The following is a 57671-nucleotide window of genomic DNA, read 5'->3' as shown; positions in this document are numbered from 1 at the left end:
GTCAACCCGGGCTGGCATTTTGTGGAGGATTCGGGGCGCGGCTACCGCCGGGTTGTGGCCTCCCCTGAACCAAAACGTATTGTTGAAGCAGAGGCGATCAAAACGCTGACACAGCAAGGCTTTGTGGTGATTGGCGCGGGCGGTGGCGGGATCCCGGTGGTGCGTAGCGATCAGGGGGATTACCAGAGCGTGGACGCAGTGATTGATAAAGATCTCTCCACGGCGCTGCTGGCGCAGGAGATTTGCGCCGACATTCTGGTGATCACCACCGGCGTCGAGCAGGTCTGTATTCATTTTGGCAAACCCAATCAGCAGGCGCTGGATACGGTGGATGTCGCCACGATGACGCGTTATATGCAGGAAGGGCATTTCCCGCCGGGCAGCATGTTACCCAAGATCGTTGCCAGCCTGACGTTCCTGGCGCGTGGCGGTAAGCGGGTGATCATCACCACGCCGGAATGCCTGCCCGCCGCACTGCGCGGTGAAACGGGCACCCATATTGTCCATTCCTGAGAGGAGATGCGAATGAAGGAAAGTAACAGCCGTCGTGAATTTTTAAGTCAGAGCGGAAAAATGGTGACCGCTGCCGCGCTTTTTGGCGCAGTGGCCCCGGTCGCGTATGCTGCTAATCCTGTCGGGAACACCTGCGGGGCGAAGAGCACAATGACGATTAATGATAAGCACTATTACCTTGATAACGTCCTGCTGGAAGTGGGGTTTGATTACGAAAACTCGGTGGTGGTGCATACCCGTACCGCGCTGCAAACTGTTGAAGTCCAGGACGGGAAAATTGTTGCGCTGCGCGAGAATAAGCAGCATCCGGATACGACGCTGCCGCACTACGATGCAGGTGGAAAGCTGATGTTGCCCGCCATGCGCGACATGCACATCCATCTGGATAAAACCTTTTACGGCGGTCCGTGGCGTTCACTGAACCGCCCGGCGGGCACCACCATTCAGGATATGATTCGTCTGGAACAAAAGCTGCTGCCTGAACTCCAGCCTTATACCCAGGAGCGCGCGGAAAAGCTCATCGATCTGCTGCAATCCAAAGGCACCTCGATCGCCCGCAGCCATTGCAATATCGAACCGGTTTCCGGGCTGAAAAACCTGGAAAACCTGCAGGCGGTGCTGGCGCGTCGCCAGTCGGGTTTTGCCTGCGAAATCGTGGCGTTTCCACAACATGGCCTGCTGTTATCAAAATCTGAACCACTGATGCGCGAAGCGATGCAGGCGGGGGCGCATTATGTCGGTGGTCTGGACCCAACCAGCGTGGATGGGGCGATGGAAAAATCACTCGATACCATGTTCCAGATAGCGCTCGATTACAACAAAGGCGTGGATATCCATCTGCATGAAACCAGTCCGGCAGGCGTAGCGGCGGTGAATTACATGGTGGAAACGGTTGAGAAAACCCCGCAACTGAAAGGCAAGCTGACCATCAGCCATGCGTTTGCGCTGTCTACGCTGAACGAACAGCAGGTGGATGAACTCGCAACCCGCATGGCGGCGCAGCAGATTACCATTGCTTCGACGGTGCCGATTGGCACGATGCACATGCCGCTAAAACAGCTGCGCGACAAAGGCGTGGAAGTGATTACCGGGACCGACAGCGTGATTGACCACTGGTCGCCGTACGGCCTGGGGGATATGCTGGAAAAGGCGAATCTGTACGCGCAGCTCTATATTCGCCCGAACGAACTCAATCTGTCGCGGGCGCTGTTCCTTGCAACCGGCGATGTGCTGCCGCTTAACGATAAAGGTGAGCGCGTCTGGCCGAAAGCGCAGGATGAAGCCAGCTTTGTGCTGGTGGATGCCTCCTGCTCATCGGAAGCGGTCGCGCGAATCTCTCCACGTACCGCGACCTTCCATAAAGGGCAACTGGTGTGGGGGAATGTCGCAAGCTAGTTTGGTTTTCCGCGCAGCGGCAATCGCTGCTGCACGCTCTTACCGTTAACCGACGATCCCCAGATAGCCGTGAACCCCCATATATACGCCGACCATCGCGATGAGTGCGCTGGAAAAATAGGGCGCTTTACGCGCCAGTGTGTTAAACCCGTTCCAGCGTTTGGCCGCCTGTTGCACGCTGATTGCCGCGGCCACGCCCACCGTTACCAGCGTTATCGCCAGCCCGAGGCTGAAGCACAGCACCATGGAGGCACCCAGCGTGAAGGCTTTGAGCTGGATGCATATCAGCAGCACCGTAATGGCAGCAGGGCACGGGATCAGCCCACCGGTCAGACCGAACAGTAATATTTGGCCGTTGGTGACCTCTTTGCCCGCAAAGCGGCGCTGAATATCGGTGGCATGCGCCCGTTCGTGGGCGTCCTGATACGCTTTCGAACCCTCGCTCAGCCCTGCTAACGCGGCATGGTTATGATCGTGGTCATGATGATGGTGATGATCGTCATCGTGGTCATGATGGTGGTGATGGTCGTCATGATCATGGTGGTGGTGATGCCCGTGATCGTGGTCGTGATGCGTCTGGGCCAGCCAGTTCTGCTCTCCCTGCCAGGTTCGCCAGAACATCCAGAACGCGGTACCAAGAATAATAATTGCCGAGATAAACTGCAGCCAGGGCTCGACGGTCTGGGCAGTAAACGCTTTGCTGATATACATCCCGCCGAGTGCAATCAACCATACCACAGCGGTATGCGACAGCGTTGCCGCCAGTCCCAGCATCACCGCCTGTTTGATGGTTCCCTTAATGGCGATAATAAAGGCCGCCATCATCGTTTTGGAATGCCCCGGTTCAAGGCCGTGTAACACACCCAATAAGATCGCACTGGGAATGAAAAACCAGGCGTTGCCTTGCTGAAGAAGCGTAGAAAATTCACTCATGAGAATGATTCTTAGTTGTTTAATTTCGCCTGATTCTACTCCCCCCCAGTATCAAATACTACCCCCCAGTAGAACGACAATGATATTGTCGCTGTAGTCAGACGTTAAAAAGGTATTGCTATGTCACATACGATCCGGGACAAACAAAAGCTGAAAGCCCGAACCAGTAAGATTCAGGGGCAGGTGGCGGCATTGAAAACCATGTTGGATGAACCGCATGAATGCGCGGCAGTATTGCAGCAGATAGCGGCAATTCGCGGGGCGGTAAACGGATTAATGCGCGAAGTGATTAAGGGGCATCTGACCGAGCACATTGTTCATCAGGGCGATGAAATTAAGCGTGAAGAAGATTTAGATGTAGTTCTGAAGGTACTGGATTCGTACATCAAATAAATCAGTTTAACGGCTCATCCACTTACCGAGGAATGAACCGTTAAACAACACGTTCTAGCCAAAAAACATCACAGATACACACAGCAGACCGACAATCAACGTGACCAGGTTACCCACTGAACGGTACGGTTTCAGCGCCGGGATTAGATAGGTAGATAATGTCGGCATGATAAACAGAATCATGGCGATCAGCGGTCCACTTATCGCGTAAATCATTGAAATAGCATTAGGGTTAATGCAGCAGATGATAAACGTAATGGCCGAAACCAACATAATGGACAGGGCGCGGTTAAAAGCCCGGCTTTTCTTCACTCCCACCTGATGCAACGACGTTTTTACCACTTCCGTTGCCCCTTCAATCACGCCAAAGTAGGTGCCGAGGAACGATTTTGACATCGCCACAACGGCGACAACGATCCCGGAAATCGACAGCCAGGCCGGCGCGTTTGGCATCATCGAAAGCGCTGACAGAATGGTCACGCCTTCATTTTTTGCATCCTCGATATAGTTTGTCGGAATCGAAAGCAAACAGCTGAAAACGAAAAACAGTACGCTCAGGCAGATGATGACGTAGGCTACCTTCATGATTTTTTTGCATTTACCCATGGCCTGCTCGCCGTATTTCTCACGACGGTCGATGGCGAACGTAGAGATAATTGGCGTATGGCTAAAAGCGAAAACCATCACGGGAATAGATATCCAAACCTGATGAAGCGTGTGCTGATCGAAAGACATCTGGCCGGTGAGTAGCGTTGGCTGCCAGCTTCCGGTCAGGTAGAGCGAAAGGAATAAAAAGTATGCGATGAGCGGAAACACCAAAAAGCCCATCACCCGGATGGTAGCTTGTCGACCCATCAGAAAAATTAAATTCAGCACCAGTACCACGCCCAAACTGACCAGCATACGCACGCGAAGATCTATCTCGAAATGTTTTGCCAGCTGTTCGGTGAGTGAATTGGTTATCGCCACGGCGTAGATCAGTACCACCACAAAGAAGGCAATAAAATAGAGGGTGGTAATCAGACTGCCGATCTTCTTACCGTAGTAATGGGTGACTGCGCCGGTGATCCCTTCACCTGCAGAGGTTTTTGACGACAGGATAAACTGGCACAGCGCCTTATGCGGCCAGTAGGTTAAAGGCCAGGCGACGAGTGCGGTGATAAACAACACCACCGCGCCTGCAGAACCCAGCTGTATGGGGAGGAAGAGGGTTCCTGCGCCAACGGCAGTCCCATATAGTGCGAAGCTCCAAAGAGTCTCTTCTTTTGACCAAAATTTCGACATTATTTGAACGTATCAACTATAAAATAAACAAAAAGAAGCGCAATTTACCACAAATGGCAGGGGCTGGGGGAGGTGTGAACAAGCTGGAGGGGGATTGGATGAATAGCCGGAACCAAGAAGATTCCGACTATTGTTTGAGTTATCAGGCAGTAACGCGCTGCTGGCGGCGCTTCATAACGCGCTCGCGTAACGTGTCATATGCCCAGTTATAAAACATGGTGTATGGCAGGAAGAACAGGAAGAAACCTATTTCCAGCGTGAATGCCTGAAGCAGGCTGACGTTCAGCACATACGCCACGATGCTCACCCCGATCACAATAAAACCACTCTCAAAACCTAAGGCGTGGAATGCCCGTACTTTCGCCGTACGTTTCACCAGATGTGACGGCCATAAGCGGTCAAACAGAGCGTTATAAATGATATTCCAGATCATCGCCGTGGTAGCGAGAATAATGGTCAGTCCGCCCATTTCCAGCACCGAGCGCTGCATCAACCATGCGGTGGTTGGTGCGAGGATCGCGGTGGCAATGCCTTCAAAGCAGACGGCATGAAAAATGCGCTCCATTAACGAGCGACGTTGGACTGTATCGTGTTGCATAACCTAAAACCTTCTTTGATGCCTGGATAACGGAATGGTGGCAATTTTATCGTTTTATGTGATATCTAAAAGATAGTATCCATCGATAAAGTAGATAGTTCATGCGTTACTCTCCTGAAGCGTTAACGGCATTTGTAGAGACCGTTTCCTGCGGCTCATTTTCTGCTGCGGCCCGTCGCCTACGCAAAAGCCAGTCCACCATCAGTACAGCCGTTGCGCATCTGGAAGCCGACCTTGGTTTTGCGCTGTTTGACCGTTCATCCCGGCAGCCAACGCTGACCGAAGAAGGTAAGCGGGTGCTGGGCTATGTGCAGGCAATTTTGACGGCCAGTGAGCGCCTTGATGAGGCGGCGATCTCATTGTCGGGTGAAACGGAAGCGCGCCTGACCTTCGTGTTGTCAGACACGCTGCACCCGGATGTGCTGGAAGAACTGATGGTGCAGTTTGACCGCAAGTTTCCTCATACCGAGTTTGAATGTCTGATTGGCGAAGATGAAGACGTGATCGATCTGCTGCAAAAAGGACGTGCTCAGGTGGGGTTGATCGAAGCGCGGGAGGATTACCCGACCGACATGGGGGTCACTCGTCTGCCGATGCAATCATGGATGGGGTTATATGTTGCGGCTTCGCATCCGCTGGCGGGCCAGGAAAAACTGCAGTGGGAACAACTCCACACCTGGCGCGAGCTGCGTCTGAATACCTATCTGGAAAGCGGTACCAACGTGGCGCGCGGCCCCGTATGGTCTGCTCCCAACTATTTGTTGCTGCTGAGTATGGCGGTTCAGGGATTCGGCTGGTGCGCGCTGCCTTGCGCGCTGGTAGAAGAATTTGCGGCAGAAAAACCGTTGGTTCAATTGACGCTGCCCGGCTGGCCAAAGGCTATCTCTATCGATCTGTTGTGGAATAAGAAATCCCCGCCTGGCGTGGCGGGAAGTTGGTTGCGCGACCATTTACAGCAGAGTGGCGTTCAGATGACTAATAAATGATACGAATTTCCTTTGTGATAAAAATCACCGTTTTTAAACAACCTTGATAACTATTTTTAACAATCATCTACTATTGCGAGGTTATTTTGCGCTGAGGTGGTGATGAAAGAGGTTGTGATAGTCGGGGCGTTAAGGACACCGATTGGCTGCTTCCAGGGGACGCTGGCGCGCCACTCTGCCGTTGAATTAGGCAGCATGGTGGTCAGGGCGTTACTGGAACGCACGGGCGTGGACGTTCACGCTGTGGATGAAGTGATCCTCGGTCAGGTGCTTACCGCAGGCGCCGGGCAGAACCCGGCGCGTCAGTCAGCCATCAATGGTGGGTTGCCCAATACCGTTTCCGCTATCACCATAAACGATGTCTGCGGTTCGGGTCTGAAAGCGCTGCATCTGGCGACTCAGGCTATCCAGTGCGGCGAGGCCGACATTGTGATTGCGGGCGGGCAAGAGAATATGAGCCGCGCGCCGCATGTCCTGACTGATAGTCGCACCGGGGCGCAACTGGGTAACAGTCAACTGGTCGACAGTCTGGTGCATGACGGGCTGTGGGATGCCTTCAACGATTACCATATGGGCGTTACCGCAGAAAATCTGGCGCGGGAATATGGCATCAGCCGTGAACTACAGGATGCCTACGCGCTGCATTCGCAACACAAGGCGCGGATGGCAATTGACGCCGGACGCTTCAAAGATGAAATCGTGCCAGTGGTAACGCAGCGTAACGGGCAATCGTTGGTAGTGGATACCGATGAACAACCGCGCACCGATGCCAGCGCTGAAGGGCTGGCGCGCCTGGATCCTACCTTCGACAGACTCGGTTCGGTCACAGCGGGTAACGCGTCATCTATCAATGATGGCGCTGCCGCGGTGATGATGATGAGCGAAGCCAAGGCGCAGGAGCTGAATTTACCCATACTGGCTCGCATTCGCGCCTTTGCCAGTGTCGGGGTCGATCCTGCGCTCATGGGGATTGCTCCGGTCTACGCGACGCGGCGCTGCCTTGAGCGCGTTGGCTGGCAACTGGCTGATGTTGACCTTATCGAAGCTAACGAAGCCTTCGCCGCGCAGGCGTTATCCGTTGGAAAAATGCTGGAGTGGGATGAACGGCGAGTGAATGTGAACGGCGGAGCTATTGCGCTCGGTCATCCGATTGGCGCATCAGGCTGCCGGATTCTGGTGTCACTGGTTCATGAAATGGTGAAACGTCGGGCGCACAAAGGCCTGGCAACGTTGTGTATCGGCGGCGGCCAGGGTGTGGCACTTGCTATCGAACGAGATTAACGATCTTAGATTTACCGTCTTAAACGCCTTTCTAAGTGTTTCGCTGCACCTGTAAAAAAGCCCTCCAGCAGGAGGGCAAGGCCAGTTACAGAAACATACACTCTAAACACATTCAACTTATCAAAACGTTGTTTCATTTCATGTGATTAACTGCGCACTTTGTTAGAAAAGTTGTCTTTTCGACCGATGATTTCGGCTGAATTTTCCATTTTTATCCCCACCCTTAATGAATAACTCAACTTATCTTATTGTTATTCATCATTTTATTTAAAACAGCTTCGCTATTTATACGCGCTGGCGTGATCGCACTTACACTTTTGATAATAAGATGCAGAAAAAGTGAAACAACGTTTTACTTATCATTGAAAACCCATTCCGGGAGGGATATCATGAATGCATAAGATAAAACGGAACAGCGTTTTGTTATTCGTTTAAGCATTCACGGTCAATTTATCACTGGAGGTAAATGTGGACGTAAGACAAAGCATCCATAGTGCGCATGCGAAAACCCTGGACACTCAGGGGCTGCGTAATGAGTTTTTGGTCGAAAAAGTGTTTGTCGCAGATGAATACACCATGGTCTACAGCCACATTGACCGCATCATTGTTGGCGGCATTATGCCTGTGGCCAAAACCGTCTCAGTGGGTGGTGAAGTTGGCAAACAGCTGGGCGTAACTTACTTCCTTGAGCGTCGTGAGCTGGGTGTGATCAACATTGGTGGCCCGGGCACGATTACCGTTGACGGTCAGTGCTATGAAATTGGCCATCGTGACGCGCTGTACGTCGGGAAAGGGGCAAAAGAAGTGGTTTTTGCAAGCATCGATGCGGCGAAGCCGGCAAAGTTTTATTACAACTGCGCGCCGGCCCACACGACTTATCCAACCAAAAAAGTCACGCCAGCAGACGTTGCGCCAGTGACGCTGGGCGATAACCTCACCAGTAACCGTCGTACTATCAATAAATACTTTGTGCCAGATGTGCTGGAAACCTGCCAGTTGAGCATGGGCCTGACCGAACTGGCGCCGGGTAACCTGTGGAACACCATGCCGTGTCATACCCATGAACGTCGTATGGAAGTCTATTTCTATTTCAATATGGAAGAAGATACCTGCGTCTTCCACATGATGGGACAGCCTCAGGAAACGCGTCATATTGTGATGCATAACGAGCAGGCGGTGATTTCTCCGAGCTGGTCAATTCACTCCGGTGTTGGCACAAAAGCGTATACGTTCATTTGGGGCATGGTCGGCGAAAACCAGGTCTTTGATGATATGGACCATGTTGCAGTCAAAGATCTGCGCTAGTAGCGGGCGACAGCCTTGCCTGCCTGTGGCGGGCATTATAAAAAATTAAGGATTTACAATGATTTTGAATGCATTCTCTCTTGAAGGTAAAGTCGCTGTTGTGACTGGTTGTGACACCGGTCTGGGTCAGGGTATGGCGCTTGGCCTGGCTGAAGCGGGCTGCGATATCGTGGGTATCAACATTGTTGAACCGACGGAAACCATCGAACGTGTGACCGCACTGGGCCGTCGTTTTTTAAGTCTGACCGCTGACCTACGTCAAATTGATGGCATTCCGGCGCTGCTGGAGAGCGCGGTGGCGGAATTTGGTCATATCGATATTCTGGTCAACAACGCGGGGCTTATCCGTCGTGACGATGCGATCGACTTCAGCGAAAAAGACTGGGATGACGTGATGAACCTGAACATTAAGAGCGTGTTCTTTATGTCTCAGGCCGCGGCGAAGCACTTTATCGCGCAGGGTAATGGCGGCAAAATTATCAACATCGCCTCTATGCTTTCCTTCCAGGGGGGCATCCGTGTACCGTCTTACACCGCGTCTAAAAGCGGCGTTATGGGTGTCACCCGTCTGATGGCGAACGAGTGGGCAAAACATAACATCAACGTTAACGCAATTGCGCCGGGTTACATGGCGACGAACAACACTCAACAGCTGCGTGCTGATGAACAGCGTAGCGCAGAAATCCTCGATCGTATCCCGGCGGGTCGTTGGGGGCTGCCGAGCGACCTGATGGGGCCTGTCGTGTTCCTGGCATCCAGCGCCTCTGACTACATCAACGGTTATACCGTAGCGGTAGACGGCGGCTGGCTGGCGCGTTAATCAGCTTTCCTGTACCGACAAACCCTGCCATCTGGCAGGGTTTTTTTATATTAGGATCATTAAAATCCATATTGTGGTTATAAATTATTCCATATTACTTTCCCTGTATATGGTTCCTTTATTTTTAATATACATTAATATCAATCAATTAAATTTAATTGAGTGATTATCGATAAATTTTAAAATTGGAATATCCATCACATAACGATGTGGTGCAGCAATTTTATCCATGTTTTTGCCGTTTCCCGCCTGACGCTTCCTGTAAGGGATCCCTTACTTTCAATGCCATGGTTACTCTGTATCTGGCAGGAAAAAATGGTCTCAATTAATAATGATGCTGCTTTAGCGCCGCGCACTGCGCGCGATACGCGACGTATGAATATGTTTGTTTCGATCTCTGCGGCCGTCGCAGGGTTGTTATTCGGCCTGGATATTGGCGTGATAGCCGGCGCATTGCCTTTTATCACCGATCACTTTGTCCTGACCAGCCGTCTGCAGGAGTGGGTGGTAAGCAGCATGATGCTGGGCGCGGCAATTGGTGCGCTGTTTAACGGCTGGCTGTCATTCCGTCTGGGGCGCAAATACAGTCTGATGGCGGGCGCGATCCTTTTCGTCGTTGGATCTCTGGGTTCGGCGTTTGCGTCCAGCGTAGAAATGCTCATTTTTGCCCGCGTGGTGCTGGGTGTTGCGGTGGGGATCGCCTCTTACACCGCGCCGCTCTATCTCTCCGAAATGGCCAGTGAGAACGTGCGCGGCAAGATGATCAGCATGTATCAACTGATGGTGACGCTGGGGATCGTGCTGGCCTTTTTATCTGATACGGCGTTCAGCTACAGCGGTAACTGGCGCGCTATGCTGGGCGTGCTGGCACTTCCGGCGGTGTTACTGATTATCCTGGTTGTTTTCCTGCCAAACAGCCCGCGCTGGCTGGCGGAGAAAGGCCGCCATATCGAAGCCGAAGAAGTATTGCGTATGCTGCGTGATACGTCAGAAAAAGCCCGCGATGAGCTGAACGAAATTCGTGAAAGCCTGAAGCTTAAGCAGGGCGGTTGGGCGCTGTTTAAAATTAACCGTAACGTGCGTCGCGCGGTTTTCCTCGGCATGTTGTTGCAGGCGATGCAGCAGTTCACCGGGATGAACATTATCATGTACTACGCGCCACGCATTTTTAAAATGGCGGGGTTTACCACCACTGAGCAGCAGATGATTGCCACACTGGTGGTCGGTTTAACGTTTATGTTTGCTACTTTTATCGCTGTCTTTACGGTAGACAAAGCAGGGCGTAAACCGGCGCTAAAAATTGGTTTCAGCGTAATGGCTATCGGGACGCTGGTGCTTGGTTATTGCCTGATGCGATTTGATAACGGCACGGCTTCCAGTGGGCTGTCCTGGCTCTCGGTTGGCATGACGATGATGTGTATTGCAGGTTACGCAATGAGCGCCGCGCCGGTCGTGTGGATCCTGTGTTCGGAAATTCAGCCGCTGAAATGCCGCGATTTCGGTATTACCTGTTCCACTACCACTAACTGGGTGTCGAACATGATCATTGGCGCAACGTTCCTGACGCTGCTCGACAGCATTGGCGCTGCCGGTACGTTCTGGCTTTACACCGCGCTAAACGTCGCGTTTATCGGGATTACATTTTGGCTCATTCCTGAAACCAAAAACGTCACGCTGGAACATATCGAACGCAAGTTAATGGCGGGCGAGAAGTTAAGAGATATTGGGGTGTAAATGTTGAGACGGAATGTCGGATGACGTCTCATGGAGGCCGGGTAAGCGTAAGCGATACCCGGCTTTTTTATTTAGCACTTTACCCGTGCAGAAAATCTTCGCGAATGGGGGTAAAGGTATCCAGCAGCGTTCCCGGTGTTAAGCAGACGCAGCCATGCATAACATTGGGCTGTTTATACAGGGTGTCGCCTGCTCTAACGATATGTTTTTCGTCATCGATGGTAAATTCAAACTCACCGGACAACACGTAAGTCAGCTGCTCGTGCGGGTGATTGTGCATCGGGCCGATTGCACCTTGCTCAAAGTTTACCTCAACCGCCATCATGTTACCGTCGTGAGCAAGAATGCGCCGGGTAACGCCATTGCCCAGATCTTCAAGCGTGGTCTCTTTATGAAAAATAAACATCCGGCCTCTCCGTTAAATAATAAAACAATGTTTCATTAAATTTATATCATAATAAATCAAAAGAAAATATTGACTAATAGTTGTGGAAAGTTGATCGCATCTTTGGTCCACTGAAAAAACAACAACGAATAAGGGGAAATGATGAAAACGATCGGTCTGTTAGGTGGTATGAGCTGGGAATCCACCATTCCTTATTATCGACTCATTAATGAAGGGATTAAACAGCGTTTGGGTGGTCTGCACTCTGCGCAGATTCTGTTGCACAGCGTGGATTTTCACGAGATTGAAGCCTGTCAGTCAAGCGGTGACTGGCAGCGGGCTGGGGAGATCCTCGCGCAGGCCGCCATCGGACTTCAGCAAGCCGGAGCGGAAGGGATCGTGCTGTGTACCAACACCATGCACAAAGTTGCTGAGGCGATTGAAACTGCCTGTGATGTGCCGTTCTTGCATATTGCCGATGCGACGGGCCGGGCGATACAAAAGCAGCAGATGCGCAACGTGGCGCTACTGGGCACGCGTTACACCATGGAGCAGGATTTTTATCGCGGGCGCTTACAGGCTGAATTTGGCATCAGCACGCTTACTCCTGAAGCTGATGACCGTCAGAGAATAAACCAGATTATTTTCGACGAATTGTGTCTCGGTGAGTTCAATGAAACCTCCCGCGACTATTACCTGAGCGTCATTGATCAGTTGGCGAAACAGGGCGCGCAAGGGGTGATCTTTGGCTGTACCGAGATTGGTCTGTTAGTTCCAGCCGAGCTAAGCCCACTCCCGGTTTTCGACACGGCGGCAATCCATGCGCAAGATGCGGTGGCGTTTATGCTTTCGTCTGTGGATGCAAAATAGCCTCCAGCGGATCGATAAGCCTAGGGAGATGGGCTTGCAGATGTGCTGTAAAAGCATCAACCAGCGCTGAGGCGGGGCGATGAAGTGGGTGAATCAGACTGACCGTAAAGGGTACTGAAATACTGAAGCGGCGGATAACGACTCCGCTGCTGGCGTAATCCAGTGCGGTGAGTGGGTTGACCACTGAGATCCCCACACCCGCCCGCACCATCGCGCAAATCGAAGCGGCGCTGTGGGTTTCTATCACCATACGGCGCTTCACCTGATGCTCGTTGAAAAGGGTATCCAGTAGCTGGCGGTAACTGTCGGTCCGCGACAAGCTGATGTAGTTCTCTCCCTGAAAATCCTGCGGCGTTAATACCGCTTTCTTGGTCAACGGATGCCCCTGTGGCAGTACACATACTTCATCCAGCGCCAGCAGCTCGGTGCGTTTTGTTCCGGCAGGCGTTTGCAACGTTTCCGTTAACCCCAGATCGTGGCGCTGTGCCGACAGCCACTCTTCCAGCAGCGGCGATTCCTGCGGCACTATCTGAATATTGACCTGCGGATAGCGCGCGAGAAATGGCTGCAGCAGCGGCGGTAAAAAGGACTGTGAGAATACCGGCAGACAAACAATCGATAATTCTCCCTGGCGAAACTCACGCAGGCTCTCAGCGGCGCTCACAATTCTGTCCAGGCCATACCATGAACGTTGCACCTCTTCAAACAGACGTAGCCCCTGTACCGTTGGGTGCAGTCGCCCGCGGCTACGCTCAAACAGCGTTAACCCCAGCACTTTTTCGAATCTTGCCAGTTCCCGACTGACGGTGGGTTGTGAGGTGTGGAGCATGCGTGCGGCTTCCGTCAGATTGCCTGCGGTCATGATGGCGTGGAAAATTTCGATGTGACGCAGGTTAACGGCGGGCATAGCTAATCCTCGAATGATCTAATCCATATCATTTTTGCATAGACTCACGATAAAACGATATTTTTTATTCTTTTCGGGCTGTGGCGTAATCATAAAAAAGCCACTATCGGAGCACAGCATGCCACGCCCACTCAACAGCACAGACACCGACCTGACCGCCGACAATCTGTTACGCCTGCCCGCAGAATTTGGCTGCCCGGTATGGGTTTACGATGCGCAAATCATTCGGGCGCAGATTGCCAAACTCAAACAGTTTGACGTGGTGCGTTTTGCCCAGAAGGCATGTTCGAACATTCATATTCTGCGCCTGATGCGTGAGCAGGGCGTGAAGGTTGATTCCGTCTCGCTTGGCGAGATTGAACGTGCGCTGGCGGCAGGCTTTGTGCCGGGGAAAGATGAGATAGTCTTTACCGCCGATATGATTGATAAAGCGACGCTTGCGCGGGTACATGAATTGAGTATTCCGGTAAATGCCGGGTCGGTAGACATGCTGGAGCAACTGGGCCAGGTCTCGCCGGGTCATCGCGTGTGGCTGCGCGTAAACCCAGGCTTTGGGCATGGGCACAGTCAAAAAACCAATACCGGCGGCGAAAACAGCAAGCACGGCATCTGGTATAGCTCACTCCCTGCGGCGCTGGAAGTGATTCAGCGCTATAAGCTGAAGCTGGTGGGGATTCATATGCATATCGGCTCCGGCGTAGACTACGCGCATCTGGAGCAGGTATGCGGCGCGATGGTGCGCCAGGTGGTTGAATTTGGTCAGGATCTGGAGGCGATCTCCGCGGGGGGCGGTTTATCAATTCCGTATCGCGAAGGTGAAGAGGCGATCGACACCGATCACTACTTTGGTTTGTGGAGCGCCGCACGAGATCAAATAGCTAAACATCTGGGACACGCCGTCAAACTGGAGATCGAACCCGGGCGCTTCCTGGTGGCGGAAGCAGGCGTGTTGGTGGCGCAGGTGCGTAGCGTAAAAGAGATGGGCAGTCGTCACTTTGTGTTGATCGACGCGGGTTTCAACGATCTTATGCGCCCGGCCATGTACGGTAGCTATCACCATATCTCCGCGCTGCCGGGGGATGGACGTTCTCTGGATCATGCGGCGCAAATTGAGACGGTGGTGGCCGGGCCGCTGTGTGAATCCGGTGACGTGTTTACCCAGCAGGAAGGCGGAAATGTGGAGACTCGTCTGCTGCCTGCGGTGGTGCCGGGTGATTATCTTGTGCTGCATGATACCGGGGCGTATGGAGCTTCAATGTCGTCAAACTACAACAGTCGCCCGCTGCTGCCGGAGGTTCTGTTCGATAACGGCGTGGCGCGACTCATTCGCCGTCGTCAGACTATTGATGAGCTGTTAGCGCTGGAACTTATTTGATTGAATGCCGGATGGCGCTTGCCTGCCATTCGGCATTTAATTACTTAAAGTACGGTCCGGGCGTTACTGAATCACGCAACACCAGTTTGCCGGTAAACGGTGGGATCGGCTCCACGCTTTCGCCGTTGGCCAGCCGGATAGCCTGGTCTATGGCCGTAGTTATCATGGTATCAATCGGCAGATAAACGGTAGACAGCCCCGGCTCCAGCCATTTGGCGCTGGGTGCGTCATCAAAACCAAACAGTGAGACGTCCATTGGGATCCTCAGTCCGGCCTGATGTAACGCTTTTGATGCACCTAATGCCATGTCATCGTTACAGGCGAACAGGGCGCTGAATTTTACCCCTTCCTCCAGCAGTTCAAGACACGCTTCGTAGCCTCGTGTCATCGTGGAATCGCCGTATTTGATCTTGCTCGGATCCCAGGGAATACCGTTTTTTTCCAGCGCCTTACGATACCCCATCAGACGTGATTTGCCGGTAGGGGTATGCCCTGGCACGGTGATGCAGGCAATATCGCGATGTCCCTGCGAGATCAGATAATTAACCGCCTGATACGCGGCGTCTTCTTGTTCGAAGAAAATCGCGCGATCCCGGGCCTGACTGACATTCCGGTTAATGACCAGCAAGGGCATATCAATGCTGTTCATCAGCGACAAAATCGCCTTTTCACTCATATAGCGGGTATAGAGAATAATGGCGTCGCACTGCCTGTCAGCCAGCATTTGTACGGCTTCCAGCTCCCGCTCCGGCGTGTCGTGGCCGTCGGTGACGATCAACTGCTTGCCGTGAGACTCCGTCTGGCGCGAAGCCTGTTGCAGCAGGCGACCAAAGTAGAAGCCATCAAATGTGGAAACCACCAGACCAATGCTGTTGCTGGTGCGATTCGCCAAAGAGCGCGCTAAAAAATTGGGCCGATAATCGAGTGCCTGCATGGCCTTAAACACTTTCTGGCGCGTGCTCTCTTTTACCTGACCCGTGCCATTCAGCACGCGCGAAACGGTCGCTTTTGAGACGCCTGCGTGTCGTGAAACGTCCAACATCGTAGTCATGACGCAATCCTGGTTAATCGTTTGACGTTGAATTCCCTGGCTCTGTCAGCGTCGAAACGGAATGGCGACGCACCAGAGTTGGGTTAAAGATGTGGGTAATTTCAGGCTCGGGACGCTTCTCCGCCAGCGCGAGTGCCAGTTCGGCGGCCTGGGTGGCCATCGTCACGATGGGATAGCGTACTGTGGTCAGACGTGGGCGAACATAGCGGGAAATTAGCACGTCATCAAAGCCAATCAGCGATATTTCTCCCGGCACATCAATGCCATTGTCATTCAATACGCCCATGGCGCCAGCCGCCATTGAGTCGTTGTAGCAGGCTACCGCAGTGAAGTTTTTGCCACGGCCAAGCAACTCGGTCATTGCCAGTTCACCACCGCTTTCATCCGGTTCGCCGAATGTCACCAGCCGATCGCTTACCGGTATATTGCTCTCCGCCAGCGCGTCGTAATAGCCTTGCAAACGATCTTCTGCATCTGAAATCGTGTGATTGGAACACAGATAACCGATGCGCGTATGGCCTTGCTGAATAAGGTGTCGGGTAGCGAGCCACGCGCCGAATCGGTCATCGAGGGCAACGCAGCGTTGTTCGAATCTCGGAAGAATTCGGTTAATCAAAACCATACCGGGGATTTGCTTCATTAATGAAGCCAGTTCAGCATCCGGGATAATTTTGGCATGGACAACAAGTGCTGCACAGCGGTGGCGAATGAGCTGTTCAATCGCTTGACGTTCCTTCTGTTCGTTATGGTAGCCGTTGCCAATCAGCAAAAAATTTCCGGTGTTATAGGCCACCTGCTCGACAGCTTTAACCATTGCCCCAAAGAATGGATCGGACACATCACCGACCACCAGGCCGATGGTTTCTGTTGATTGTTGTGCCAGCGCCCGCGCATTGGCATTGGGGTGGTAGCTGAGTGATTCCATTGCACTCGTTACGGCCAGACGCGATGCTTCGCTGGCTTTAGGGGAGTCATTGATCACGCGAGAAACGGTGGCGACTGATACACCAGCCAGTCGGGCTACATCCTTTATGGTCGCCATGATAGTACCTGTTGTGGGTAAACGCTTACATTCCGTCAGTGTTACGGAAAATGGCTGACTGTTCAAGCAGATTGCCCGTCAGGACGTCGCAAATGTGAGCGCGCGCGAGCGAGGCAAGACAGAAAAACAGGAAATGCTAATTTTTGCTTACACTTTGCGATGCGCTGTTGCGATTGTTAGCTGGTGGGAGAACGGAGCGGATTGCTAGAGTTGGGATCCCAGAGGTATTGATAGGTGAAATCAACTTTCGGGTTGATCACTAGAATTACACCAGCCTGCGCAGATGCGCAGGTTTTTTTTATTTTCAGCCTGTCTGTAACAGTAACCGATAATTTACACAACTCGTTGCATTTGGGTTCATTCCTTTGCGTTTTCGCGCTGGCGTATCTGGCTGCTGACGACCACAATCAAGATCCCAGAGGTATTGATTGGTGAGATTATTCGGTACGCACTTCGTACCTGTCTCTTGCACCGACCTGCGCGGATGCGCAGGTTTTTTTTCGGATTGTATTTACCAGTAATCTGTCGCGCCCCTTCTCCAACTCGTATACTCTCCCACCATTGATGGTTATATAATTAATGGCACAGGGAGTTGAGATGCTATTTGGCCTTTTTCGTAATCTGTTTCGCGTGCTTTTCCGCGTTCGCGTCACGGGCGATGTCAGCGCGCTACAGGGAGAACGCGTTCTAATCACTCCCAACCATGTCTCATTTATAGACGGCATCCTGCTGGCACTCTTTTTACCGATTCGTCCCGTCTTTGCTGTTTACACCTCGATCAGCCAGCAATGGTATATGCGCTGGCTAACCCCGCTGATTGATTTCGTGCCGTTAGACCCAACCAAACCGATGTCGATTAAGCATCTGGTTCGCCTGGTCGAACAGGGTCGTCCGGTGGTTATTTTCCCGGAAGGGCGTATTTCTACCACCGGTTCGTTGATGAAAATATATGATGGTGCCGGGTTTGTTGCCGCTAAGTCGGGAGCGACGGTCGTTCCTGTACGCATCGAGGGCGCAGAGCTTACCCGCTTTAGCCGCCTGAAAGGTCTGGTTAAACAGCGATTTTTTCCGCGTATTCAACTGCATATCTTGCCGCCGACCCAAATGCCGATGCCGGAAGCGCCGCGTGCTCGCGATCGCCGTAAAATCGCCGGTGAAATGCTGCATCAAATTATGATGGAAGCCCGCATGGCGGTACGCCCGCGTGAAACGCTGTACGAGTCGCTACTGGCGGCAAAATACCGTTTTGGCGCAGGCAAAAACTGCATTGAAGATGTTAACTTTACGCCGGACAGCTACCGCAAATTGCTGACGAAGACACTCTTTGTGGCCCGTATTCTGGAGAAATATAGCGCCGAAGGCGAAAAAATCGGCCTGATGCTGCCAAATGCGGGGATCAGCGCAGCGGTTATTTTTGGCGCGATTGCGCGTCGACGCATTCCGGCCATGATGAACTACACCGCGGGCGTGAAGGGATTGACCAGCGCCATTACTGCGTCCGAAATCAAAACGATCTTCACTTCCCGACAATTTCTCGATAAAGGCAAACTCTGGCACTTGCCTGAACAGCTTACCCAGGTGCGCTGGGTTTATCTGGAAGACTTAAAAGCTGATGTGACCTTTAGCGATAAGCTGTGGATCTTCTCACATCTGCTGGCTCCGCATCTGGCACAGGTAAAGCAGCAGCCGGAAGAGGCTGCGGTGATCCTCTTTACGTCTGGTTCGGAAGGCCATCCGAAAGGTGTGGTCCACAGCCACAAGAGCATTCTGGCGAACGTTGAGCAGATTAAAACGATTGCCGATTTCACCGCCGATGACCGCTTTATGTCGGCGCTGCCGCTGTTCCACTCTTTTGGCCTGACGGTGGGATTATTCACGCCATTACTGACCGGCGCAGAAGTGTTTCTTTATCCCAGCCCGCTGCATTACCGCATTGTGCCGGAGCTGGTCTATGACCGGAACTGCACCGTGTTGTTTGGTACGTCAACGTTCCTCGGCAACTATGCGCGTTTCGCGCATCCGTATGACTTCCACCGCCTGCGCTATGTGGTAGCGGGAGCGGAAAAACTGCAGGACAGCACAAAGCAGCTGTGGCAGGAGAAATTTGGCCTGCGCGTTCTTGAAGGCTATGGCGTGACGGAATGTGCGCCGGTGGTGTCGATCAACGTACCGATGGCGGCAAAATCCGGCACGGTAGGGCGTATCCTGCCTGGTATGGATGCCCGACTGTTGGCCGTGCCGGGCATTGAGGATGGTGGGCGTTTACAACTGAAAGGTCCTAATATCATGAGCGGCTATCTGCGCGTTGAAAAACCGGGCGTGCTGGAAGTGCCGACGGCAGAAAATGCGCAGGGTGAGATTGAGCGCGGCTGGTACGACACCGGAGACATTGTGCGCTTTGATGAAAACGGCTTTGTCCAGATCCAGGGGCGCGCCAAACGTTTTGCGAAAATTGCCGGAGAGATGGTCTCACTGGAAATGGTTGAGCAACTGGCATTGGCGGTGTCTGCAGACAAAATGCATGCCACGGCGATCAAGAGCGATGTCAGCAAAGGTGAGGCCCTGGTGCTGTTCACTACCGACAGCGAACTCACGCGAGAAAAACTACAGCAGTATGCGCGGGCGCACGGCGTACCTGAACTCGCCGTACCGCGTGATATACGCCACCTGAAGCAACTTCCATTACTTGGCAGCGGTAAGCCGGATTTTGTTACGCTGAAAAGCTGGGTCGACGAGGCGGAAAAACAACATGAGTGAGTCAGTGCACACTAACACGTCAATCTGGTCCAAAGGGATGATGTCCGTGATCGCCGCGCAGTTTCTGTCGGCGTTTGGCGATAACGCGTTGCTGTTTGCTACACTGGCGCTGCTGAAGGAGCAATTTTATCCGGACTGGAGTCAGCCAATCCTCCAGATGGTGTTTGTGGGCGCTTACATTCTGTTTGCGCCCTTTGTTGGACAGGTGGCGGATAGCTTTGCCAAAGGCAGGGTGATGATGTTCGCGAACGGCCTGAAGCTGCTGGGAGCGGCGAGTATTTGCTTTGGCATTAATCCGTTCCTCGGGTACACGCTGGTGGGGATTGGCGCGGCGGCGTATTCACCGGCCAAGTATGGCATTCTCGGTGAACTGACCACCGGCGACAAACTGGTGAAAGCCAACGGCCTGATGGAAGCTTCCACCATTGCTGCGATTTTGCTCGGGTCCGTCGCTGGCGGCGTTCTGGCCGACTGGCACGTGATTGCTGCGCTTTCTGCTTGTGCACTGGCCTATGCAGGCGCGGTGGTCGCTAACGTGTATATTCCGAAGCTCGCCGCGGCTCGCCCAGGCCAGTCCTGGCATCTGGGCAAAATGACGCGCAGTTTTTTCTGTGCCGCAACCTCACTGTGGCGCAATGGTGAAACGCGTTTCTCATTGGTCGGAACCAGCCTTTTCTGGGGCGCGGGCGTCACGCTGCGTTTTCTGCTGGTGCTGTGGGTTCCGGTGGCGCTCGGCATCACCGATAACGCCACGCCTACCTATCTCAATGCCATGGTAGCGATCGGGATTGTTGTCGGCGCAGGGGCGGCTGCGAAACTGGTGACGCTGGAAACTGTGTCGCGCTGTATGCCTGCGGGGATACTGATCGGCGTCGTGGTGCTGATTTTTTCTCTTCAACATTCGCTGCTTCCGGCCTACGCGTTGCTGCTGCTTATCGGCGTGTGTGGTGGGTTCTTTGTGGTGCCGCTGAATGCGTTACTGCAGGAGCGGGGTAAGAAAAGCGTCGGTGCGGGCAATGCGATTGCGGTGCAAAACCTGGGCGAAAACAGCGCGATGCTGCTGATGCTGGGTATTTACTCACTGGCGGTTCTGGTGGGGATCCCGGCGGTCGCGATTGGGATTGGGTTTGGCGCGCTGTTTGCGCTGGCGATTGCGGCGCTGTGGATTTGGCAGCGCCGCCGGTAACATTGCCGGATGGCGGCGTTGTCTTATCGGCCTACAGCAAGAACGATATGGAGGCCGGATAAGCGCAGCGCCATCAGGTACACATCATCACGGTGCAGGATAGGTATACACCTGATGCACCGCTTCAATCTCTGCCAATACCTCTTCGCTCAACTCCAGATGTAGACTTTCAACGTTGGTTTTTAGCTGCTCCATCGTCGTGGCGCCCAGCAGGGTGCTGGCGACAAACGGCTGACGCCGCACGAATGCCAGCGCCATTTGCGCAGGATCCAGATTATGGCGTTTCGCGATATCGACGTAGGCAGCGACGGCTTTTTGCGTTTGCTCGCCGCTGTAGCGTGTGAAGCGGCTAAACAACGTATTGCGTGCGCCGGCAGGTTTCGCGCCGTTCAGGTATTTACCGGTTAACGTACCGAAGCCCAGACAAGAGTATGCCAGCAGTTCAACGCCTTCATACTGGCTCACTTCCGCCAGTCCAACCTCAAAGCTGCGGTTCAGCAGGCTGTAGGGGTTCTGGATGGTGACGATACGCGGCAGATCGTGTTTGTCCGCCAGGTGCAGATAGCGCATTACGCCAAACGCGGTTTCATTGGACACGCCGATGTAGCGAATTTTCCCGGCACGCTGAAACTCTGACAATGCATCCAGCGTGTCCAGCAGGGAAACGACCGGGGCGGAGTCCGTCCAACTGTAGCCTAACTTACCAAAGCAGTTGGTCGGGCGCTGTGGCCAGTGAACCTGATACAGATCCAGATAATCGGTTTGCAGCCTTTTCAGGCTGTCGTGCAGCGCTTCACGGATATTTTTACGATCCAGCGCCTGATTCGGGCGAATGCCGCTGTCGTTGTTACGTGATGGTCCACTGACCTTAGAAGCCACAATCAGCTTTTCACGGCTGCCATGTTTGGCAAGCCAGTTACCTACGTATGTTTCAGTAAGACCCTGGGTTTCAGGACGCGGCGGAACCGGATACATCTCGGCAACGTCGATCAAATTTATGCCTTGAGCGACGGCATAATCGAGCTGTGCATGGGCGTCGGCTTCGCTGTTTTGTTCACCAAACGTCATTGTGCCCAGCCCCAGTGTACTGACTTCCAGCGAGCTGTGGGGTATACGGTGATATTGCATAGCCGTTTCCTTTTTATAATCACGACATAAGGATTATAAAAATGGCTGAGGGAAGAGAAAAAGGGAAGTAAAATTGTTAAGGCCAGCGCGCTGCTGACCTCAACCATCAGCGTTCAATGATTTGAGACACATCATCGCGGTTAATCTGCATCGCATTGCCCTGCTGGTCGTGATAGCTCACCAGACCGGTATCATCGTCAATTTCTGGTTTTCCATCGGTCAGGATCATTCGACCATCTTTTGTCGCCATTACATAATCGCTGCTGCATCCGGAAACGGCAAAAGCCAGTCCTACGGCGGAAATCAAAACTGCCCATTTTTTCATCTGCTTATCCTCACATGGCCTGCGTCTTTCAATAGTTTAGTAATAACGCGAAGTTGTGCAGGGTGAAAGCAGTAAAATCTTAAACTGTGAGAAGAGGTAGGTGTGGTGGGCATTCGCTCCCCTTGCGGGGAGCGATGAATTTTATCAGAGCGGATTTTTTTTATTACGCCACAGGTTCAGGGTCTCTACCGCGATAGAGAAGAACATGGCGAAATAGATATATCCTTTCGGAACGTGGACGTCGAAACTTTCCAGAATTAGCGTAAAACCGACCAGAATCAGGAACGAGAGTGCCAGCATTTTCACCGAAGGGTGTCGATCGACAAACTCGCCAATCGGACGTGCAGCAAACATCATCACACCTACGGCAATCACCACCGCCGCCATCATAATAAACAGATGGTCAGACAGGCCAACCGCAGTAATTACGGAATCCAGGCTGAAGATAATGTCTAACAACATGATCTGCACAATTGCGCCCAGGAAAGAAGATACGCGGGTTTTCAGCCCCTCTTCCTCACCTTCAATGGATTCGTGGATCTCCTTACTGGCTTTCCAGATCAGGAACAATCCCCCCAGTAGAAGGATCAGGTCGCGTGCGGATATCTCCTCACCAAACACTTCGAATAACGGGTTTGTCAGCCGCGTTACCCAGGCGATAGAGGCCAGCAGTGCCAGACGCATGATCATCGCCGCTGCAAGCCCAATACGTCGGGCATGATTGCGTTGCGCTGTCGGGAGTTTAGCTACAACCAGAGAGAGGAAAATAATATTGTCGATCCCAAGAACGATCTCCAGCAGCGTCAGCGTACCGAGCGCAAGCCAGGCGTTAGGATCGGTTATCCATGCAAATAACATCGAACAAAGTCCTGCCAAAAAAAAAGAAGCGGTAATTATAGGCTCGTAACGCAGCGGGTGAAAGGCCGGAGGAGGCTATTGCGCCTGGAATAAGAAATGTCGCTCAAGCAATGCGCGGGTGAAGTTCTTTTTCAAGTAAAAACCGCGGGGCAGGGTCAGGATGGGTTCGCCATGGGCGCCAATGGCCTCGGTAAGCGCCCGGGCGTTAGCGGCCTTAGGACGCAGTTGCAGTACTTCCCCATGGCGAGCGGTGATGCGTTCGACGTGACCTAGCACAATCATGTCCATTAACTCTTCCCAGTCCAGACGCAATTGCTGGTCTTCCTCTTCGCTCGGGCTCCATAGCAGGGGAGAACCGACGCGGCGCTCAGCCAGCGGGATGCTGCGTTCGCCTTCTACCGGGATCCACAAGACGCGTTTAAGTTTGTGCCGCACATGGCTGGTTTCCCAGGTGACGCCGGTATTGCCGGTTAATGGCGCAACGCACACAAAGGTGGTTTCCAGCGGTCTGCCAAGATTGTCCACAGGGATTGTCTTCAACTCCACGCCCAGCGCTGCGAAGTCCTGTTCCGGTTTACTGCCCGCGCTGGCGCCGAGCCAGATTTCCAGTAGCACGCCAATCCAGCCTTTATCGCGCTTAAGATCCTTTGGCGTGACGAGCCCCGCCATCGCCGCCAACTCTCCCAACGTGTAGCCTGAAAGCTGCCGCGCCTGGCTCAGCAATTGGGCTTCAGATTCAGGTGGAGAAAGCAACGGATGCAGTTCTGACATCGGGATGACCCTTAGGTGAAAAAATGAGCAATGATTTTATACCGTGTGGATAGAGTTTATCTTTTTCCACATGCTTTATTCAATTCTATGATTTATATTGGTTTTTAAATTCACTTGCGCAGAGTTGCGCAACAGCGAAGCGGGTTTTCCAATTCTGGTCACTGACAATGAACAGGATCTTACACCATGTTATCCACAGAAAGATGGGATAACTGTGAAAAACCCCTACTACTGTTTCAATTTACAGCCTTGACGTGCGACGAAAATCGAATTTTCACACAAATTGTGCCTAACTTATTGGCATAATCTGTGGATAAAACCGACGCTGGTCGATCTTTCATCAGCCTGAAGATCGTGTGCGTGATGCATATCACATTTCCATGCGTTTATTTGCGCTGAATGGTTTTAACTTGATGAATATAGAAGACTATTTTTACTCTGTGACGAATGTCTTATTCGGACTGTTCTGGGTTTTCCCATAGTAATTCCGTACTTCTTCACAACTATATCCACAGAAAAGGTGAATAAAATCGCCTTCGTTGCCCTTCTTCTGTTTATAACTCTGCCCTTAACTGTGAGTTATTCAATTGTTATTAGAATATCGCACCCTTAACAGAGTGGTTTACCGCCCCTCAGGAGTGTGAAACAATCGTTTGTATATAAGGTTTATGTTGAGGTAGTCCGGTGATTGATGACGATGGCTACCGCCCGAATGTAGGGATAGTAATTTGTAACCGCCAGGGGCAGGTCATGTGGGCCCGGCGATTTGGTCAGCACTCCTGGCAATTCCCGCAAGGTGGGATAAACGCAGGAGAGACAGCAGAGCAGGCGATGTACCGGGAACTCTTTGAAGAAGTGGGGCTCAGCCGTAAAGATGTACGGATCCTTGCTTCTACTCGTAACTGGTTGCGTTACAAGTTACCGAAACGTTTGGTGCGTTGGGACACGAAGCCGGTTTGTATCGGCCAGAAACAAAAATGGTTTCTTCTGCAATTGGTCAGCAGCGATGCTGAAATTAATATGCAAACCAGCAGTACACCTGAGTTCGACGGCTGGCGCTGGGTGAGTTACTGGTATCCGGTTCGACAGGTGGTGTCATTTAAACGCGATGTCTATCGCAGGGTGATGAAAGAATTCGCAAGTGTTGTCATGGCGCTTCAGGAGAGCACTCCTAAGCCGCAAAGCGCACCTGCGTACAGACGTAAAAGAGGTTAAGCTACGCAAATTATGCTCACCCGCCTGCGCGAAATAGTCGAAAAGGTGGCCAGTGCTCCGCGTCTGAATGAAGCGCTGAATATTCTGGTTACTGACATCTGTCTTGCGATGGATACAGAGGTCTGTTCGGTTTATCTGGCTGACCACGATCGACGTTGTTATTACCTCATGGCGACCCGGGGACTAAAAAAACCGCGTGGTCGCACTGTCGCACTCGCGTTTGATGAAGGTATCGTTGGCCTGGTTGGCAGGCTGGCGGAACCTATCAACCTCGCTGATGCGCAAAAACATCCCAGCTTTAAATACATTCCTTCGGTAAAAGAAGAGCGTTTTCGGGCGTTCTTAGGTGTACCGATCATTCAGCGCCGCCAGCTTTTAGGCGTTTTGGTGGTACAGCAGCGCGAATTGCGCCAGTACGATGAAAGTGAAGAGTCTTTCCTCGTCACGCTCGCCACGCAAATGGCGGCTATTCTTTCGCAATCGCAGCTAAATGCGCTGTTCGGTCAATATCGGCAAACGCGCATTCGTGCATTGCCTGCCGCCCCCGGCGTGGCGATAGCCGAAGGCTGGCAGGACGCGACGCTGCCGCTGATGGAGCAGGTCTATCAGGCTTCAACGCTGGATCCGGTGCTTGAGCGCGAGCGACTCACCGGTGCGCTGGAGGAAGCGGCGAACGAATTCCGCCGCTACAGCAAACGCTTTACCGCCGGGGCGCAGAAAGAAACGGCGGCGATCTTTGATCTCTACTCGCACCTGCTTTCCGATACCCGTTTGCGCCGCGAGCTATTTGCGGAAGTGGATAATGGCTCGGTGGCCGAATGGGCCGTTAAAACGATCATCGAAAAGTTTGCCGAACAGTTCGCCGCGCTGAGCGATAACTATCTTAAAGAGCGCGCCGGTGATTTACGCGCGCTGGGTCAGCGTCTGCTGTTCCATCTTGACGATTCAGTCCAGGGACCGAATGCCTGGCCGGAACGCTTTGTGCTGGTGGCGGATGAGCTTTCCGCCACCACGCTGGCGGAACTTCCTCAGGACCGTTTAGTCGGCGTGGTTGTCCGGGATGGCGCAGCCAACTCTCATGCGGCAATTATGGTTCGCGCGCTGGGTATCCCTACCGTCATGGGGGCCGATATCCAGCCGTCGGTGTTGCATCGCCGTACGTTGGTGGTGGACGGTTATCGCGGTGAACTGCTGGTCGATCCGGAACCGGTATTGATCCAGGAATACCAGCGTCTTATCAGTGAAGAAGTTGAACTGAGCCGCCTGGCGGAAGACGACGTCAACCAACCTGCACAGTTAAAAAGCGGCGAGCGCGTGAAGGTGATGCTCAATGCGGGTCTCAGCCCGGAGCATGAAGAGAAGCTGGGTAGCCGGATCGACGGTATTGGCCTGTATCGCACCGAAATTCCGTTCATGCTGCAAAGCGGTTTTCCTTCAGAAGAAGAACAGGTTGCGCAGTACCAGGGCATGCTGCAAATGTTTAACGACAAGCCGGTGACCCTGCGTACGCTGGATGTCGGTGCCGACAAGCAACTGCCCTACATGCCGATCAGTGAAGAAAACCCGTGCCTCGGCTGGCGTGGGATCCGCATCACGCTCGATCAACCGGAGATCTTTTTGATCCAGGTTCGAGCGATGCTGCGTGCCAACGCGGCAACCGGCAACCTAAGCATTTTGTTGCCGATGGTAACCAGCATTGATGAAGTCGACGAAGCGCGACGTTTGATTGAACGCGCCGGACGCGAAGTGGAAGAGATGATCGGCTATGCGATCCCGAAACCGCGCATTGGCATCATGCTGGAAGTTCCGTCGATGGTGTTCATGCTGCCGCATCTGACAAACCGGATCGATTTTATCTCGGTCGGAACCAACGATCTCACCCAGTACATTCTGGCTGTCGATCGTAACAATACGCGGGTAGCCAGCATTTATGACAGTCTGCATCCGGGAATGTTACGCGCGCTGGCGATGATTGCACAGGAAGCCGAAAGAAGCGGCATTGATTTGCGCTTGTGCGGTGAAATGGCGGGCGACCCGATGTGCGTGGCCATTCTGATCGGCCTGGGTTTTCGCCATTTGTCGATGAACGGTCGTTCGGTGGCTCGCGTTAAATATCTGCTGCGCCACATCGATTTTGATGAGGCGCAAACGCTGGCGCAGCGCAGCCTGGAAGCGCAGATGGCGACAGAAGTACGCCATCAGGTGGCGGCCTTTATGGAGCGCCGTGGCATGGGGGGGCTGATTCGCGGAGGATTGTAAGCCTGATAAGCTTAGCGCTATCAGGCATTACGGGGGTAAAGATTACTTATACAGATCTTTTACATCTTCCCGGCATCCGCTGCGATCCCCTTGTGCTATCATTCGCACCTTTGGAGCGCCTGAATCATGCAGGCGCGCTTATCAATTGCTGTCTGACTTCAGCGAAATAACAAGAACTTGTGGTGACAGATGACCAGTAGCTATCTGCATTTTCCGGATTTCGATCCGGTCATTTTCTCAATCGGACCCGTCGCGCTTCACTGGTACGGCTTGATGTATCTGGTGGGCTTTATTTTTGCGATGTGGCTGGCGACGCGCCGCGCTAATCGTCCGGGCAGTGGCTGGACCAAAAATGAAGTAGAAAACTTATTGTATGCCGGCTTCCTCGGGGTTTTCCTCGGTGGGCGTATTGGCTATGTACTGTTCTATAACTTCCCGTTATTCCTTGATAACCCGCTGTATCTGTTCCGTGTCTGGGATGGTGGGATGTCCTTCCACGGTGGGCTTATCGGTGTGATCCTGGTGATGATTATCTTCGCCAAACGCACCAAGCGTTCGTTCTTCCAGGTTTCTGATTTCATTGCCCCACTGATTCCGTTTGGCCTGGGCGCAGGGCGTTTGGGCAACTTTATTAACGGTGAACTGTGGGGACGCGTTGACCCGAACTTCAAGTACGCCATGCTGTTCCCTGGCTCTCGCACCGAAGATATTTTACTGCTGCAAACTAATCCGCAATGGCAGTCTATTTTTGATACCTATGGCTCGTTGCCGCGCCACGCCTCACAGCTTTATGAGATGGCGCTGGAAGGGGTGGTGCTGTTTATCATTCTTAACCTGTACATTCGCAAACCGCGCCCAATGGGCTCGGTATCCGGTCTGTTCCTGATTGGCTATGGCGCATTTCGTATCATCGTTGAATTCTTTCGCCAGCCGGATGCGCAGTTTACCGGCACCTGGGTACAGTACATCAGCATGGGGCAGATTCTCTCAATCCCGATGATTGTCGCAGGCATTATTATGATGGTTTGGGCGTATCGCCGTAGCCCACAGCAACACGTTTCCTGAGGAACCATGAAACAGTATTTAGAACTGATGCAAAAAGTGCTGGATGAAGGCACACAGAAAAACGACCGCACCGGAACCGGAACGCTTTCCATTTTTGGTCATCAGATGCGTTTTAATCTGCAGGAAGGGTTCCCGCTGGTTACGACTAAACGCTGCCATTTACGCTCGATCATTCATGAGCTGTTGTGGTTTTTGCAGGGCGACACTAACGTGGCCTACCTGCATGAAAACAATGTCTCCATCTGGGACGAATGGGCGGATGAAAACGGTAATTTAGGTCCGGTTTATGGTAAACAGTGGCGCGCATGGCCTACACCAGACGGCCGCCATATTGACCAGATCACTACGGTGTTAAACCAGCTCAAAAATGACCCGGATTCTCGGCGTATCATCGTTTCCGCATGGAACGTTGGTGAGCTGGATAAGATGGCGCTGGCGCCGTGCCATGCTTTCTTCCAGTTCTATGTGGCGGATGGCAAGCTCTCTTGCCAGCTGTATCAGCGTTCGTGCGATGTGTTCCTCGGCCTGCCGTTTAACATTGCCAGCTACGCCTTGCTGGTACACATGATGGCGCAGCAGTGCGATCTGGAAGTCGGTGATTTTGTCTGGACCGGCGGCGACACACATCTGTACAGCAATCACATGGAACAAACGCATCTGCAGCTTAGCCGCGAACCGCGCGCGCTGCCGAAGCTGGTCATCAAACGTAAGCCTGAATCCATCTTTGACTACCGCTTCGAAGACTTCGAAATTGAAGGCTACGATCCGCACCCGGGTATTAAAGCGCCGGTGGCTATCTAACCAGCTTCATGCTGACACAACCGACGCCCGTAAGCGTCGGTTTTTTTTATCTAAAATCACGTTCTTCGGCGTAGATTCCTGAAATAGTGCAACGGCCTGCAACGCGACAAATATTTCCCGTAGCTCGCCGTAGAAACCGAATTTCCCGCTCGTTATTCATTTTCCTCACGCCATACTGGCGGCATGAAAAAACAACAAGGCTACACGCTTCTTGAAACCCTGATAGCGATGCTGATCATCGCGGCGCTTGGCGCATCGGGGCTGTATGGTTGGCAGGGCTGGCAGCAGCAACAGCGACTGTGGCAGACCGCCTGCCAGGTAAGAGATTACCTGCTGCAACTGCGTGACGATGCTAACTGGCGTAACCGAGATCATGTCATCAGCGTGGTTCGGGATGGCACATCCTGGTGTTTTGTCAGCTCTGCGGCTTTGCAAACCACGTGTCGACCTGTTTCGTCTTTGGTTTTTACGCCATTGTGGGACGATGTTGAAATGGCAGAGATAACCCCTTCACTGGCCTTTTTTGGCCTGCGCAATACGGCATGGACCGGACATATTCGCCTGAAAAATGCGGCAGGAGAATGGCGCGTGGTGGTGTCTGGCTGGGGGCGGATCAGGCTTTGTGAGCGCGATGAGGCCAGATTATGTCAGTAAGCGAACGAGGTTTTTCTCTGCTGGAAGTGCTAATCGCCATGGCGATTAGCAGCATTTTACTGCTTAGTTCAGTACGATTTTTACCGGCACTGCAGCAAGAGATTCTGCGCAACACACGCCTGTTAGCGCTGGAAGATGAAATATGGCAACGGGTCTACACCGTAGCGAAGCACCTTCAACGGGCAGGGTATTGCCGGGGAAACTGTGTCGGAGAGGGGTTGGTGATATCGGCGAAGGGCGACTGCGTTATTGCTCGCTGGGATGCCAACAGCAACGGCGTTTGGGAGAGCAGTCCCGCGAAAGAGGCCGATGTAATCGGATTTCGTTTACAGGACAAGGTGCTGGAGACCTTGCGAGGAGCAACTGGATGTAATGGAAAAGGGTGGGAGAAAATGACCGATCCAGCCACGATACAGATTGAAGCATTTCAGGTTGAACGACTGAATCTCAGCGGATATTCACCACTCCTTACTCTGCGTTTGCGCGGAGTGAGCAACGGCGAACCACAAAAGGTTATCGAAGCAGTCTACAGCGTGACAGGATTTAACCTGTGAATCGTGAGCGAGGCGTTTCATCCCTGGGGATGGTCCTGTTGCTGCTGGTGCTCGGTAGCCTACTGCTGCAAGGCGTTAACAGACAGGAGGCCAGTTTTGCTTCACGAGTGGCCACGCAAAGTCAGGCTTTGCAGCGCCAGGCGGTGCTGCAATCTGCTATGGAATGGGGACGTATGCAGCCCTGGAGCATACAACAAGCCGTGCAGTGTCGGCGCTATATCACGCAAGATGCCGTAGTTTGCCTGCGACTGCTGAGCATTAATTTCGTGCTGCTCATTGCCCATCATGAAGGGGGATCGCTATGGCGTCAGGGTATTGTCACCGAGGGCAACCTCGAATTTTTAGCGCATGGCTGGAGCGATTTTTGTCCACTAAAGGATCAAGCGTTATGCCAGATCCCCTGAACAGGCAGCGTGGCTTTAGCCTGCCGGAAGTGATGCTGGCAATGGCGCTGATGATTATGATTGTTACTGCGTTGTCGGGATACCAGCGAGCACTGATGAACAGCTTTATCATCAGAAATCAGTATCAACAACTCTGGCGTCACGCCTGGCAGCAAACCCAGTTGTATCAGTTTTCATCGCCTGTGAACTGGCAGGTTAACCGAATGCAGACAACGCGAGCGGGGTGTGTCAGCATCAACGTTAAAATATCTTCACCCTTGGGCAGGCAGGGTCAGATGATGCGTCTGCATTGCCCGAATCGTCAGTAGTCAGGAGTCGCTATGTTAAGGGTCTACCACTCCAATCGTCTGGATGTGCTTGAAGCGTTAATGGAATTTATCGTTGAGCGCGAGCGGCTGGACGACCCCTTTGAACCTGAGATGATCCTGGTTCAAAGCACCGGCATGGCGCAGTGGCTGCAAATGACTCTTGCACAGAAGTTTAGTATTGCCGCCAACATCGATTTTCCGCTGCCCGCGAGTTTTATTTGGGATATGTTTGTGCGTGTGCTACCAGACATCCCGAAAGAGAGCGCGTTCAGCAAGCAGAGCATGAGCTGGAAGTTGATGACGCTGTTACCGCAATTGCTGGATGGCGATGACTTTGCATTGCTGCGCCACTATCTGACGGACGATACTGATAAACGTAAGCTGTTTCAGCTCTCCTCACGCGCGGCTGACCTTTTCGACCAGTATTTAGTTTACCGCCCTGACTGGTTGACCCAGTGGGAGGCGGGAAGACGGGTTGAAGGACTTGGCGAGTCTCAGGACTGGCAGGCGCCGTTGTGGAAAGCGCTGGTGGAATATACCGAGGAAATGGGCCAGCCGCGCTGGCATCGTGCCAATTTATACCAACGATTTATTCAGACTCTGGAAAGTGCGTCCGAGTGCCCTCAGGGGCTGCCCTCTCGCGTATTTATTTGCGGCATTTCGGCGTTGCCGCCGGTTTATTTGCAGGCACTGCAGGCGCTGGGTAAGCACATTGATATTCATCTGCTGTTTACCAACCCTTGTCGCTACTACTGGGGAGATATTAAAGATCCTGCCTGGCTGGCGAAGCTGGTGGCACGTCAGCGTCGACACAGTTTTGAAGAACGGCACCTGCCGCTGTTTCGTGATAGTGAGAAAGTCGAAGGATTATTCAATAGCGATGGTGAGCAGGACGTGGGCAACCCGATGCTGGCTTCGTGGGGCAAACTGGGGCGCGACTACATATACCTGCTTGCAGAACTGGAAAATAGTCAGGAACTGGATGCGTTTGTCGACATTACTCCTGACAATCTTTTGCATAATATTCAATCGGATATTCTGGAACTCGAAAACCATGCTGTGGCGGGCGTTACGCTGGAGGAATATTCCCGTAGCGACAATAAACGAAGGCTGGATCTGAACGATACCAGCGTGACTTTTCATGTCTGCCATAGCCCACAGCGCGAGGTGGAAGTTCTTCATGACCGCCTGCTGGCAATGCTGGAAGCGGATCCAACGCTGACGCCGCGCGATATTATCGTGATGGTTGCGGATATCGACAGCTACAGTCCATTCATTCAATCGGTCTTTGGTAGTGCGCCAGCCGAGCGTTACCTGCCATATGCGATTTCTGACCGTCGGGCGCGCCAGTCCCATCCCGTGTTACAAGCCTTTGTCAGCCTGCTGTCGCTGCCGGATAGCCGTTTTGTCTCTGAGGATGTACTGGCGTTACTGGATGTTCCAGTGCTGGCGGCGCGTTTCAATATTGATGAAGAAGGGCTGCGCTATCTTCGCTTATGGGTCAATGAATCCGGGATTCGCTGGGGAATTGACGACGATAACGTGCGTGAACTGGAACTTCCGCCTACAGGTCAGCATACCTGGCAATTTGGTTTAACGCGTATGCTGCTCGGCTACGCGATGGAAAGTGCGCAGGGCGAGTGGCAATCGGTATTACCTTACGATGAGTCCAGCGGTTTGATTGCTGAGTTGGTCGGGCATCTGGCCTCTTTGCTGATGCAGCTAAATCTCTGGCGCAGAGGGTTAGCTCAGGAACGACCTCTGGAAGAGTGGCTGCCCGTATGCCGGGACATGCTTAATGATTTCTTCCTGCCGGACGCGGATACCGAAGCGGCGATGACGCTGATTGAACAGCAGTGGCAGGCTATTATCACTGAAGGTTTAGGGGCCGAGTACGGCGATGCTATACCGCTCTCTCTGTTACGTGATGAGCTGGCCCAGCGCCTTGATCAGGAACGCATCAGCCAGCGCTTCCTGGCGGGTCCCGTTAACATTTGTACGCTGATGCCGATGCGCTCCATTCCGTTCAAAGTGGTGTGCCTGCTGGGTATGAACGATGGCGTTTATCCGCGCCAGCTTGCGCCGCTGGGCTTTGATTTAATGAGTCAAAAACCGATGCGGGGCGATCGCAGCCGTCGTGATGATGACCGCTATCTGTTCCTTGAAGCATTGATCTCAGCGCAGCAAACGCTCTATATCAGCTACATTGGTCGCTCCATTCAGGACAACAGCGAACGCTTCCCGTCGGTACTGGTGCAGGAGTTGCTGGACTACATCGGGCAAAGCCACTATTTACCGGGTGATGAAGCGCTCACTTGTGATGAAAGCGAAGCCAGGGTCAAAGCGCACATTACTCGTTTGCATACCCGGATGCCCTTCGACGCGCAAAACTATCTCCCGGGGGAACAGCAAAGCTATGCCCGGGAATGGCTACCTGCGGCGAGCCTGTCAGGAAAAGCGCACACGGATTTTGTTCAGCCTCTTCCCTTTGAGATGCCTGAAACACTGACGCTGGAAACGCTGCAGCGATTTTGGGCTCATCCGGTGCGGGCCTTTTTCCAGATGCGTCTGAGGGTCAACTTCCGCTCTGAGGAGAGTGAGATCCCGGACACGGAACCTTTCACCCTTGAGGGATTAACCCGCTATCAGCTTAATCAGCAATTGCTTAATACACTGGTTGAAGAGAACGACGCTGAACGACTGTTTCGCCGTTTTCGTGCGGCGGGCGTGCTTCCCTATGGGCCATTTGGCGAAATTCTGTGGGATACGCAGCGTCAGGAGATGCAGACGCTGGCTGAACGCATTATCGCCTGTCGTCAGCCTTGTCAGAGCATGGAAATCGATCTTACCTGTAACGGCGTGCAAATCACCGGTTGGTTGCCGCAGGTACAAGAGGACGGTTTGTTGCGCTGGCGCCCATCTTTGATCAGCATTGCGCAGGGCGTGCAACTTTGGCTGGAACATCTTGTCTATTGTGCGAGTGGCGGTATGGGAGAGAGCCGATTATTCCTGCGTAAAGACGGGGAATGGCGTTTTCCACCACTAGAAGCAGAACAGGCGCTGCTGTACCTGTCGCAACTCATTGAGGGTTATCGGGAAGGCATGTCATCACCGTTGCTGGTATTGCCGGAAAGCGGAGGCGCATGGATAAAAACCTGTTATGACGCCGCAAATGATGCCATGTTAGATGACGATGAAACGTTGCAAAAGGCGCGCAGTAAGTTTCTGCAGGCCTATGAAGGCAACATGATGGTACGTGGCGAAGGCGATGACATCTGGTATCAGCGTCTTTGGCGTCAACTGGATGCAGGTACGCTGGAGACTATTGTCTTACAGTCGCAGCACTACCTGTTACCGATTTTTCGGTTTAATCAGTCATGATGGTTGTATAAAAATTGCGCAATTTAATGGCTTCCACTATGATGCGCATTCTGTCACGGACTGATTCTTACAAAGAGAAGATGCTGACTTGCTCAGCGCAGAGTCTTGCCCTGTTCAGATCACGTATTTATACGTGTTTTGCAGTGAACAGGTGAATACGTTAATGATGAGGTTTGTGAATGCCCCGCAGCACCTGGTTCAGCGCATTACTGTTGTTCGTCGCCCTTTGGGTTCCCGTAAGTCAGGCAGATACCGGTTGGCAGCCTTTAGCTGAAACCATCCGTAAAAGCGATAAAGACACCCGTCAGTATCAGGCCGTACGCCTTGATAACGGTATGGTCGTATTGCTGGTATCCGATCCGCAGGCCGTGAAATCCCTTTCTGCGCTGGTGGTCCCCGTGGGCTCACTGGAAGATCCGGACGATCATCAGGGGCTGGCGCATTATCTCGAACACATGTGTTTAATGGGGTCGAAAAAATATCCACAGCCGGACAGTCTGTCTGAATTCCTGAAAATGCACGGCGGCAGCCATAATGCCAGCACCGCGCCTTATCGTACGGCTTTCTATCTTGAGGTTGAAAACGACGCGCTGGTGGGGGCGGTAGATCGCCTGGCGGACGCTATTGCCGATCCGTTACTGGATAAAAAATATGCCGATCGCGAGCGTAACGCGGTTAACTCCGAGCTGACGCTGGCGCGTACCCGAGACGGGATGCGTATGGCGCAGGTGAGTGCTGAAACCATTAACCCGGCGCACCCAGGCTCGCGTTTCTCTGGCGGAAATCTTGAGACATTAAGCGATAAACCGGGCAACCCGGTGGTGCAGGCTTTACAAAAATTTCATGAAAAGTACTACTCTGCGAACCTGATGAAGGCGGTGATTTATAGCAATAAACCATTGCCAGAGCTGGCGCGGATAGCGGCTGACACGTTTGGACGCGTGCCGAACAGAAATATCGACAAGCCTGAAATTACCGTACCGGTAGTCACTGACGCGCAAAAGGGCGTCATCATCCACTATGTTCCGGCAATGCCGCGTAAAGTGCTGCGCGTCGAGTTTCGTATTGATAACAATAGCGCGCAATTCCGCAGTAAAACCGATGAGCTGGTGACCTACCTGATTGGCAATCGTAGCCTGGGCACATTGTCTGACTGGTTGCAAAAGCAGGGGCTGGTGGAAGGTATTCGTGCGGATTCCGATCCGGTAGTCAATGGTAATAGCGGCGTGTTAGCCATTTCCGCGACGTTAACCGACAAAGGTCTTGCGAACCGCGATGAGGTTGTTGCTGCAATCTTTAGCTATCTCAATCTGTTACGCGAGAAAGGCGTAGACAAACGCTATTTTGACGAACTGGCGCACGTGCTGGATCTCGATTTCCGTTATCCTTCCATCACGCGTGATATGGACTACGTGGAATGGCTGGCAGACACCATGATCCGCGTTCCCGTCGAGCATACTCTGGATGCGGTGAATATTGCCGATCAATACGATGCGAAGGCCGTTGAGCAACGTCTGGCAATGATGACGCCGCAGAATGCGCGTATCTGGTATATCAGCGCGAAAGAGCCGCATAATAAAACGGCTTACTTTGTCGATGCACCTTATCAGGTAGATAAAATCAGCGACAAAACCTTTGCCGACTGGCAGCAAAAAGCGCAAGGCATTGCGTTGTCATTACCGGAGTTGAACCCCTACATTCCTGATGATTTCACGCTGATTAAGGCGGATAAAAAATACGCTCACCCGGAACTGATCGTTGATGAGCCGGATTTACGCGTGGTGTATGCGCCGAGCCAGTATTTTGCCAGTGAGCCGAAAGCCGATGTCAGCGTGATCCTGCGTAACCCGAAAGCGATGGACAGCGCCCGCAATCAGGTATTATTCGCACTTAACGATTACCTGGCGGGCGTTGCGCTCGATCAGTTAAGCAACCAGGCATCAGTGGGGGGGATTGGTTTCTCTACCAACGCTAATAATGGTTTGATGCTAAATGCTAACGGCTACACCCAACGTTTGCCGCAGCTTTTTCAGGCGCTGCTGAGTGGCTATTTCAGCTACAGTTCAACAGATGAACAACTGGAACAGGCAAAATCCTGGTATGCCCAGATGATGGATTCCGCAGAGAAGGGGAAAGCCTACGATCAGGCTATTATGCCGGTACAGATGCTTTCTCAGGTGCCGTACTTCTCACGCGATGAGCGCCGTAAGCTGCTGCCTTCCATCACCCTGAAAGAGGTAATGGCCTATCGCGATGCCTTGAAAACCGGGGCGCGGCCTGAATTCCTGGTCATTGGCAATATGAGCGAAGCTCAGGCGACGACCATGGCGCGGGATATCCAAAAACAGCTTGGCGCTAACGGGTCACAGTGGTGTCGCAATAAAGATGTGGTTGTAGACAAGAAGCAGTCCGTCATCTTTGAAAAAGCGGGCAGCAGCACGGATTCCGCGCTGGCGGCGGTATTTGTGCCAACTGGCTACGACGAATACACCAGTTCAGCCTATAGCGCCATGTTAGGGCAGATTGTTCAACCGTGGTTCTACAATCAACTGCGTACTGAAGAGCAATTAGGCTACGCTGTATTTGCTTTCCCGATGAGCGTTGGACGTCAGTGGGGAATGGGGTTCCTGTTGCAAAGCAGCGATAAGCAACCATCTTACCTTTGGGAGCGTTATAAAGCGTTTTTCCCGACGGCGGAAGCGAAATTGCGGGCGATGAAACCTGAAGAGTTCGCGCAAATTCAGCAGGCGATTATTGCGCAAATGCTGCAGGCGCCGCAAACGCTGGGGGAAGAAGCCTCGCAGTTAAGCAAAGATTTTGATCGCGGCAATATGCGCTTCGATTCACGTGATAAAATAGTGGCTCAGATTAAACTGCTGACGCCGCAAAAACTTGCCGACTTCTTCCATCAGGCGGTGGTTGAGCCGCAAGGCATGGCGATACTGTCACAGATTTCCGGCAGTCAGAACGGGAAAGCAGAATATGTGCACCCGGAAGGCTGGAAAGTGTGGCAGACCGTCAGCGCGTTGCAGCAAACCTTACCCCTGATGAGTGATAAGAATGAATGATGCCGCTGAGTCCCTTGATCCTCTCCGCTTGCCCCTGACGGGCGAGCGCCTGATTGAAGCCTCTGCGGGCACCGGTAAAACCTTTACCATCGCCGCCCTGTATTTACGTTTGCTGCTTGGACTGGGCGGCTCTGCCGCCTTTCCCCGTCCGCTGACCGTCGAAGAACTGTTAGTGGTCACCTTCACCGAGGCGGCTACTGAAGAGTTGCGCGGTCGTATCCGTAGCAACATCCATGAACTGCGCATTGCCTGCCTGCGTGAAACCACTGACAACCCGCTATACGCCCGTCTGTTAGATGAAATCGCCGATAAAAAACAGGCAGCCCAGTGGCTGCTATTGGCTGAAAGGCAGATGGATGAAGCGGCGGTGTTTACCATTCATGGTTTTTGCCAGCGTATGCTCAGCCTCAACGCCTTTGAATCAGGCATGCTGTTTGAACAACAGCTGATCGAAGATGAATCACTACTGCGTTATCAGGCCTGCGCGGATTTCTGGCGTCGACACTGCTATCCGCTGCCCCGCGATATTGCGCAGGTGATTTTTGAAACGTGGAAAGGGCCGCAGGCGCTGTTAAGGGATATCGATCGCTATCTGCAAGGGGAAGCGCCGGTTATTAAGGCTCCGCCGCCCGATGATGAAACGCTGGCAACCCGGCACGAACACATTCTCGCGCGTATTAATCAAATTAAGCAGCAATGGCGCGATGCCGTTGATGAGCTTGATGGCCTGCTGGAGGCCTCCGGGATTGACCGGCGTAAATTTAATCGCGGTAACCAGGGCAAGTGGATCGAAAAGATCAGCGCATGGGCGCAGGAAGAAACACAAAGCTATCAACTGCCTGATGCGCTGGAGAAATTCTCCCAGCGCTTTTTAGAAGAGCGAACCAAAGCGGGCGGCGTAACGCCTCAGCACCCGCTGTTTGTCGCAATTGATGAACTGCTTAGCGAACCGTTAACTCTCCGCGATTTGGTGATCACCCGGGCGCTGGCGGAGATCCGTTTGGCGGTTGCCGAGGAGAAACGCCGCCGAGGCGAGCTGGGTTTTGACGATATGCTCAGCCGTCTGGATGCGGCGCTGCGCAGTGAAAGTGGTGATGCGCTGGCAACGGCGATTCGTACCCGTTTTCCGGTCGCGATGATCGATGAATTCCAGGATACCGACCCGCAGCAGTACCGTATTTTTCGCCGGATCTGGCAACATCAGCCGGATACCGCGCTGCTGCTGATTGGCGATCCGAAACAGGCCATTTACGCGTTTCGTGGTGCGGATATCTTTACCTACATGAAGGCGCGTAGCGAAGTCAGCGCACACTATACGCTTGATACTAACTGGCGTTCGGCTCCTGGCATGGTCAATAGCGTGAATACGATTTTCAGCCAGATGAATGACGCCTTTATGTTCCGCGAAATCCCCTTCAGCCCGGTCAAATTCGCAGAAAAAAACCAGTCGCTTCAGTTTGTTATACACGGTGAAACGCAGCCAGCCATGAGTATGTGGCTGATGGAAGGGGAAAGCTGTGGCGTAGGCGACTATCAGAACTATATGGCGCAGGTGTGCGCCACGCACATTCGCGACTGGCTTAAGGCCGGGCATTCTGGGGCTGCGCAACTGGTCAGCAGTAAAGCGTCCAGGCCGGTACGCGCCTCGGACATCAGCGTACTGGTTCGTAGCCGCCAGGAGGCGGCGCTGGTCCGTGATGCGCTGACGCAACTGGCCATTTCCTCTGTTTATCTCTCCAACCGTGACAGCGTGTTTGAAACGCTCGAAGCGCAGGAACTGCTGTGGGTGCTGCAGGCGGTGATGACGCCGGAGCGTGAGAACACGCTGCGTAGCGCGCTGGCGACCTCAATGATGGGCCTGAATGCGCAGGATCTTGAAGCGTTAAATAACGACGAAAATGCCTGGGATGCGGTGGTTGAAGAGTTTGATGGCTATCGTCAGATCTGGCATAAACGCGGCGTGATGCCGATGCTGCGCGCGCTGATGTCGGCCCGCCAGATTGCGGAAAACTTGCTGGCGACGGCGGGGGGCGAACGTCGCCTGACTGACATTTTACACATCAGTGAACTGTTACAGGAAGCCGGCTCGCAACTCGAAAGCGAGCATGCGCTGGTGCGCTGGCTATCTCAGCATATTCTTGAACCCGACAGCAATGCCTCCAGTCAGCAGCTCAGGCTCGAAAGCGACAAGCATTTGGTCAAAATCGTCACTATCCACAAATCGAAAGGGTTGGAATATCCGCTGGTCTGGCTGCCGTTTATCACCAATTTCCGCGTCCAGGATCAGGCTTTCTATCACGATCGCAGCTCCTTTGAAGCGGTGCTGGATCTCAGCGATGCCGCGGAGAGCGTTGAGCTGGCCGAAGCGGAACGTCTGGCGGAGGATCTGCGCTTACTCTATGTCGCACTGACCCGTTCGGTATGGCACTGCAGTCTTGGCGTTGCGCCGTTGGTGCGCCGTCGGGGCGATAAAAAAGGGGATACCGATGTGCATCAGAGCGCGCTTGGCCGCCTGTTGCAAAAAGGCGAACCGATGGATGCCGCGGGTCTGCGTGGCGCGATTGAAGCGCTGTGCTGCGATGATATTGCCTGCCAGACGCCAGCACAGCCTGACGGTGAACCCTGGCAGGTTGCGCAGAACGTCAGCGGTGAACTGAGTGCGAAAATACTGCAGCGTAAGCCCGGCGACAGCTGGCGCGTGACCAGTTATTCCGGTCTGCAACAGCGTGGACATGGTATTGCGCAGGATCTGATCCCGCGACTGGATATCGATGCCGCAGGCGTCGGTGAGGTTATTGAAGAATCAGGACTCACGCCGCATCAGTTCCCGCGTGGCGCTTCGCCGGGTACATTCTTGCATAGCTTGTTTGAAGATCTCGACTTTACCCAACCAGTAGAGCCAGATTGGGTCGAAGAAAAATTGGCGTTGGGCGGTTATGACGCACACTGGACGCCGGTTTTGACCGCATGGTTGGACGCTATTTTGCAGGCGCCTCTCAATGAGAACGGCGTGAGCCTGAGTCAGCTTTCCGCGCGTGAAAAACAGGTGGAGATGGAGTTTTATCTGCCGATTTCGCAGCCCCTGATGGCCAGCCAACTTGATGCGTTGATCCGCCAATACGATCCGCTCTCGGCAGGGTGCCCTGCGCTTGATTTTATGCAGGTGCGCGGCATGCTAAAAGGGTTCATTGACCTGGTATTCCGCCATCAGGGACGTTATTACCTGCTCGATTACAAATCGAACTGGCTGGGCGAAGACAGCTCAGCCTATACACAGCAGGCGATGGCCTCTGCCATGCAGGCGCATCGCTACGACCTGCAGTATCAACTTTATACCCTCGCGCTGCATCGCTACTTGCGCCATCGCATTGCTGATTACGATTATGAACGCCATTTTGGCGGCGTTATCTATCTCTTCCTGCGTGGTGTTGACCGTGAAAATCCGCAGCAGGGAATTTTCGCGACCCGACCAGAGGGGGAGTTGATCGCCTTGATGGACGAGTTGTTTGCCGGTGTGCCGCTGGAGGAGATGTCATGACAATCCAGAAACGATTACTGGAAGCCGTTGAGCAAAAGCAGCTCCGGCCTCTGGATGCCCAGTTTGCACTGGCGGTTGCCGGAAATGATAACCCTGCCGTTGCACTGGCAGCGGCGTTGCTCAGCCGTGAAGCTGGAGAAGGGCACGTCTGCTTACCGCTTTCGCGTCTATCCCGAAGCGAGGACGCGCATCCGCTGTTAAGCGCTTGGCTCGCTGAAGCGGGAGAGCCTGAAGACTGGGCTGAATGCCTGCTGGCCTCCGGGGCGGTAAGCCGTGGCGATCAGCCGACGCCGCTGGTGCTGTACGGCGATCGTTTGTATCTGAACCGGATGTGGCATAACGAACGCGCGGTGGCGCGCTTTTTCGGTGAAGTTAACCACGCCATTGAGGTGGATGAACAACGGCTGACTCACACGCTGGCGGCGCTGTTTCCACCCGTTGAAGGCGTTGACTGGCAAAAAGTGGCTGCTGCCGTAGCGCTGACCCGCCGTATATCGGTTATCTCCGGCGGACCGGGGACCGGAAAAACAACAACGGTGGCGAGGCTTCTGGCGGCGTTGATTCAGATGGCGGAGGGTGAACGCTGTCGTATTCGTCTGGCGGCACCCACGGGAAAAGCAGCAGCACGTCTGACCGCCTCGCTGGGCGCGGCGTTGCGTGAACTGCCGCTGACCGATGAGCAAAAGAAGCGCATTCCCGATGACGCCAGTACGTTGCACCGCTTATTGGGGGCTCAGCCTGGTAGCCAACGCCTGCGGCATCATGCAGGAAACCCGTTGCATCTGGACGTGCTGGTAGTGGATGAAGCCTCGATGATCGATTTGCCGATGATGTCGCGCCTTATCGATGCGCTGCCGCCACATGGGCGGGTGATATTTCTAGGCGATCGCGACCAGCTCGCTTCTGTTGAAGCGGGGGCAGTACTGGGAGATATCTGTGCTTTCGTCGGTGATGGTTTTACCCCGGAGCGTGCCCGCCAGCTTAGTCGTCTGACTGAAACCACTATTCCGGCCGGTTCGGGAACTCAGGCGGCTGCTCTGCGTGACAGTTTGTGCCTGCTGCAAAAGAGCTACCGTTTCGGTAGCGATTCCGGAATCGGTCAGTTGGCTGCAGCGATTAATCGTGGTGACAAAGCCGCGATAAAAACGGTCTTCCAGCAGGGATTTAGCGACATCGAAAAACGCTCTCTGCACAGCAGCGAAGATTACTCTGCGATGCTGGAGGAAGCGCTGGCGGGTTATGGTCACTATCTGGATTTATTGCGCGAGCGCGCCGAGCCGGATGCTGTCATTCAGGCCTTCAATGAGTATCAGCTATTGTGCGCCCTGCGGGAAGGTCCGTTTGGCGTGAGTGGTTTGAATGAACGCATTGAGCAGGTGATGGCGCAAAAACGCAAAATTCACCGTGCGACGCATAGCCGCTGGTATGAGGGAAGGCCAGTGATGATCGCGCGCAATGACAGTTCGTTGGGATTATTTAACGGTGATATTGGCATTGCCCTCGATCGTGGGCAGGGTCTGAGGGTATGGTTTGCGCTGCCGGACGGTTCTATCAAATCGGTTCAGCCCAGTCGCTTGCCTGAACATGAAACCACCTGGGCAATGACCGTCCATAAATCGCAGGGATCTGAGTTTGACCACGCGGCGTTGATTTTGCCCAACCAGCATTCACCTGTGGTGACTCGCGAGCTGGTCTATACCGCCGTTACCCGCGCGCGTCGTCGTTTGTCGCTGTATGCCGATGAGCGGATATTGAGTGGCGCCATTGCCACCCGCACTGAACGACGCAGCGGATTGTCGGCGCTGTTTAATCAATAACATTTGCTGGCCGGATAAGGCAGTTATGCCGTATCCGGCAACGATCACTACCCTAAATCCGCCATCAGCACTTTTGACCGCCGTTGATAGTTGTACATCTCTTTTTTACTTTCCGGCAGCAGGTCGATATCCACCGGCGTGAAGCCTCGCTCCTGAAACCAGTGAATGCTGCGTGTGGTCAGCACGAACAGCTTGCTCAGCCCCATTTGCCGGGCCTGCGCGGCGATCCGCTCCAGCAACACTTCCCCGCGGGACGAACTACGGTAGTCGGGATGCACAGCCACGCATGCCATTTCACCAATCCGCTCTTCCGGGAAAGGGTACAGAGCGGCGCAGGCGATAGTCAGGTTATCGCGCTGAATAATGGTGAATTTGTCGATCTCCATTTCCAGTTGTTCGCGCGAGCGGCGGACCAGAATACCTTGCTGTTCCAGCGGGCGGATAAGCTCCAGAATCCCGCCGATATCGTTAATGGTAGCGCGACGGATCTGCTCGGCGCTTTCCATTACAATCTGCGTCCCGATGCCGTCACGGGAGAACAGTTCCTGCAGCAAGGCGCCATCTTCCTGATAGCTGATCAGATGGCAGCGGCGTACGCCACTGCGACAGGCTTTCACTGCTCCGCGCAGGAAACGCACCGTACCGGAGCTGTAATCGCCTTTCTCTTCCTGCAACTCAACGCGAGCCTGAGCTTCGTTAGGAAACAACTCGGAAATAATATCGCCATCATCGTTGGTGACACCCTGAGACGAGCAAAAACCGATCATTTTCTCTGCCTTCAGTTTGATAGCCAGCTGCGTGGCGACCTCTTCTGACGTCAGATTAAAGCTCTCACCAGTGACGGAAACGGCGACCGGGCCCATCAGCACAATCGCGCCGCTGTCCAGCTGGCGGTGAATAGCATCTTCATCAATACGACGAATACGCCCGCTATGGCAGTAATCTACGCCGTCATCAACGCCCAGCGGCTGGGAGATAATAAAATTACCGCTGACCACATTGATATGCGCCCCCTGCAACGGCGTATTATTCAGGCTCATCGACAGGCGGGCGGTGATATCAAGCTGAAGTAGCCCCGCAGCCTGTTTGACCAGCTCCAGGGTTTTCGCATCGGTGACGCGCGTGTTTTTGTGGTACACCGGCTCATGATGATGCGCCGCAAGATTGGCATCAATCTGCGGGCGTGCGCCATAGACCACGACCAGGCGGATGCCGAGGCTATGAAGAAGACCAATGTCATTGACAATACTGGAAAAGTTTTCATGCTCGATGGCTTCACCGCCCAGCATAATGACAAACGTTTTTCCCCGATGGGTATTGATATAGGGAACAGAATGGCGGAATCCCTGTACCAGTTCGGTTCTACGCTCCTTCACCACGGTACACCCTCATTGCATGATTATTCGTAATTTGTGTATTTTTATTCTGTTTTGGTCCTATGCGCAAGCGTAATTTTTACTCATGCTGAAGATTTTTATCAGTAATACCGTGAATATAAAAAGAATGTTTACCCTTTTATAGATGACAGATTATGCGTCATTCGCTAAAGTTTCCGGTCAATTCGGACGTTTTACGTATTACTCAATACAGATTTCTTTTGCTCGGGAGAAGCATGTCGGGATCCAACTCAGCAATCAGTCGCCGCCGTTTACTGAAAGGTGCGGGTGCTATGTGGCTTTTAAGCGTCAGCCAGGTTGGTTTGGCTGCCGCGAGTCAGGTCGTTGCCGTACGTATCTGGCCTGCGTCCAGCTATACCCGCGTCACGGTGGAATCTAACCGTCTGCTGAAATACAAACAGTTTGCCCTGAGTAATCCTGAGCGTGTGGTTGTGGATATTGAAGACGTTAATTTGAACTCGGTGCTCAAGGGTATGGGAGCACAGATTCGTCCTGACGATCCGTATATTAAGTCGGCGCGCGTAGGCCAGTTTGATCCAAAGACCGTGCGGATGGTGTTCGAGCTGAAACAGAATGTGAAGCCGCAACTTTTTGCGCTGGCTCCGGTGGCGGGCTTTAAAGAACGTCTGGTGATGGACCTCTATCCTGCAAATGCTCAGGATGTCCAGGATCCGCTGCTGGCATTGCTGGAAGATTACAACAAGGGCGATCTGGATAAACAGGTGCCACCTGCACAAAGTGGCCCGCAGCCGGGTAAAGCGGGGCGCGATCGTCCCATTGTCATTATGTTGGATCCAGGCCACGGCGGAGAAGACTCCGGTGCGGTGGGGAAATACAAGACGCGTGAAAAGGATGTGGTGCTGCAGATTGCCCGCCGCCTGCGAGCCCTCATAGAGAAAGAGGGCAACATGAAGGTCTTTATGACGCGAAATGAAGATATCTTCATTCCGCTTAAAGTCCGCGTGGTGAAAGCGCAGAAGCAGCGCGCAGACCTGTTTGTCTCTATTCACGCCGATGCCTTTACCAGTCGACAGCCCAGCGGTTCGTCGGTGTTTGCGCTCTCGACCAAGGGCGCAACCAGTACCGCTGCGAAATATCTGGCGCAAACCCAGAACGCCTCGGATCTCATCGGTGGCGTTAGCAAGAGCGGCGACCGCTACGTCGACCATACTATGTTCGACATGGTGCAATCCCTGACCATCGCCGACAGCCTGAAGTTTGGTAAAGCGGTATTAAATAAGCTTGGTAAAATCAACAATCTGCATAAGAACCAGGTTGAACAAGCCGGGTTTGCGGTGCTAAAAGCGCCGGATATTCCGTCCATTCTGGTAGAAACAGCGTTTATCAGTAACGTTGAGGAAGAGCGCAAACTCAAAACGGCGACCTTCCAGCAGGAAGTTGCAGAGTCGATTCTGGCGGGGATTAAAGCCTACTTTGCCGATGGGGCGACGCTGGCGAGAAGGGGATAACAAAAAAGCGCTGAAAAGCGCTTTTTTTACGGATTGCAGATACAAAAAAACACCCGTTAAGGTGTTTAATGTGTTGGTTGCGGGGGCCGGATTTGAACCGACGACCTTCGGGTTATGAGCCCGACGAGCTACCAGGCTGCTCCACCCCGCGTCCGTCTTTTTGCTTCGTATTTCAAACCACATCTGCGTTGGCTTTCCTCGTTCACCTCAGTCACTTACTGGAGTAAGCTCCTAAGGATTCACTGCGTCGCCGCCTTGCTGTGATTTGAACTACTTTGCAAAAATATTACATCAGATTTTAATTGGTTGCGGGGGCCGGATTTGAACCGACGACCTTCGGGTTATGAGCCCGACGAGCTACCAGGCTGCTCCACCCCGCGTCCGTCATTACTCTTCCATCGAGTAACGTTACTGCTTCTGATTTTAATTGGTTGCGGGGGCCAGATTTGAACTGACGACCTTCGGGTTATGAGCCCGACGAGCTACCAGGCTGCTCCACCCCGCGTCCGTGGATGCGCACTATACTCTGCTAATGATTTCATGCAACCCTTTTTTCACCCTGATCACGTTTTTAGGGTGAAAATGAACAAAAACAACGCATTCTGGATTGTTTTTTGCGCAAAATTTGCGTTCGGATAGGTATACGCATTTCATTAGGTTCGGGGGTTTGTTATCTTCGTCTCGCATTCAGGCAACATAAGACGAGAACAATGAAAGGACGTTGGGCAAAATATCTTCTGGCGGGAGTAGTAGTCGCGATGCTCGCCGCGTGTTCCTCAAAACCCACCGATCGTGGGCAGCAGTATAAAGACGGGAAATTTACCCAGCCTTTCTCACTGGTGAATCAGCCTGATGCGGTTGGTGCGCCAATTAATGCCGGTGATTTCGCCGAGCAGGTTAATCAAATTCGCAGCGCATCGCCACGTTTGTACGGTAACCAGAGCAACGTTTACAACGCTATCCAGCAATGGCTACGTGCGGGCGGCGATACGCGCAGTATGCGCCAGTTTGGTATCGATGCATGGCAAATGGAAGGGGCGGACAACTACGGTAACGTCCAGTTTACGGGCTACTACACGCCGGTAATCCAAGCGCGCCATACGCGTCAGGGCGAATTTCAGTACCCTATCTATCGCATGCCGCCAAAACGTGGGCGCTTACCCAGCCGTGCCGAGATTTATGCGGGTGCCCTGAGCGACAATTATATTCTGGCGTACAGCAACTCCCTGATGGATAACTTCATTATGGATGTTCAGGGCAGTGGTTACATCGATTTTGGCGATGGCAGCCCGCTGAACTTCTTTAGCTATTCCGGGAAAAACGGTCACGCCTATCGCAGTATCGGGAAGGTACTTATCGACCGTGGTGAAGTGAAAAAAGAAGATATGTCGATGCAGGCCATTCGTCATTGGGGTGAAACCCACAGCGAAGCCGAAGTGCGTGAGCTGCTGGAGCAGAACCCATCGTTTGTCTTCTTTAAACCGCAATCTTTTGCGCCGGTCAAAGGGGCCAGCGCGGTACCGCTGATTGGTCGCGCATCCGTGGCTTCTGACCGCAGCATCATTCCTGCGGGCACAACGTTACTCGCGGAAGTCCCCTTACTGGACAATAACGGCAAGTTTACCGGCCAGTACGAACTGCGCCTGATGGTGGCGTTGGATGTGGGCGGGGCGATTAAAGGGCAACACTTCGATATTTACCAGGGCATTGGAGCCGACGCTGGACATCGTGCGGGGTGGTATAATCACTACGGTCGTGTGTGGGTACTGAAAACCGCGCCGGGTGCGGGTAACGTGTTCAGCGGTTAATTGCCGGATAGTGCTGTGCTTATCCGGCCTGGATTATTAAGTAGGCCTGATAAGGCGAAGCCGCCATCAGGCAGTCATATTGCTCGGTATTAATGAATTTGAGGTGTTATGTCTGTGGTTATAAGTGATGCCTGGCGTCAGCGTTTTGGCGGTACGGCGCGTCTGTATGGCGAAAATGCGCTGCAACTGTTTGCCCAATCGCACGTTTGTGTGGTCGGGATTGGCGGCGTGGGATCCTGGGCGGCGGAAGCACTGGCGCGCACCGGCATTGGCGCCATTACGCTCATTGATATGGATGATGTGTGCGTCACCAATACTAACCGCCAGATCCATGCTCTACGCGATAACGTTGGTTTAGCAAAAGCTGAGGTGATGGCGGAACGTATCCGCCAGATTAACCCAGAGTGCCGGGTTAACGTGGTCGATGATTTTGTTACGCCGGACAACGTTGCAGAATATATGAACGCGGGATTTTCGTATGTCATTGATGCGATTGATAGCGTGCGTCCAAAAGCGGCGCTGATCGCTTACTGCCGGCGTAACAAAATCCCGCTGGTGACGACCGGTGGTGCGGGCGGGCAGATCGACCCGACACAAATACAGGTCGTTGATTTGGCAAAAACCATCCAGGATCCGCTGGCGGCCAAACTACGTGAGCGGCTGAAAAGCGATTTTGGCGTGGTGAAAAACAGCAAAGGCAAACTGGGCGTGGATTGTGTGTTCTCGACCGAAGCGCTGGTTTACCCGCAAGCAGATGGCTCTGTATGTGCGATGAAAGCGACGGCTGAAGGGCCGAAACGTATGGATTGTGCATCCGGATTTGGCGCGGCCACGATGGTGACCGCTACCTTTGGTTTTGTTGCCGTTTCACACGCACTGAAGAAGATGATGGCGAAAGCGGCGCGTCAGCATTGAGTTTGATATGCCGGATGGTGACTTCGCTCTCCGGCAAACAACCCTCAAATTTGTCGGGCAACCTCAAAAATCGCCTCGTTCAGGGCATGCAGCCCCTGGCTACGCGAGGCGCTGAGCTGCGTGCGTAAACCCAGCTCGTCAAATAATGCCATTGGCGAATGCGCCAGTAACTCGGTGGCCGTTTTACCTTCGACGGCCGTGAGTAAGACGGCCAACAGCCCGCGCACAATGCGACCTTCGCTATCGCCGAAGAAATGCAGAGTGCCATTCTCATGAAGGCTATGCCCCAGCCAGACGCGGTTTTCGCAGCCCGCAATCTCTTTGGCCTGAGCCTTTAGCGCATCCGGAAGCGCAGGAAGCTGCTTCCCCAGCAGAATCAACTGGCGATATTTATCTTCCCATTGGGTGAGCGGGATAAAGATATTGCGCAATGTCTCTTCAGTTATGGTTGTGCCAAACGGGTGTCCGGCGAACAGAGGGCTTGTCATTAATCCACCAATATTTCCAGGGCGCGGTCAACGGCTGCGACCAACGCTTCCACATCATTTTGCGTATTATAAGGTGCAAATGAGGCGCGTAGCGTCCCGGATACGCCCAGTTCTGACAGCAGAGGCTGAGCGCAGTGTTGTCCTGCACGCAGCGCAATACCATATTCGGCCAGCAGCGTCACCATGTCGCTGTGATGAACACCTGCGAAATCAAAGGCTAACAGACTGGAGTCCTGGCAGCGGAAGGACCGAAAACCGGGGCGTTTCGCCAGCGCATCTTCTGCCAGCGTCGCCAGACCACGGCTCCAGTTTTCAGCCTGTGCAGCATCAATGTCATCCAGCCATTCGAGCGCTGCGCTTAGCCCGATAACGCCAGCAACGTTAGGCGTCCCGGCCTCAAGCTTCCATGGCGCAGCCTGAGTGGTGAAACCGTCAAAACTGACTTGACTAATCATCTTACCGCCGCCGAGCCAGGGGGACATGGCTTTCAGCAGTTCCGGTTTTCCGTACAGCACACCAATGCCAGTGGGGCCGTACAGCTTGTGGCCCGAGAACGCATAGAAATCAATATCTAACTGCTGAACGTCGGCAGGGAAATGGACAATCCCCTGAGCGCCGTCGACCATCACCACCATCCCAGTCGCATGGGCGAGCGTAATGGCGCGGACCAGGTCCGGACACCCCCCGGTGACGTTCGACATCTGTCCGAGCGCCAGAATGCGGCTGCGTGGGGTGATGAGTTGCGCGAGGCGCTCAACGTCTGGCAAGAACTGGGCGTTGAGCGGCAGTCTGACGACCTTAGCCCCCGTTTGTTGCGCAACCATTAGCCAGGGAACGAGGTTGGCATGATGTTCCGCCACGCTAACGATAATTTCATCGCCCGGTTGTAAACGCGGCCGCGCATAGCTTTGGGCAACCATATTGATAGCTTCCGTCGTGCCACGGGTCCAGACGATTGTTTTGTCATCCGGCGCGTTAATCAGCCGTGCGACTTTTTCCCGCGCGGCTTCATAGCGAGCGGTCAGGCGCTGTGCTTCGGTAAACTGGCTGCGATGGACGTTCCCGGCGCTGAGGCTATAAAACTGATGGGTGGCCTCAATTACCGCCTGCGGCTTCAGCGCTGTGGCAGCGCTGTCGAGATAAACGCCTGCATCGTTGAGTGCGGGAAATTGTGCGCGAAACTGCGCGGGGTTAAAAGCGTTCATGGTATTCCTCAGTTCAGTAACCCGATCGTGGCGCAAAAAGGGCGCTGATACAAGGGTTGTGCTAACCATCGGAATACTCTGGATATCCTGGCAAAGTCTGCGTAGTGTCTTATGCTAATTAGCGTTAGGCTAGCAATTTAGCCTGTTACGGAGTGTGTTTTTAATAGCATAAATCGCTTTAAGGAGAAGAAGATGAAAAAGACTGCCGCAATTATCTCTGCTTGTATGCTGACTTTTGCCCTGAGCGCCTGTTCCGGTTCGAATTACGTGATGCACACCAACGATGGTCGAACGATCGTATCTGATGGTAAGCCACAGACCGATAATGATACGGGGATGATTTCGTATAAAGACGCTAATGGCAACAAACAGCAGATTAACCGTACCGATGTGAAAGAGATGGTTGAGCTGGATAACTAACCGGTCGTCGTCCATCGACAAAGCGTCTGACAAAAAAAAGCACCGCAATTTGGCGGTGCTACATTAATCACTATGGACAGACAGGGTAAATGTACAGGAAGTGAAAAAGGGTAGCTTTGCTACCATGGTCTGAATCGCAGACCAATTGCAAACACAACAACACAACATCACAACCGTAAGCCAAAAGCCCACCAGAACACGCATTCCGATAAAACTTTTCGTTCCGGCTTCAGGAAGTGCCGCCACTATAGGTATTTGCTGGTAGAACCTCAACGGACAATTTATAATGGCTCAGATAAAAAAAACTAATAGGTTACACCCTGTTAGCTAATTGTTAAATTGATTTAACATCAAAGCCTAAAAGTCATGTCAAAACGATTACCACCCTTAAATGCGTTGCGTGTTTTTGATGCTGCAGCGCGTCATTTGAGCTTTACGCGCGCAGCAGAAGAGCTTTTTGTGACGCAGGCCGCAGTAAGTCATCAAATCAAGTCACTCGAGGATTTCCTGGGGCTGAAGCTGTTTCGTCGACGCAATCGATCTTTACTGTTAACGGAAGAAGGCCAAAGCTACTTTCTCGACATCAAAGAGATTTTTTCGCAATTAACCGACGCGACGCGTAAACTTCAGGCACGCAGTGCAAAAGGCGCGCTTACGGTTAGTTTATTGCCCAGTTTTGCGATCCAATGGCTGGTGCCCAGACTCTCTAGCTTTAATTCAGCTTATCCGGGAATCGATGTCAGGATCCAGGCGGTGGACCGTCAGGAAGACAAACTGGCTGATGATGTTGATGTGGCGATTTTCTACGGACGAGGCAACTGGCCGGGTCTGCGCGTTGAAAAATTGTACGCAGAATATTTATTGCCGGTCTGCTCGCCGCTATTACTTACCGGTGATAAACCGCTAAAGACACCCGAAGATTTGGCAAAACACACACTGTTGCACGATGCCTCGCGCCGCGACTGGCAGGCTTATACGCGCCAGCTTGGCCTGAACCACATTAACGTCCAGCAGGGACCCATCTTCAGCCATAGCGCCATGGTGCTCCAGGCTGCTATCCATGGACAGGGAATTGCGTTGGCTAATAACGTCATGGCGCAGTCCGAGATTGAAGCCGGACGTCTGGTCTGTCCGTTTAATGATGTTCTGGTCAGCAAAAACGCATTTTATCTGGTTTGTCATGACAGTCAGGCAGAACTGGGTAAAATAGCCGCCTTTCGTCAGTGGATTCTGGCGAAAGCGGCCACGGAACAAGAAAAATTCCGCTTTCGTTATGAACAATAATTTTACGTAGGGTATTCACATGACCAGCCGTTTTATGCTGATTTTTGCCGCCATCAGTGGCTTTATCTTTGTGGCGCTGGGCGCCTTTGGGGCACATGTTCTGAGTAAAACCCTCGGGGTCGTTGAAATGGGGTGGATCCAGACAGGCCTCGAATATCAGGCTTTTCACACGCTGGCCATCTTTGGCCTGGCCGTCGCCATGCAGCGACGCATTAGCATTTGGTTTTACTGGAGTAGCGTGTTTCTGGCATTAGGGACGGTGCTGTTTAGCGGCAGCCTTTATTGCCTCGCGCTCTCTCATTTACGCCTGTGGGCGTTTGTTACCCCCGTTGGCGGCTTCAGTTTCCTTGTGGGTTGGGCGCTGATGCTAGTGGGTGCTATTCGATTGAAACGTAAGGGCGTTAGCCATGAATAAGGTAGTACTGTTGTGTCGCCCGGGTTTTGAAAAAGAGTGCGCCGCAGAAATTACGGATAAAGCAGGACGTCGGGAAATCTTCGGGTTTGCCCGGGTGAAAGATAATGCGGGTTACGTCATCTTCGAATGTTATCAGCAGGACGATGCCGAAAAGCTCGTGAAAGAGTTGCCGTTTAGCTCGCTGATTTTTGCCCGTCAAATGTTTGTGGTGGGAGAGTTGCTGCAATATTTGCCGCCGGAAGACCGCATTACGCCGATTGTCGGCATGTTGCAGGGCGTGGTGGAGAAAGGTGGTGATCTGCGTGTCGAAGTTGCTGACACCAATGAAAGCAAAGAGCTGGTGAAATTTTGCCGTAAATTTACCGTACCGCTACGTGCGGCACTGCGCGAAGCGGGCGTGCTGGCAAAGTATGAAACGCCAAAACGTCCGGTGGTTCACGTCTTCTTTATCGCACCTGGCTGTTGCTATACCGGCTATTCCTGGCCTGACAATAACTCTCCGTTCTACATGGGGATTCCGCGTCTGAAGTTCCCGGCGGATGCGCCGAGCCGATCAACGCTGAAGCTGGAAGAAGCGCTGCACGTGTTTATCCCTGCCGATGAGTGGGATGAGCGTCTGGCTAACGGAATGTATGCGGTGGATTTAGGAGCGTGTCCTGGCGGTTGGACTTATCAGTTGGTTAAACGCAACATGTGGGTTTATTCCGTGGATAATGGCCCGATGGCGCAAAGCCTGATGGATACCGGACAAGTTACCTGGCTGCGTGAAGACGGATTTAAGTATCGCCCAAACCGCAACAACATTTCGTGGATGGTGTGCGACATGGTGGAGAAACCCGCAAAGGTTGCCGCCCTGATGGCGCAGTGGCTGGTCAACGGCTGGTGTCGTGAGACGATCTTCAACCTCAAACTGCCGATGAAAAAACGCTACGAAGAGGTGTCGCAAAACCTGGCTTACATTCAGGCTCAGCTTGACGAGCATGGCGTAAATGCCCAGATTCAGGCGCGTCAGCTGTACCATGATCGTGAAGAAGTAACCGTACACGTGCGCCGTCTGTGGGCTGCCGTCGGTGGTCGTCGCGACGAGCGATAAGTTAACATTGCAGGCCGGATGAAGCGTAAACGTCTTATTCGGCCTGAATTGTTTCAATCAGCGGCGTATCTGAAACGATATGCGTCACGTCATCCAGATGCCCAATCCGGGCCTCCCCCGAACGATTAAACTTACTTTTATCGATCAGCAATAAAGATTGTGCTGAGCGCTTAAGCAGAATGGACTTGAAGTCGGCGTTGGTGGCATTGGAGTCCCAGAGCGCACCGTCGTTGTCGATCCCCTCACAGGAAAAAATAAACAGGTCAATCTCAAGAGATTTGAGCTGCGAGATGAGCGAGGAGTTAACGTAGCAACCGTATTTTCGCTCAAGGCGACCGCCGGAGCTGATGAGTTGAATGTGTTCACGCTTAGCCAATTCCTGGCAAATGGGCTGGCTGTTGGTAAAAACGTGAATGTTGATGTCCGGTAGCTGTCGCGCCAGGTACCAGCATGTTGAGCTGGCGTCTAAGGCTATCACCATACCTTCTTCGATCCATGCCAGCGCTTCGCGGGCAATATCCGCTTTGTGGGCATAGTGGCTTTTGAGTCGCATATGAAACGGATCGCCGCTGTCCTTGTTTTCCCGGTGAATAACTTTCGCCCGCCCGTGATTACGTAGCACTTTTCCCTGGGTCTGTAACTCACTGAGATCGCGGCGGATGGTCTCTTTGCTGACGTTCAGTTGCAACGCCAGAGCTTCGGTTGTCAGGCTTTTATGGTTAGTAAGCAGATCTACGATTGCCTGCTGGCGCGCCGCTTTCATGTTCTGATCCTCATTATATGATGAATGCCCGTACCAGACGGGCATTCTGACCAGAGATTACGGCGTTACCCCTTTTTTTAAAAGAATATTCCCGTACTTTGCCCGCTCTCCTGTGATAACGATCGCAAACGCCTTTTGTGCGCGTTCATAGAAGGCGTAGCGATCAATACGCGTAATGTCCGGGCAAGGGGTCTGTAGTGAAAGCGCCTGACGGTAGCGAGCCTCGACGTCGGGATCGAGGGCGTCTCCTTCAACAGCGGCCATCATCACCAGCGGTGGGGCATAGCTGTCCAGTTCAAAGAGTGGAATAACCGCCTGCAGCAGGTCGCTGACTATCAGGCCGTCAGCGCGAATAACCTGCGGCCCCATGCTGTGGGCCGGGAAGTGGGCATCGGAAAAGATAATCTCATCGCCGTGGCCCATTTCAGCCAGCACCTTCAGCAGGTCGGGCGAAATTAAGGGAGATATCGTTTTGAGCATGTTACTCGACTCCTGTGAGTTCGGATTCGGTTTGCGGATAAAAGTAACGGTACTGATACCGCACCTGCGCGCGCGCCTGTTCGGGAGAGGAAAATTCCCCGATGCCTGACCAGGCAAACATCGCGGCGCCCGCTACGGTGGTTTCGGCATCATCCAGCACTTTGACCGGCATTTTGAGCACGTTCGCTTTGATCTGATTCCACAATGCGTTGCGGCTTCCCCCGCCAACCAAAAGCAGCTCGGTCGCCTGGAAGTGACCGATTTTTTCCAGCGTGTGCAGATTTCGCTGCAGTTGTTCTGTCAGCCCTTCCAGCGCGGCGCGATAGAAGTGTCCGCGGGTAGTATTGAGGGTGACGCCTTGCCAGCCCGCATTTTGACAGGCCAGCAGGTCGCAGTGCATCTTCACGCCTTCGGCACCTGCCGGGATTGCCCTGGCTTCGTCAATCAGGGTTTGCCATGGGGTATCAGCAGTCCACAACAACTTGCGTACCCATTCGAGGACACCGGAAGCCAGCCACTGCATACCGGGATTATTCAGTCCGGGCTGGCTATCCAGTTCACAGGTTGAACCCGCATAATGGCTAAGCTGGGAGGTATCCACCTGCGCGCTGCGCACCATCAGAATTTCCCATGTACCGGAGGAGAGCACCGGTTCATTTGGCTGGGCTCCAGCGCCAAATAGCGCAAACTGCGTGTCGTGTCCGGCAGATATGACCGGAATACCCGCCTTAAGCCCAAGCAGGCTGGCGGCCTCCTGTTGCAGAACGCCTATTTGTTCTCCCGCTTCAACCAAACGTGGGAACAGACGACGCGGTATACCCGTTGCCTGTAAGATGTCATGACTAAAATCGCGCTGCTGGATGTCCAGCATCTGGCTGGTGCCCGCCATGGTGATATCGGTAGTGAACTCGCCGGTTAAACGGTGGTTAATGAGCGACGAGATGAATAGCCAGGCGTGCGCCTGTTCCAGTAGTTGCGGATGGTTTTCTTTTAGCCAAACCAGTTTATACAGTGTGTTGAAGCTAAACGCGCCGACGCCGGAAATTTCCTGCAGCTGCTGCGGTGACATGTAGCGGTGGATATTCTCCATTACCGCCGTGGTGCGTGGGCATTTCCAGCTGATCACCGGATAGAGTTGTTTGCCATTTTTATCAACCAACGCGCCGTCTACGCCAAAGGTGGTGACGGCGATCGCACGAACCTGGCAGGCGGCCAGTTGCGCAGAGAGCCGCTGACTGCAGTCGGCAAAACGTTGCAGAATGGCCTCCAGCGACCACTGATGCCAGGTGCTGTTTTCAGCAGCGATGTCACTGGCGTTTGGGGTCGACGCACGAGCGACAATCTTTCCCTGTCGGTCAACGGCGATAGCCCGTACGTTGGTCGCGCCACAGTCGAGGACCAGGATAACGTCTTGTTTCATAAAAACTCCTGAAACGTTGCCGGATGATGGGGTTAAAGCCGTATCCGGCCTACAAAAGCCACTGCTGTAAGGCCCGGTAAGCTTGCGCCACCGGGCTGAGTCGCATTAACGCTTATAAAGCGGGCCATAGTTCTGGCAGGCGCGGTAATCCTGGCCTTCAGTATCCATACCATGGGCAGCCCAGGAGGAAGGGCGGTAAATTTTCTCATCGATCACGTTGTGCATACACACCGGGATACGCAGCATGGCGGCAAGAGTGATGAAGTCCGCACCCACGTGACCAATCGTCAGTACGCCGTGGTTTGCGCCCCAGTTAGCCATCACGGAATAGACATCGCTGAATGGACCTTTACCGGTTAAGCGCGGGGCAAACCAGGTGGTCGGCCAGGTGGAGTTGGTGCGCGCATCAAGCTGGTCATGCATGTCTTTCGGCAATTCCACGCTCCAACCTTCGGCGATTTGCAGCACCGGTCCCAGGCCCTTGATGATGTTGATGCGGGTCATGGTGAACGGCACGCCGCCTTCGGTCAGGAAGCGAGAAGAGTAGCCGCCCCCACGGAAGTATTCGTGAATAGCAGGACACCATTCGGTTGCCGCCAGGCAATCATCCGCTTCTTTCTGCGAGATTTCCCAGTGCGGTTTCATGGTTGGTTTCCCTTCGCCGTCGCGCTGTTTGCAGGAGCCGTCCAGCGCTGCGGATCCGGAGTTAATCAGGTGAATGATGCCGTGCTCAGCAAGGCCGGTCAGCGGTTTACCCGTGACGCGTTCAACCGCCTCTGGCGACCAGTAGGTACGCACATCGGCAAAGACCTGCGCCGTGCCAGTAAGTTGATGACCGAACAGCATCGCTACACCGTTCAGGCTGTCATTTTCGGTGGCGACAACAAACGGTTCACGTATCCCATTCCAGTCAAAAGAGCTGTTGAGCAGCGCTTCGGCGGTGTCACCATTCGGATATTGATCCGTCCAGTGACGTTGACCCTGAAAGCCTGCGGCAATCGCGTTGTAACCCAGAGATTCTTCGACCAGACCTTTGTCTGCCAGCTTCTGGTTACCCTGCATCATGTCGCGAATGCACATGGCCATCAGCAGACTCTCTTTCAGTACCGCGCGGCTCTGTTCTGCATTGCGTTTATATTGCTGCGCGTTCTGATCCTCGCCGTAGCGGAAGTTTTTGTCCGCCCACGCCAGCGCCATTTCCAGCTCGGTTTCATCATATATTTTCTGGTCAATACGACGACGCAACTCGGTCATATCCACCGCCTGCACCTTCATGCCCAGCCAGGATTCAAAGAAGTTATGGTCGACGATAGAACCTGCAATACCCATAGACACGCCACCGACAGACAGATAGCTTTTGCCTTTCATATTGGCAACGGCTAAACCCGCGCGGGCAAAGCGCAGCAGTTTTTCTTCAACATCAGCAGGAATCGAGGTGTCGTCCGCGTCTTGTACGTCATGACCATAAATGGAGAACGCAGGAAGACCTTTCTGGTTGTGGGCTGCCAACGCGGCCGCCAGATAAACGGCCCCCGGACGTTCCGTGCCGTTGA

49 protein-coding genes and 3 tRNA genes (2 of these 52 cut by a window edge) are annotated in these 57671 nt (G+C 53.3%); 31 read left to right on the top strand and 21 right to left on the bottom strand.

Annotated elements, in window-relative coordinates:
- Together ACU8YC_RS15085 and ACU8YC_RS15080 are read left to right on the top strand one after the other, a co-directional pair.
- Window positions 1-513, top strand: partial view of a carbamate kinase family protein gene (locus ACU8YC_RS15085; RefSeq protein ID WP_446895497.1) — the 3' portion only. Its footprint begins 438 nt before the window's first position; 513 of the gene's 951 nt are visible here — the last part of the coding sequence; its start codon lies beyond the left edge, outside the window; it ends in the stop codon at window positions 511-513.
- A gap of 12 nt (window positions 514-525) precedes the next feature.
- The gene (locus ACU8YC_RS15080; protein WP_446895496.1) at window positions 526-1908 is read left to right on the top strand and encodes an amidohydrolase family protein; all 1383 of its coding nucleotides are present in this window, start codon (window positions 526-528) and stop codon (window positions 1906-1908) included.
- A 45-nt stretch (window positions 1909-1953) separates the two neighbouring features.
- On the opposite strand, the gene ACU8YC_RS15075 is transcribed toward ACU8YC_RS15080, so the two are convergent.
- On the bottom strand, window positions 1954-2841 hold the full coding sequence (locus tag ACU8YC_RS15075) for a nickel/cobalt efflux protein RcnA (RefSeq protein WP_446895495.1): 888 nt from the start codon (window positions 2839-2841) through the stop codon (window positions 1954-1956).
- Window positions 2842-2961: 120 nt separating this feature from the next.
- On the opposite strand from ACU8YC_RS15075, the gene rcnR reads away from it, so the two are divergent.
- Entirely contained in the window at window positions 2962-3234 is a 273-nt protein-coding gene (rcnR, locus tag ACU8YC_RS15070) for a Ni(II)/Co(II)-binding transcriptional repressor RcnR (RefSeq protein WP_003825567.1), read from the top strand.
- Window positions 3235-3288: 54 nt separating this feature from the next.
- On the opposite strand, the gene ACU8YC_RS15065 is transcribed toward rcnR, so the two are convergent.
- The gene (locus tag ACU8YC_RS15065; protein ID WP_187253155.1) at window positions 3289-4518 is read right to left on the bottom strand and encodes an amino acid permease; all 1230 of its coding nucleotides are present in this window, start codon (window positions 4516-4518) and stop codon (window positions 3289-3291) included.
- Window positions 4519-4660: 142 nt separating this feature from the next.
- On the bottom strand, window positions 4661-5116 hold the full coding sequence (locus ACU8YC_RS15060; RefSeq protein WP_040232158.1) for a multidrug/biocide efflux PACE transporter: 456 nt from the start codon (window positions 5114-5116) through the stop codon (window positions 4661-4663).
- A gap of 101 nt (window positions 5117-5217) precedes the next feature.
- On the opposite strand from ACU8YC_RS15060, the gene ACU8YC_RS15055 reads away from it, so the two are divergent.
- The 5 genes from ACU8YC_RS15055 to araE all read left to right on the top strand — a co-directional run bounded on the left by ACU8YC_RS15055 (window position 5218) and on the right by araE (window position 11242).
- Window positions 5218-6102 carry a LysR family transcriptional regulator gene (locus tag ACU8YC_RS15055; protein ID WP_151218296.1) on the top strand — a complete coding sequence of 295 codons (885 nt, stop codon included), beginning with the start codon at window positions 5218-5220 and terminating at the stop codon, window positions 6100-6102.
- 102 nt (window positions 6103-6204) lie between these two features.
- Window positions 6205-7383 carry an acetyl-CoA C-acetyltransferase gene (locus tag ACU8YC_RS15050; protein WP_151224288.1) on the top strand — a complete coding sequence of 393 codons (1179 nt, stop codon included), beginning with the start codon at window positions 6205-6207 and terminating at the stop codon, window positions 7381-7383.
- Between the two features lie 468 nt (window positions 7384-7851).
- Window positions 7852-8688: a 5-dehydro-4-deoxy-D-glucuronate isomerase gene (kduI, locus tag ACU8YC_RS15045; protein ID WP_151218295.1), complete on the top strand. Its 837-nt coding sequence runs from the start codon at window positions 7852-7854 to the stop codon at window positions 8686-8688.
- 58 nt (window positions 8689-8746) lie between these two features.
- Window positions 8747-9508 (top strand): 2-dehydro-3-deoxy-D-gluconate 5-dehydrogenase KduD, encoded by a 762-nt coding sequence (gene kduD / locus ACU8YC_RS15040; protein WP_446895494.1) that lies wholly within the window; start codon window positions 8747-8749, stop codon window positions 9506-9508.
- Between the two features lie 315 nt (window positions 9509-9823).
- Window positions 9824-11242, top strand: a complete 1419-nt coding sequence (araE, locus tag ACU8YC_RS15035) for an arabinose-proton symporter AraE (RefSeq protein WP_414078092.1) — start codon at window positions 9824-9826, stop codon at window positions 11240-11242.
- Window positions 11243-11321: 79 nt separating this feature from the next.
- Here araE and ACU8YC_RS15030 read toward each other — a convergent pair whose 3' ends face one another.
- Complete coding sequence (locus ACU8YC_RS15030; RefSeq protein ID WP_278238351.1) at window positions 11322-11648, bottom strand: cupin domain-containing protein; 327 nt, start codon at window positions 11646-11648, stop codon at window positions 11322-11324.
- 141 nt (window positions 11649-11789) lie between these two features.
- Between ACU8YC_RS15030 and ACU8YC_RS15025 the strand changes: the two genes are divergently transcribed.
- A complete protein-coding gene (locus tag ACU8YC_RS15025) occupies window positions 11790-12497 on the top strand; it encodes an aspartate/glutamate racemase (RefSeq protein WP_187253153.1) in 708 nt (235 codons plus the stop codon).
- Here the strand turns inward: ACU8YC_RS15025 and ACU8YC_RS15020 are convergent.
- On the bottom strand, window positions 12469-13404 hold the full coding sequence (locus ACU8YC_RS15020; protein ID WP_151218293.1) for a LysR family transcriptional regulator: 936 nt from the start codon (window positions 13402-13404) through the stop codon (window positions 12469-12471). The genes ACU8YC_RS15025 and ACU8YC_RS15020 overlap by 29 nt on opposite strands.
- A gap of 118 nt (window positions 13405-13522) precedes the next feature.
- Between ACU8YC_RS15020 and lysA the strand changes: the two genes are divergently transcribed.
- On the top strand, window positions 13523-14779 hold the full coding sequence (gene lysA, locus ACU8YC_RS15015) for a diaminopimelate decarboxylase (protein ID WP_286538358.1): 1257 nt from the start codon (window positions 13523-13525) through the stop codon (window positions 14777-14779).
- Between the two features lie 40 nt (window positions 14780-14819).
- On the opposite strand, the gene ACU8YC_RS15010 is transcribed toward lysA, so the two are convergent.
- Window positions 14820-15830, bottom strand: a complete 1011-nt coding sequence (locus ACU8YC_RS15010; RefSeq protein WP_446895493.1) for a LacI family DNA-binding transcriptional regulator — start codon at window positions 15828-15830, stop codon at window positions 14820-14822.
- 13 nt (window positions 15831-15843) lie between these two features.
- Window positions 15844-16872 (bottom strand): HTH-type transcriptional regulator GalR, encoded by a 1029-nt coding sequence (galR, locus tag ACU8YC_RS15005; RefSeq protein WP_446895492.1) that lies wholly within the window; start codon window positions 16870-16872, stop codon window positions 15844-15846.
- A gap of 597 nt (window positions 16873-17469) precedes the next feature.
- Here galR and aas point away from each other — a divergent pair.
- Window positions 17470-19629, top strand: a complete 2160-nt coding sequence (aas, locus tag ACU8YC_RS15000; RefSeq protein WP_187253149.1) for a bifunctional acyl-ACP--phospholipid O-acyltransferase/long-chain-fatty-acid--ACP ligase — start codon at window positions 17470-17472, stop codon at window positions 19627-19629.
- Complete coding sequence (gene lplT, locus ACU8YC_RS14995) at window positions 19622-20815, top strand: lysophospholipid transporter LplT (RefSeq protein ID WP_151218290.1); 1194 nt, start codon at window positions 19622-19624, stop codon at window positions 20813-20815. The genes aas and lplT overlap by 8 nt, the downstream gene beginning before the upstream one ends.
- Before the next feature lie 87 nt (window positions 20816-20902).
- Here the strand turns inward: lplT and ACU8YC_RS14990 are convergent, their stop codons facing one another.
- The 4 genes from ACU8YC_RS14990 to mutH all read right to left on the bottom strand — a co-directional run bounded on the left by ACU8YC_RS14990 (window position 20903) and on the right by mutH (window position 23897).
- A complete protein-coding gene (locus ACU8YC_RS14990; protein WP_151224285.1) occupies window positions 20903-21943 on the bottom strand; it encodes an NADP(H)-dependent aldo-keto reductase in 1041 nt (346 codons plus the stop codon).
- 106 nt (window positions 21944-22049) lie between these two features.
- A complete protein-coding gene (ygdR, locus tag ACU8YC_RS14985) occupies window positions 22050-22268 on the bottom strand; it encodes a lipoprotein YgdR (protein ID WP_000758660.1) in 219 nt (72 codons plus the stop codon).
- 144 nt (window positions 22269-22412) lie between these two features.
- On the bottom strand, window positions 22413-23126 hold the full coding sequence (locus ACU8YC_RS14980; protein ID WP_187253148.1) for a TerC family protein: 714 nt from the start codon (window positions 23124-23126) through the stop codon (window positions 22413-22415).
- Between the two features lie 75 nt (window positions 23127-23201).
- The gene (gene mutH, locus ACU8YC_RS14975) at window positions 23202-23897 is read right to left on the bottom strand and encodes a DNA mismatch repair endonuclease MutH (RefSeq protein ID WP_151218288.1); all 696 of its coding nucleotides are present in this window, start codon (window positions 23895-23897) and stop codon (window positions 23202-23204) included.
- Window positions 23898-24581: 684 nt separating this feature from the next.
- Between mutH and rppH the strand changes: the two genes are divergently transcribed.
- From rppH to recD, 12 genes are all read left to right on the top strand, one after another.
- Window positions 24582-25112 (top strand): RNA pyrophosphohydrolase, encoded by a 531-nt coding sequence (gene rppH / locus ACU8YC_RS14970; protein ID WP_003825602.1) that lies wholly within the window; start codon window positions 24582-24584, stop codon window positions 25110-25112.
- A gap of 12 nt (window positions 25113-25124) precedes the next feature.
- Window positions 25125-27371, top strand: coding sequence for a phosphoenolpyruvate--protein phosphotransferase (gene ptsP, locus ACU8YC_RS14965; protein WP_151218287.1), 2247 nt, complete (start codon window positions 25125-25127; stop codon window positions 27369-27371).
- Window positions 27372-27560: 189 nt separating this feature from the next.
- Window positions 27561-28436, top strand: a complete 876-nt coding sequence (gene lgt, locus ACU8YC_RS14960; protein ID WP_003825606.1) for a prolipoprotein diacylglyceryl transferase — start codon at window positions 27561-27563, stop codon at window positions 28434-28436.
- Between the two features lie 6 nt (window positions 28437-28442).
- Window positions 28443-29237, top strand: coding sequence for a thymidylate synthase (thyA, locus tag ACU8YC_RS14955; RefSeq protein WP_151218286.1), 795 nt, complete (start codon window positions 28443-28445; stop codon window positions 29235-29237).
- A gap of 183 nt (window positions 29238-29420) precedes the next feature.
- Window positions 29421-29891, top strand: coding sequence for a prepilin peptidase-dependent protein (locus ACU8YC_RS14950; RefSeq protein ID WP_414078066.1), 471 nt, complete (start codon window positions 29421-29423; stop codon window positions 29889-29891).
- A complete protein-coding gene (locus ACU8YC_RS14945) occupies window positions 29882-30445 on the top strand; it encodes a prepilin peptidase-dependent protein (protein WP_151218284.1) in 564 nt (187 codons plus the stop codon). The genes ACU8YC_RS14950 and ACU8YC_RS14945 overlap by 10 nt, the downstream gene beginning before the upstream one ends.
- On the top strand, window positions 30442-30849 hold the full coding sequence (locus ACU8YC_RS14940) for a DUF2509 family protein (protein ID WP_151218283.1): 408 nt from the start codon (window positions 30442-30444) through the stop codon (window positions 30847-30849). Before ACU8YC_RS14945 ends, ACU8YC_RS14940 begins: the two co-directional genes overlap by 4 nt.
- On the top strand, window positions 30834-31157 hold the full coding sequence (locus ACU8YC_RS14935; protein WP_151218282.1) for a prepilin-type N-terminal cleavage/methylation domain-containing protein: 324 nt from the start codon (window positions 30834-30836) through the stop codon (window positions 31155-31157). Before ACU8YC_RS14940 ends, ACU8YC_RS14935 begins: the two co-directional genes overlap by 16 nt.
- A gap of 12 nt (window positions 31158-31169) precedes the next feature.
- Window positions 31170-34538, top strand: coding sequence for an exodeoxyribonuclease V subunit gamma (gene recC, locus ACU8YC_RS14930; protein WP_446895491.1), 3369 nt, complete (start codon window positions 31170-31172; stop codon window positions 34536-34538).
- A gap of 179 nt (window positions 34539-34717) precedes the next feature.
- On the top strand, window positions 34718-37606 hold the full coding sequence (gene ptrA / locus ACU8YC_RS14925) for a pitrilysin (RefSeq protein WP_252838635.1): 2889 nt from the start codon (window positions 34718-34720) through the stop codon (window positions 37604-37606).
- On the top strand, window positions 37599-41144 hold the full coding sequence (recB, locus tag ACU8YC_RS14920; protein WP_446895490.1) for an exodeoxyribonuclease V subunit beta: 3546 nt from the start codon (window positions 37599-37601) through the stop codon (window positions 41142-41144). The genes ptrA and recB overlap by 8 nt, the downstream gene beginning before the upstream one ends.
- Complete coding sequence (gene recD / locus ACU8YC_RS14915; protein WP_252838637.1) at window positions 41141-42961, top strand: exodeoxyribonuclease V subunit alpha; 1821 nt, start codon at window positions 41141-41143, stop codon at window positions 42959-42961. Before recB ends, recD begins: the two co-directional genes overlap by 4 nt.
- Before the next feature lie 47 nt (window positions 42962-43008).
- Here recD and argA read toward each other — a convergent pair whose 3' ends face one another.
- On the bottom strand, window positions 43009-44340 hold the full coding sequence (gene argA, locus ACU8YC_RS14910) for an amino-acid N-acetyltransferase (RefSeq protein WP_008785703.1): 1332 nt from the start codon (window positions 44338-44340) through the stop codon (window positions 43009-43011).
- 233 nt (window positions 44341-44573) lie between these two features.
- Here argA and amiC point away from each other — a divergent pair, with 233 nt between their 5' ends.
- Window positions 44574-45827, top strand: coding sequence for an N-acetylmuramoyl-L-alanine amidase AmiC (gene amiC, locus ACU8YC_RS14905; protein WP_151218277.1), 1254 nt, complete (start codon window positions 44574-44576; stop codon window positions 45825-45827).
- Between the two features lie 74 nt (window positions 45828-45901).
- Here the strand turns inward: amiC and ACU8YC_RS14900 are convergent.
- From ACU8YC_RS14900 to ACU8YC_RS14890, 3 genes are all read right to left on the bottom strand, one after another.
- Window positions 45902-45978: transfer RNA gene (locus tag ACU8YC_RS14900), tRNA-Met, on the bottom strand.
- A gap of 152 nt (window positions 45979-46130) precedes the next feature.
- Window positions 46131-46207 (bottom strand) — tRNA-Met (locus tag ACU8YC_RS14895).
- A 48-nt stretch (window positions 46208-46255) separates the two neighbouring features.
- Window positions 46256-46332, bottom strand: a tRNA-Met gene (locus ACU8YC_RS14890).
- 205 nt (window positions 46333-46537) lie between these two features.
- On the opposite strand from ACU8YC_RS14890, the gene mltA reads away from it, so the two are divergent.
- Window positions 46538-47635, top strand: coding sequence for a murein transglycosylase A (mltA, locus tag ACU8YC_RS14885; protein WP_187253140.1), 1098 nt, complete (start codon window positions 46538-46540; stop codon window positions 47633-47635).
- A gap of 108 nt (window positions 47636-47743) precedes the next feature.
- Window positions 47744-48550 carry a tRNA cyclic N6-threonylcarbamoyladenosine(37) synthase TcdA gene (gene tcdA, locus ACU8YC_RS14880; protein ID WP_151218275.1) on the top strand — a complete coding sequence of 269 codons (807 nt, stop codon included), beginning with the start codon at window positions 47744-47746 and terminating at the stop codon, window positions 48548-48550.
- A 44-nt stretch (window positions 48551-48594) separates the two neighbouring features.
- On the opposite strand, the gene csdE is transcribed toward tcdA, so the two are convergent.
- Window positions 48595-49038 (bottom strand): cysteine desulfurase sulfur acceptor subunit CsdE, encoded by a 444-nt coding sequence (gene csdE / locus ACU8YC_RS14875; protein WP_151218274.1) that lies wholly within the window; start codon window positions 49036-49038, stop codon window positions 48595-48597.
- Entirely contained in the window at window positions 49038-50243 is a 1206-nt protein-coding gene (gene csdA / locus ACU8YC_RS14870) for a cysteine desulfurase CsdA (RefSeq protein WP_446895489.1), read from the bottom strand. Before csdA ends, csdE begins: the two co-directional genes overlap by 1 nt.
- A gap of 192 nt (window positions 50244-50435) precedes the next feature.
- On the opposite strand from csdA, the gene ACU8YC_RS14865 reads away from it, so the two are divergent.
- From ACU8YC_RS14865 to rlmM, 4 genes are all read left to right on the top strand, one after another.
- Window positions 50436-50663, top strand: a complete 228-nt coding sequence (locus ACU8YC_RS14865) for a YgdI/YgdR family lipoprotein (protein ID WP_151218272.1) — start codon at window positions 50436-50438, stop codon at window positions 50661-50663.
- A 366-nt stretch (window positions 50664-51029) separates the two neighbouring features.
- Window positions 51030-51947 carry a glycine cleavage system transcriptional regulator GcvA gene (gcvA, locus tag ACU8YC_RS14860; RefSeq protein WP_151218271.1) on the top strand — a complete coding sequence of 306 codons (918 nt, stop codon included), beginning with the start codon at window positions 51030-51032 and terminating at the stop codon, window positions 51945-51947.
- A gap of 19 nt (window positions 51948-51966) precedes the next feature.
- Window positions 51967-52362, top strand: a complete 396-nt coding sequence (locus tag ACU8YC_RS14855) for a DUF423 domain-containing protein (RefSeq protein WP_005130969.1) — start codon at window positions 51967-51969, stop codon at window positions 52360-52362.
- Complete coding sequence (gene rlmM / locus ACU8YC_RS14850) at window positions 52355-53455, top strand: 23S rRNA (cytidine(2498)-2'-O)-methyltransferase RlmM (RefSeq protein ID WP_003034040.1); 1101 nt, start codon at window positions 52355-52357, stop codon at window positions 53453-53455. Before ACU8YC_RS14855 ends, rlmM begins: the two co-directional genes overlap by 8 nt.
- Window positions 53456-53489: 34 nt before the next feature.
- On the opposite strand, the gene fucR is transcribed toward rlmM, so the two are convergent.
- From fucR to fucI, 4 genes are all read right to left on the bottom strand, one after another.
- Window positions 53490-54218 (bottom strand): L-fucose operon activator, encoded by a 729-nt coding sequence (gene fucR / locus ACU8YC_RS14845; RefSeq protein WP_151218270.1) that lies wholly within the window; start codon window positions 54216-54218, stop codon window positions 53490-53492.
- Between the two features lie 57 nt (window positions 54219-54275).
- Entirely contained in the window at window positions 54276-54698 is a 423-nt protein-coding gene (fucU, locus tag ACU8YC_RS14840) for an L-fucose mutarotase (RefSeq protein ID WP_187253135.1), read from the bottom strand.
- A 1-nt stretch (window position 54699) separates the two neighbouring features.
- On the bottom strand, window positions 54700-56118 hold the full coding sequence (gene fucK, locus ACU8YC_RS14835) for an L-fuculokinase (protein WP_446895488.1): 1419 nt from the start codon (window positions 56116-56118) through the stop codon (window positions 54700-54702).
- A gap of 105 nt (window positions 56119-56223) precedes the next feature.
- A protein-coding gene (gene fucI, locus ACU8YC_RS14830) for an L-fucose isomerase (protein WP_151218267.1) crosses the window boundary here: on the bottom strand, window positions 56224-57671 show its 3' portion. Its footprint extends 328 nt past the window's final position; only the last 1448 of its 1776 coding nucleotides appear in the window; its start codon lies off the right edge, out of view; its stop codon occupies window positions 56224-56226.

Source organism: Citrobacter sp. VF227 (genome assembly GCF_052950715.1).
Note: the sequence above shows the minus strand (reverse complement) of the source record. Positions and strands in the feature narration are given on the sequence as shown.

Bases quoted from the DNA above. Each gene is read 5' to 3' on its own strand.
- ACU8YC_RS15080 (WP_446895496.1), top strand. From the start codon at position 526: ATGAAGGAAAGTAACAGCCGTCGTGAATTTTTAAGTCAGAGCGGAAAA.
- ACU8YC_RS15075 (WP_446895495.1), bottom strand. From the start codon at position 2,841: ATGAGTGAATTTTCTACGCTTCTTCAGCAAGGCAACGCCTGGTTTTTC.
- rcnR (WP_003825567.1), top strand. From the start codon at position 2,962: ATGTCACATACGATCCGGGACAAACAAAAGCTGAAAGCCCGAACCAGT.
- ACU8YC_RS15065 (WP_187253155.1), bottom strand. From the start codon at position 4,518: ATGTCGAAATTTTGGTCAAAAGAAGAGACTCTTTGGAGCTTCGCACTA.
- ACU8YC_RS15060 (WP_040232158.1), bottom strand. From the start codon at position 5,116: ATGCAACACGATACAGTCCAACGTCGCTCGTTAATGGAGCGCATTTTT.
- ACU8YC_RS15055 (WP_151218296.1), top strand. From the start codon at position 5,218: ATGCGTTACTCTCCTGAAGCGTTAACGGCATTTGTAGAGACCGTTTCC.
- ACU8YC_RS15050 (WP_151224288.1), top strand. From the start codon at position 6,205: ATGAAAGAGGTTGTGATAGTCGGGGCGTTAAGGACACCGATTGGCTGC.
- kduD (WP_446895494.1), top strand. From the start codon at position 8,747: ATGATTTTGAATGCATTCTCTCTTGAAGGTAAAGTCGCTGTTGTGACT.
- araE (WP_414078092.1), top strand. From the start codon at position 9,824: ATGGTCTCAATTAATAATGATGCTGCTTTAGCGCCGCGCACTGCGCGC.
- ACU8YC_RS15030 (WP_278238351.1), bottom strand. From the start codon at position 11,648: ATGTTTATTTTTCATAAAGAGACCACGCTTGAAGATCTGGGCAATGGC.
- ACU8YC_RS15025 (WP_187253153.1), top strand. From the start codon at position 11,790: ATGAAAACGATCGGTCTGTTAGGTGGTATGAGCTGGGAATCCACCATT.
- ACU8YC_RS15020 (WP_151218293.1), bottom strand. From the start codon at position 13,404: ATGCCCGCCGTTAACCTGCGTCACATCGAAATTTTCCACGCCATCATG.
- lysA (WP_286538358.1), top strand. From the start codon at position 13,523: ATGCCACGCCCACTCAACAGCACAGACACCGACCTGACCGCCGACAAT.
- ACU8YC_RS15010 (WP_446895493.1), bottom strand. From the start codon at position 15,830: ATGACTACGATGTTGGACGTTTCACGACACGCAGGCGTCTCAAAAGCG.
- galR (WP_446895492.1), bottom strand. From the start codon at position 16,872: ATGGCGACCATAAAGGATGTAGCCCGACTGGCTGGTGTATCAGTCGCC.
- aas (WP_187253149.1), top strand. From the start codon at position 17,470: ATGCTATTTGGCCTTTTTCGTAATCTGTTTCGCGTGCTTTTCCGCGTT.
- lplT (WP_151218290.1), top strand. From the start codon at position 19,622: ATGAGTGAGTCAGTGCACACTAACACGTCAATCTGGTCCAAAGGGATG.
- ACU8YC_RS14990 (WP_151224285.1), bottom strand. From the start codon at position 21,943: ATGCAATATCACCGTATACCCCACAGCTCGCTGGAAGTCAGTACACTG.
- ygdR (WP_000758660.1), bottom strand. From the start codon at position 22,268: ATGAAAAAATGGGCAGTTTTGATTTCCGCCGTAGGACTGGCTTTTGCC.
- ACU8YC_RS14980 (WP_187253148.1), bottom strand. From the start codon at position 23,126: ATGTTATTTGCATGGATAACCGATCCTAACGCCTGGCTTGCGCTCGGT.
- mutH (WP_151218288.1), bottom strand. From the start codon at position 23,897: ATGTCAGAACTGCATCCGTTGCTTTCTCCACCTGAATCTGAAGCCCAA.
- ptsP (WP_151218287.1), top strand. From the start codon at position 25,125: ATGCTCACCCGCCTGCGCGAAATAGTCGAAAAGGTGGCCAGTGCTCCG.
- lgt (WP_003825606.1), top strand. From the start codon at position 27,561: ATGACCAGTAGCTATCTGCATTTTCCGGATTTCGATCCGGTCATTTTC.
- thyA (WP_151218286.1), top strand. From the start codon at position 28,443: ATGAAACAGTATTTAGAACTGATGCAAAAAGTGCTGGATGAAGGCACA.
- ACU8YC_RS14950 (WP_414078066.1), top strand. From the start codon at position 29,421: ATGAAAAAACAACAAGGCTACACGCTTCTTGAAACCCTGATAGCGATG.
- ACU8YC_RS14945 (WP_151218284.1), top strand. From the start codon at position 29,882: ATGTCAGTAAGCGAACGAGGTTTTTCTCTGCTGGAAGTGCTAATCGCC.
- ACU8YC_RS14935 (WP_151218282.1), top strand. From the start codon at position 30,834: ATGCCAGATCCCCTGAACAGGCAGCGTGGCTTTAGCCTGCCGGAAGTG.
- recC (WP_446895491.1), top strand. From the start codon at position 31,170: ATGTTAAGGGTCTACCACTCCAATCGTCTGGATGTGCTTGAAGCGTTA.
- ptrA (WP_252838635.1), top strand. From the start codon at position 34,718: ATGCCCCGCAGCACCTGGTTCAGCGCATTACTGTTGTTCGTCGCCCTT.
- recB (WP_446895490.1), top strand. From the start codon at position 37,599: ATGAATGATGCCGCTGAGTCCCTTGATCCTCTCCGCTTGCCCCTGACG.
- recD (WP_252838637.1), top strand. From the start codon at position 41,141: ATGACAATCCAGAAACGATTACTGGAAGCCGTTGAGCAAAAGCAGCTC.
- amiC (WP_151218277.1), top strand. From the start codon at position 44,574: ATGTCGGGATCCAACTCAGCAATCAGTCGCCGCCGTTTACTGAAAGGT.
- mltA (WP_187253140.1), top strand. From the start codon at position 46,538: ATGAAAGGACGTTGGGCAAAATATCTTCTGGCGGGAGTAGTAGTCGCG.
- tcdA (WP_151218275.1), top strand. From the start codon at position 47,744: ATGTCTGTGGTTATAAGTGATGCCTGGCGTCAGCGTTTTGGCGGTACG.
- csdE (WP_151218274.1), bottom strand. From the start codon at position 49,038: ATGACAAGCCCTCTGTTCGCCGGACACCCGTTTGGCACAACCATAACT.
- csdA (WP_446895489.1), bottom strand. From the start codon at position 50,243: ATGAACGCTTTTAACCCCGCGCAGTTTCGCGCACAATTTCCCGCACTC.
- ACU8YC_RS14865 (WP_151218272.1), top strand. From the start codon at position 50,436: ATGAAAAAGACTGCCGCAATTATCTCTGCTTGTATGCTGACTTTTGCC.
- gcvA (WP_151218271.1), top strand. From the start codon at position 51,030: ATGTCAAAACGATTACCACCCTTAAATGCGTTGCGTGTTTTTGATGCT.
- ACU8YC_RS14855 (WP_005130969.1), top strand. From the start codon at position 51,967: ATGACCAGCCGTTTTATGCTGATTTTTGCCGCCATCAGTGGCTTTATC.
- rlmM (WP_003034040.1), top strand. From the start codon at position 52,355: ATGAATAAGGTAGTACTGTTGTGTCGCCCGGGTTTTGAAAAAGAGTGC.
- fucR (WP_151218270.1), bottom strand. From the start codon at position 54,218: ATGAAAGCGGCGCGCCAGCAGGCAATCGTAGATCTGCTTACTAACCAT.
- fucU (WP_187253135.1), bottom strand. From the start codon at position 54,698: ATGCTCAAAACGATATCTCCCTTAATTTCGCCCGACCTGCTGAAGGTG.
- fucK (WP_446895488.1), bottom strand. From the start codon at position 56,118: ATGAAACAAGACGTTATCCTGGTCCTCGACTGTGGCGCGACCAACGTA.